Source organism: Bradyrhizobium sp. B039, assembly GCF_038965675.1.
Lineage (GTDB): Bacteria > Pseudomonadota > Alphaproteobacteria > Rhizobiales > Xanthobacteraceae > Bradyrhizobium > Bradyrhizobium diazoefficiens.
Genome location: NZ_CP152416.1, coordinates 6,822,183 through 6,878,776, shown reverse-complemented (window position 1 = coordinate 6,878,776; position 56,594 = coordinate 6,822,183). Strand labels below are relative to the sequence as shown.

At 65.8% G+C, this 56,594-nt stretch carries 49 protein-coding genes (2 of these 49 cut by a window edge); 26 read left to right on the top strand and 23 right to left on the bottom strand.

What is annotated here, in order from left to right; all coding sequences use genetic code 11:
• From mraY to ligA, 14 genes are all read left to right on the top strand, one after another.
• A protein-coding gene (gene mraY, locus AAFG50_RS32650) for a phospho-N-acetylmuramoyl-pentapeptide-transferase (RefSeq protein ID WP_011089345.1) crosses the window boundary here: on the top strand, nt 1–507 show its 3' portion. It extends 597 nt beyond the left edge of the window; the window shows 507 of its 1,104 coding nt (coding positions 598–1,104); its start codon lies beyond the left edge, outside the window; its stop codon occupies nt 505–507.
• A gap of 112 nt (nt 508–619) precedes the next feature.
• Nucleotides 620–2,020 (top strand): UDP-N-acetylmuramoyl-L-alanine--D-glutamate ligase, encoded by a 1,401-nt coding sequence (gene murD, locus AAFG50_RS32645; protein WP_028176247.1) that lies wholly within the window; start codon nt 620–622, stop codon nt 2,018–2,020.
• A gap of 212 nt (nt 2,021–2,232) precedes the next feature.
• A complete protein-coding gene (ftsW, locus tag AAFG50_RS32640; RefSeq protein ID WP_028176246.1) occupies nt 2,233–3,384 on the top strand; it encodes a putative lipid II flippase FtsW in 1,152 nt (383 codons plus the stop codon).
• A 188-nt stretch (nt 3,385–3,572) separates the two neighbouring features.
• Nucleotides 3,573–4,673 (top strand): undecaprenyldiphospho-muramoylpentapeptide beta-N-acetylglucosaminyltransferase, encoded by a 1,101-nt coding sequence (gene murG, locus AAFG50_RS32635; RefSeq protein WP_028176245.1) that lies wholly within the window; start codon nt 3,573–3,575, stop codon nt 4,671–4,673.
• A gap of 289 nt (nt 4,674–4,962) precedes the next feature.
• Complete coding sequence (gene murC, locus AAFG50_RS32630; RefSeq protein WP_028176244.1) at nt 4,963–6,366, top strand: UDP-N-acetylmuramate--L-alanine ligase; 1,404 nt, start codon at nt 4,963–4,965, stop codon at nt 6,364–6,366.
• Between the two features lie 112 nt (nt 6,367–6,478).
• A complete protein-coding gene (gene murB / locus AAFG50_RS32625) occupies nt 6,479–7,396 on the top strand; it encodes a UDP-N-acetylmuramate dehydrogenase (protein ID WP_028176243.1) in 918 nt (305 codons plus the stop codon).
• A 156-nt stretch (nt 7,397–7,552) separates the two neighbouring features.
• Complete coding sequence (locus tag AAFG50_RS32620) at nt 7,553–8,539, top strand: D-alanine--D-alanine ligase (protein WP_028176242.1); 987 nt, start codon at nt 7,553–7,555, stop codon at nt 8,537–8,539.
• Between the two features lie 339 nt (nt 8,540–8,878).
• A complete protein-coding gene (locus AAFG50_RS32615; RefSeq protein WP_028176241.1) occupies nt 8,879–9,907 on the top strand; it encodes a cell division protein FtsQ/DivIB in 1,029 nt (342 codons plus the stop codon).
• Nucleotides 9,904–11,226 (top strand): cell division protein FtsA, encoded by a 1,323-nt coding sequence (gene ftsA, locus AAFG50_RS32610; protein WP_011089337.1) that lies wholly within the window; start codon nt 9,904–9,906, stop codon nt 11,224–11,226. Before AAFG50_RS32615 ends, ftsA begins: the two co-directional genes overlap by 4 nt.
• 87 nt (nt 11,227–11,313) lie before the next feature.
• A complete protein-coding gene (gene ftsZ, locus AAFG50_RS32605) occupies nt 11,314–13,119 on the top strand; it encodes a cell division protein FtsZ (protein WP_011089336.1) in 1,806 nt (601 codons plus the stop codon).
• 357 nt (nt 13,120–13,476) lie between these two features.
• Complete coding sequence (gene lpxC, locus AAFG50_RS32600; protein WP_011089335.1) at nt 13,477–14,439, top strand: UDP-3-O-acyl-N-acetylglucosamine deacetylase; 963 nt, start codon at nt 13,477–13,479, stop codon at nt 14,437–14,439.
• A gap of 247 nt (nt 14,440–14,686) precedes the next feature.
• Nucleotides 14,687–15,577 (top strand): outer membrane protein assembly factor BamD, encoded by an 891-nt coding sequence (locus tag AAFG50_RS32595; RefSeq protein WP_028176240.1) that lies wholly within the window; start codon nt 14,687–14,689, stop codon nt 15,575–15,577.
• Between the two features lie 13 nt (nt 15,578–15,590).
• The gene (gene recN, locus AAFG50_RS32590) at nt 15,591–17,264 is read left to right on the top strand and encodes a DNA repair protein RecN (RefSeq protein WP_028176239.1); all 1,674 of its coding nucleotides are present in this window, start codon (nt 15,591–15,593) and stop codon (nt 17,262–17,264) included.
• 160 nt (nt 17,265–17,424) lie between these two features.
• Complete coding sequence (gene ligA, locus AAFG50_RS32585) at nt 17,425–19,572, top strand: NAD-dependent DNA ligase LigA (protein ID WP_028176238.1); 2,148 nt, start codon at nt 17,425–17,427, stop codon at nt 19,570–19,572.
• 102 nt (nt 19,573–19,674) lie between these two features.
• Here the strand turns inward: ligA and AAFG50_RS32580 are convergent, their stop codons facing one another.
• Entirely contained in the window at nt 19,675–20,952 is a 1,278-nt protein-coding gene (locus tag AAFG50_RS32580; protein WP_028176237.1) for a multidrug effflux MFS transporter, read from the bottom strand.
• Nucleotides 20,953–21,311: 359 nt separating this feature from the next.
• A complete protein-coding gene (locus AAFG50_RS32575) occupies nt 21,312–23,141 on the bottom strand; it encodes an aminopeptidase P family protein (RefSeq protein ID WP_028176236.1) in 1,830 nt (609 codons plus the stop codon).
• Nucleotides 23,142–23,329: 188 nt separating this feature from the next.
• On the opposite strand from AAFG50_RS32575, the gene AAFG50_RS32570 reads away from it, so the two are divergent.
• Nucleotides 23,330–23,509 (top strand): hypothetical protein, encoded by a 180-nt coding sequence (locus AAFG50_RS32570; RefSeq protein ID WP_028176235.1) that lies wholly within the window; start codon nt 23,330–23,332, stop codon nt 23,507–23,509.
• 239 nt (nt 23,510–23,748) lie between these two features.
• On the opposite strand, the gene AAFG50_RS32565 is transcribed toward AAFG50_RS32570, so the two are convergent.
• Together AAFG50_RS32565 and AAFG50_RS32560 are read right to left on the bottom strand one after the other, a co-directional pair.
• A complete protein-coding gene (locus AAFG50_RS32565; RefSeq protein WP_011084757.1) occupies nt 23,749–25,095 on the bottom strand; it encodes an IS5-like element ISBj5_B family transposase in 1,347 nt (448 codons plus the stop codon).
• A 177-nt stretch (nt 25,096–25,272) separates the two neighbouring features.
• Nucleotides 25,273–26,160 (bottom strand): 50S ribosomal protein L11 methyltransferase, encoded by an 888-nt coding sequence (locus tag AAFG50_RS32560; protein WP_011089328.1) that lies wholly within the window; start codon nt 26,158–26,160, stop codon nt 25,273–25,275.
• Between the two features lie 155 nt (nt 26,161–26,315).
• Here AAFG50_RS32560 and AAFG50_RS32555 point away from each other — a divergent pair, with 155 nt between their 5' ends.
• Nucleotides 26,316–26,480 carry a Flp family type IVb pilin gene (locus tag AAFG50_RS32555; RefSeq protein ID WP_028176234.1) on the top strand — a complete coding sequence of 55 codons (165 nt, stop codon included), beginning with the start codon at nt 26,316–26,318 and terminating at the stop codon, nt 26,478–26,480.
• Nucleotides 26,481–26,767: 287 nt separating this feature from the next.
• On the opposite strand, the gene AAFG50_RS32550 is transcribed toward AAFG50_RS32555, so the two are convergent.
• Nucleotides 26,768–28,378: an NAD(P)/FAD-dependent oxidoreductase gene (locus AAFG50_RS32550; RefSeq protein ID WP_028176233.1), complete on the bottom strand. Its 1,611-nt coding sequence runs from the start codon at nt 28,376–28,378 to the stop codon at nt 26,768–26,770.
• A 318-nt stretch (nt 28,379–28,696) separates the two neighbouring features.
• On the opposite strand from AAFG50_RS32550, the gene AAFG50_RS32545 reads away from it, so the two are divergent.
• Nucleotides 28,697–30,976: a fused MFS/spermidine synthase gene (locus AAFG50_RS32545; protein WP_028176232.1), complete on the top strand. Its 2,280-nt coding sequence runs from the start codon at nt 28,697–28,699 to the stop codon at nt 30,974–30,976.
• Nucleotides 30,977–31,049: 73 nt separating this feature from the next.
• Here AAFG50_RS32545 and AAFG50_RS32540 read toward each other — a convergent pair whose 3' ends face one another.
• Nucleotides 31,050–32,033 carry a glycerophosphodiester phosphodiesterase gene (locus AAFG50_RS32540; protein ID WP_028176231.1) on the bottom strand — a complete coding sequence of 328 codons (984 nt, stop codon included), beginning with the start codon at nt 32,031–32,033 and terminating at the stop codon, nt 31,050–31,052.
• A gap of 156 nt (nt 32,034–32,189) precedes the next feature.
• On the opposite strand from AAFG50_RS32540, the gene AAFG50_RS32535 reads away from it, so the two are divergent.
• A complete protein-coding gene (locus tag AAFG50_RS32535) occupies nt 32,190–33,452 on the top strand; it encodes a hypothetical protein (RefSeq protein ID WP_028176230.1) in 1,263 nt (420 codons plus the stop codon).
• Nucleotides 33,453–33,469: 17 nt separating this feature from the next.
• On the opposite strand, the gene AAFG50_RS32530 is transcribed toward AAFG50_RS32535, so the two are convergent.
• A complete protein-coding gene (locus tag AAFG50_RS32530) occupies nt 33,470–34,249 on the bottom strand; it encodes a L,D-transpeptidase (protein ID WP_039185797.1) in 780 nt (259 codons plus the stop codon).
• A gap of 326 nt (nt 34,250–34,575) precedes the next feature.
• Here AAFG50_RS32530 and AAFG50_RS32525 point away from each other — a divergent pair, with 326 nt between their 5' ends.
• Nucleotides 34,576–34,905 (top strand): hypothetical protein, encoded by a 330-nt coding sequence (locus AAFG50_RS32525; RefSeq protein WP_028176228.1) that lies wholly within the window; start codon nt 34,576–34,578, stop codon nt 34,903–34,905.
• Nucleotides 34,906–35,018: 113 nt separating this feature from the next.
• Here AAFG50_RS32525 and AAFG50_RS32520 read toward each other — a convergent pair whose 3' ends face one another.
• Both AAFG50_RS32520 and AAFG50_RS32515 read right to left on the bottom strand, forming a co-directional pair.
• Nucleotides 35,019–35,780 (bottom strand): ABC transporter permease, encoded by a 762-nt coding sequence (locus tag AAFG50_RS32520; protein ID WP_011089319.1) that lies wholly within the window; start codon nt 35,778–35,780, stop codon nt 35,019–35,021.
• The gene (locus tag AAFG50_RS32515) at nt 35,777–36,700 is read right to left on the bottom strand and encodes an ABC transporter ATP-binding protein (protein WP_028176227.1); all 924 of its coding nucleotides are present in this window, start codon (nt 36,698–36,700) and stop codon (nt 35,777–35,779) included. Before AAFG50_RS32515 ends, AAFG50_RS32520 begins: the two co-directional genes overlap by 4 nt.
• A 287-nt stretch (nt 36,701–36,987) precedes the next feature.
• Between AAFG50_RS32515 and AAFG50_RS32510 the strand changes: the two genes are divergently transcribed.
• Nucleotides 36,988–37,701: a hypothetical protein gene (locus AAFG50_RS32510; protein ID WP_028176226.1), complete on the top strand. Its 714-nt coding sequence runs from the start codon at nt 36,988–36,990 to the stop codon at nt 37,699–37,701.
• A gap of 121 nt (nt 37,702–37,822) precedes the next feature.
• Here AAFG50_RS32510 and AAFG50_RS32505 read toward each other — a convergent pair whose 3' ends face one another.
• Complete coding sequence (locus AAFG50_RS32505) at nt 37,823–38,674, bottom strand: alpha/beta hydrolase (RefSeq protein ID WP_028176225.1); 852 nt, start codon at nt 38,672–38,674, stop codon at nt 37,823–37,825.
• Nucleotides 38,675–38,804: 130 nt separating this feature from the next.
• Here AAFG50_RS32505 and AAFG50_RS32500 point away from each other — a divergent pair, with 130 nt between their 5' ends.
• Both AAFG50_RS32500 and AAFG50_RS32495 read left to right on the top strand, forming a co-directional pair.
• A complete protein-coding gene (locus AAFG50_RS32500) occupies nt 38,805–39,425 on the top strand; it encodes an ABATE domain-containing protein (protein WP_028176224.1) in 621 nt (206 codons plus the stop codon).
• Between the two features lie 183 nt (nt 39,426–39,608).
• The gene (locus AAFG50_RS32495; protein ID WP_028176223.1) at nt 39,609–40,544 is read left to right on the top strand and encodes a LysM peptidoglycan-binding domain-containing protein; all 936 of its coding nucleotides are present in this window, start codon (nt 39,609–39,611) and stop codon (nt 40,542–40,544) included.
• A gap of 340 nt (nt 40,545–40,884) precedes the next feature.
• On the opposite strand, the gene AAFG50_RS32490 is transcribed toward AAFG50_RS32495, so the two are convergent.
• The 5 genes from AAFG50_RS32490 to AAFG50_RS32470 all read right to left on the bottom strand — a co-directional run bounded on the left by AAFG50_RS32490 (nt 40,885) and on the right by AAFG50_RS32470 (nt 44,729).
• Nucleotides 40,885–41,124 carry a hypothetical protein gene (locus tag AAFG50_RS32490; protein WP_039186088.1) on the bottom strand — a complete coding sequence of 80 codons (240 nt, stop codon included), beginning with the start codon at nt 41,122–41,124 and terminating at the stop codon, nt 40,885–40,887.
• A 33-nt stretch (nt 41,125–41,157) separates the two neighbouring features.
• Nucleotides 41,158–41,475: a hypothetical protein gene (locus AAFG50_RS32485; RefSeq protein WP_028176221.1), complete on the bottom strand. Its 318-nt coding sequence runs from the start codon at nt 41,473–41,475 to the stop codon at nt 41,158–41,160.
• A 120-nt stretch (nt 41,476–41,595) separates the two neighbouring features.
• Nucleotides 41,596–42,051: an Hsp20 family protein gene (locus AAFG50_RS32480; protein ID WP_011089311.1), complete on the bottom strand. Its 456-nt coding sequence runs from the start codon at nt 42,049–42,051 to the stop codon at nt 41,596–41,598.
• A gap of 284 nt (nt 42,052–42,335) precedes the next feature.
• Entirely contained in the window at nt 42,336–43,409 is a 1,074-nt protein-coding gene (locus tag AAFG50_RS32475; protein ID WP_028176220.1) for a tartrate dehydrogenase, read from the bottom strand.
• 21 nt (nt 43,410–43,430) lie between these two features.
• Entirely contained in the window at nt 43,431–44,729 is a 1,299-nt protein-coding gene (locus AAFG50_RS32470) for an MFS transporter (protein WP_028176219.1), read from the bottom strand.
• A 153-nt stretch (nt 44,730–44,882) separates the two neighbouring features.
• Between AAFG50_RS32470 and AAFG50_RS32465 the strand changes: the two genes are divergently transcribed.
• Entirely contained in the window at nt 44,883–45,800 is a 918-nt protein-coding gene (locus AAFG50_RS32465; protein ID WP_028176218.1) for a LysR family transcriptional regulator, read from the top strand.
• Nucleotides 45,801–45,838: 38 nt separating this feature from the next.
• Nucleotides 45,839–46,663, top strand: coding sequence for an aspartate dehydrogenase (locus AAFG50_RS32460; RefSeq protein ID WP_028176217.1), 825 nt, complete (start codon nt 45,839–45,841; stop codon nt 46,661–46,663).
• Between the two features lie 4 nt (nt 46,664–46,667).
• Here the strand turns inward: AAFG50_RS32460 and AAFG50_RS32455 are convergent, their stop codons facing one another.
• From AAFG50_RS32455 to AAFG50_RS32425, 7 genes are all read right to left on the bottom strand, one after another.
• Nucleotides 46,668–47,972, bottom strand: coding sequence for a sorbosone dehydrogenase family protein (locus tag AAFG50_RS32455; protein ID WP_028176216.1), 1,305 nt, complete (start codon nt 47,970–47,972; stop codon nt 46,668–46,670).
• A 314-nt stretch (nt 47,973–48,286) separates the two neighbouring features.
• A complete protein-coding gene (locus AAFG50_RS32450; RefSeq protein ID WP_011089305.1) occupies nt 48,287–48,913 on the bottom strand; it encodes an isoprenylcysteine carboxylmethyltransferase family protein in 627 nt (208 codons plus the stop codon).
• A gap of 27 nt (nt 48,914–48,940) precedes the next feature.
• Nucleotides 48,941–49,972, bottom strand: a complete 1,032-nt coding sequence (locus AAFG50_RS32445; protein WP_011089304.1) for an NAD-dependent epimerase/dehydratase family protein — start codon at nt 49,970–49,972, stop codon at nt 48,941–48,943.
• A 29-nt stretch (nt 49,973–50,001) separates the two neighbouring features.
• Nucleotides 50,002–50,520, bottom strand: coding sequence for an Mpo1-like protein (locus tag AAFG50_RS32440; protein WP_028176215.1), 519 nt, complete (start codon nt 50,518–50,520; stop codon nt 50,002–50,004).
• Between the two features lie 174 nt (nt 50,521–50,694).
• Nucleotides 50,695–51,366, bottom strand: coding sequence for an OmpA family protein (locus tag AAFG50_RS32435; RefSeq protein WP_028176214.1), 672 nt, complete (start codon nt 51,364–51,366; stop codon nt 50,695–50,697).
• On the bottom strand, nt 51,366–51,782 hold the full coding sequence (locus tag AAFG50_RS32430) for a hypothetical protein (protein WP_028176213.1): 417 nt from the start codon (nt 51,780–51,782) through the stop codon (nt 51,366–51,368). Before AAFG50_RS32430 ends, AAFG50_RS32435 begins: the two co-directional genes overlap by 1 nt.
• 94 nt (nt 51,783–51,876) lie before the next feature.
• Nucleotides 51,877–54,453 (bottom strand): UvrD-helicase domain-containing protein, encoded by a 2,577-nt coding sequence (locus tag AAFG50_RS32425; RefSeq protein ID WP_028176212.1) that lies wholly within the window; start codon nt 54,451–54,453, stop codon nt 51,877–51,879.
• Nucleotides 54,454–54,690: 237 nt separating this feature from the next.
• On the opposite strand from AAFG50_RS32425, the gene AAFG50_RS32420 reads away from it, so the two are divergent.
• Nucleotides 54,691–54,864: a DUF1328 domain-containing protein gene (locus AAFG50_RS32420; RefSeq protein WP_011089300.1), complete on the top strand. Its 174-nt coding sequence runs from the start codon at nt 54,691–54,693 to the stop codon at nt 54,862–54,864.
• A 4-nt stretch (nt 54,865–54,868) separates the two neighbouring features.
• Here AAFG50_RS32420 and AAFG50_RS32415 read toward each other — a convergent pair whose 3' ends face one another.
• Nucleotides 54,869–55,375 (bottom strand): thioesterase family protein, encoded by a 507-nt coding sequence (locus AAFG50_RS32415; protein WP_028176211.1) that lies wholly within the window; start codon nt 55,373–55,375, stop codon nt 54,869–54,871.
• Nucleotides 55,376–55,460: 85 nt separating this feature from the next.
• On the opposite strand from AAFG50_RS32415, the gene AAFG50_RS32410 reads away from it, so the two are divergent.
• Nucleotides 55,461–56,594: the 5' portion of an FAD-linked oxidase C-terminal domain-containing protein gene (locus AAFG50_RS32410; protein WP_028176210.1), read on the top strand. 291 nt of this gene lie beyond the right edge of the window; 1,134 of the gene's 1,425 nt are visible here — the first part of the coding sequence; it begins with the start codon at nt 55,461–55,463; its stop codon lies off the right edge, out of view.

The following is a 56,594-nucleotide window of genomic DNA, read 5'->3' as shown; positions in this document are numbered from 1 at the left end:
CTCACCGACGGTCTCGACGGCCTCGCCATCGTGCCCGTGATGATCGCGACCGCGAGCTTTGCGATGATCGCCTATCTCGCCGGCAACGCGGTGTTCGCCGACTACCTCCAGATCAAATACGTCGCCGGCACCGGCGAGCTCGCGGTGCTCTGCGGCGCGCTGCTGGGCGCCGGCCTCGGCTTCCTCTGGTTCAACGCGCCGCCGGCTTCGATCTTCATGGGCGACACCGGCTCGCTGGCGCTCGGCGGCATGCTGGGCGCGATCGCGGTCGCGGTGAAGCACGAGATCGTGCTCGCGGTGATCGGCGGCCTGTTCGTGCTGGAGGCGGTCTCCGTCATCGTGCAGGTGGTGTCGTTCAAGCTCACCGGAAAACGCATCTTCCGCATGGCGCCGATCCACCACCATTTCGAGCAGCTCGGCTGGACCGAGCCGCAGATCGTGATCCGCTTCTGGATCATCTCGGTGATGCTGGCGCTGGCCGGCCTGTCGACGCTGAAGCTGCGGTGACTTCTATGGTGGTTGATTTTCGCTGTCATTTCGGACGACGCGAAGCGGCGATCCGGAATCTCGAGATTCCGGGTTCTCGCTTCGCGAGCCCCGGAATGACAGGAACCCAATCATGATCCCGGTCACATCCTTCGCCGGCAAGACAGTCGCGGTATTCGGCCTCGGCGGCTCGGGGCTCGCCTCCTGTCACGCGTTGAAAGCGGGCGGCGCCGAGGTGATCGCCGCCGACGACAATGCCGAGAACGTCGCCAAGGCCGCGCAGGCCGGCTTCATCACCGCGGACTTGCGCAACGTCTCCTGGACGAATTTCGCAGCGCTGGTGCTCGCGCCCGGCGTGCCGCTGACCCATCCCGTGCCGCACTGGAGCGTGCTGAAGGCACGCGAGGCCGGTATCGAAGTCATCGGCGACATCGAGCTGTTCTGCCGCGAGCGGCGGCGGCACGCGCCGGATGCACCGTTCGTCGCCATCACCGGCACCAACGGCAAGTCGACCACGACGGCGCTGATCGCGCACCTGACCAAGGTCGCCGGCTACGATACCCAGATGGGCGGCAATATCGGCACCGCGATCCTGTCGCTGGAGCCGCCGCGCACGGGCCGCGTCCACGTCATCGAGATGTCGTCCTACCAGATCGACCTCACGCCCTCGCTCGATCCCTCCGTCGGCATCCTGCTCAATGTCAGCGAAGACCACATCGACCGCCACGGCACCATCGCGCACTACGCCGCTGTGAAGGAGCGCCTTGTTGCGGGCGTGCAGGCAGGCGGCACCTCGATCGTCGGCGTCGACGACGGTTATTGCCGCGACATCGCCGACCGGCTCGACCGCGCCGGCAAGAACGTGGTGCGCATTTCCGTCAAGAACCCGCTGGCGAGCGGAATCCATGTCGAGCACGGTACCATCGTGCGCACCGCGGGCGGCGCCCGCAGCGAAGTCGCCAAGCTCGGCGGCATCGGTTCGCTGCGCGGCCTGCACAACGCGCAGAACGCGGCCTGCGCCGCCGCCGCGGCGCTCGCGATGGGCATCAGCTTTGAGGTGCTCCAGGACGGCCTGCGCAGCTTTCCGGGCCTCGCGCATCGCATGGAGCAGGTCGGCCGCCGCGGCAACGTGCTGTTCGTCAACGACTCCAAGGGCACCAATGCGGATGCCACCGCGCATGCGCTGTCGTCCTTTTCGGAAATCTTCTGGATCGCCGGCGGCAAGCCGAAGGCGGGCGGTATCACCAGCCTGACCGGCTACTTCCCGCGCATCCGCAAGGCCTATCTGATCGGCGAAGCCGCGCAGGAGTTTTCCGGCACGCTGGGGACACAGGTCGCGCACGAGATCAGCCAGACGCTTGACGTCGCCGTCGAACACGCCGCGCGCGATGCGGAAGCCTCGGGTCTCACCGACGCGGTCGTGCTGCTGTCGCCGGCCTGCGCGTCCTTCGACCAGTACCGCAACTTCGAGATCCGCGGCACCAAGTTCCGCGAACTGGTGCAGGCGCTGCCGGGTGTGAAGCCGGTGGTGTGAGGGCTCTCGTGTCCGGACGCGCGTAGCGCGAGCCGGGACCCAGAATGCCGCAACCATGGGCCCCGGCTCTGCAGCGCACCACGCCGCGCAGAGGCGGCGCGCTGCGCTGCGTCCGGGGCACGAGACTCTCCACAACTTGATCGCTCCCCTTAACCCCCCGGTAACCAACCTCGGCGACCAATGGACCGACCTCTGTCCGAAAGCGGCCGCCCATGCTCTCCCGTGAAGAACGCACCCCCTTTTCCGAGTGGTGGTGGACCGTCGACAAGCCGCTGATGGGCGCCATCCTGGCGCTGATGCTGACCGGCGTGATCCTGTCGCTGGCGGCGAGCCCGCCGGTTGCGACCCGCATCGGGCTCGACCCGTTCCACTTCTTCAGCCGGCACGTGATGTTCCTGGCGCCGTCCTGCCTGGTGCTGCTCGGCGTCTCCTTCCTGTCGCCGCGCGCGATCCGGCGAAGCGCGCTGCTCATCTTCGCGGTCAGCATCATCCTGATCGCGGTGACGCTCGCGATCGGCCCCGAAGTGAAGGGCTCGCGGCGCTGGATCACGCTGCTCGGCGTCAACATCCAGGCCTCCGAAATCGCAAAGCCATCGTTCGTCGTCATTGCTGCCTGGCTGTTCGCGGAATCGACCAGGCGGCCTGAGATGCCGGCGACCTCGATGGCGCTGGTGCTGCTCCTGATGCTGGTCTCGCTGCTGGTGATGGAGCCCGACTTCGGCCAGACCATGCTGATCCTGATGGTGTGGGGTTCGCTGTTCTTCATCGCGGGCATGCGCATGATCTGGGTGTTCGGGCTCGCCGGCCTCGGCGCCGCCGGGCTGTTCAGCGCCTATTTGTTCGTCCCGCACGTCGCCGGCCGCATCAAGCGCTTCATGAATCCGGCCTCGGGCGATACCTTCCAGGTCGATACCGCCATGGAGGCCTTCTACAACGGCGGCTGGTTCGGGCTCGGACCGGGCGAGGGCATCGCCAAGCGCAGCCTGCCGGACAGTCATACCGACTTCGTGTTCGCGGTTGCCGCCGAAGAGTTCGGCATCATCCTGTGCCTTGCCATGCTGGCGCTGTTCGCCTTCGTCGTCATCCGCACGCTGTCGCGGGCCTACGCCAATGAGGACATGTTCTCGCGCTTTGCGGCCTCCGGCCTTGCGATCCTGTTCGGCGTTCAGGCGGCGATCAACATGTCGGTCAACCTCCAGCTCATCCCGGCGAAGGGCATGACGCTGCCCTTCATCTCCTATGGTGGCTCCTCGATCGTGTCGCTCGCCTATGGCGTCGGCATGATGCTGGCGCTGACGCGGCTGCGCCCGCGCACCGAGGTCGAGGCAAGCGGCCACGCCGAGGCGATGCGCAGCTACGCGTGACCGCTCTCGTGTCCCGGACCAGCGTAGCGAAGCGGAGCGCAGAGCCGGGACCCAGAATACCGCGAGCGTAGGCCCCGGTTCAGCAGCGCACCACGCCGCGAAAAGCGGCGCGCTGCGCTGCGCCCGGGGCACGAACACCTTCGTTGCCCGGCTCGCAATGACGGCGGAGGCCCTGTAAAAGGGCGTTTATGGACACCTCTCCCTTGATTCTTCTCGCCGCGGGCGGCACCGGCGGCCATCTGTTTCCGGCCGAGGCGCTCGGCGTAGAGCTGATCCGGCGCGGCTTTCGCGTCCGCCTCGTCACGGATGAGCGGGCGCTGCGCTATAGCGGGCTGTTCAGCAAGGATATGATCGACGTCGTCTCGAGCGAGACCGCGCGCGGCCGCAATCCGTTCCAAGTCGCCTATGCCGGCCTCACGCTCGCCGCCGGCACGCTATCGGCCTACAGCCTGATCAAGCGATTGAAGCCCGTCGCCGTCGTCGGCTTCGGTGGCTATCCGACGCTGCCGCCGCTGGTCGCGGCAAAGTTCGCCGGCGTGCCCGGCATCATCCATGACGCCAATGCGGTGCTCGGCCGCGCCAACCGGTTTCTGTCGAGCCGCGTCCGCGCCATCGCGACGTCCTTGCCGGGCGTGCTCGACCGCGACCCCGCGCTATCGGGCAAGACCACGACCGTCGGCACGCCGATGCGGCCGGCGGTCCTTGCCGCTGCCGCCGTGCCCTATGCCGCGCCCGAGGCGAACGGTCCGCTGCGCCTGCTCGTCGTCGGTGGCAGCCAGGGCGCGCGCATCATGGCCGACATCGTGCCGGGCGCGATCGAGCGGCTCGAGCCAGCGCTGTGGGGCCGGCTCATCCTCACCCAGCAGGTGCGCGACGAGGACATGAATCGGGTGCGCGCCGTCTACGACAAGCTCAAGATCAACGCCGAGCTCGCGCCGTTCTTCACCGATCTGCCGGCGCGGCTCGCTTCCAACCATCTGGTGGTGTCGCGCTCCGGCGCCGGCACGGTCGCCGAGCTCGCCGCCATCGGCCGGCCCTCGATCCTGGTGCCGCTGCCGGGCTCGATCGACCAGGACCAGTTCGCCAATGCCGGCGTGCTGGCCAAGGTCGATGGCGCGATCCGCATCCCGCAGACCGAGTTCACCTCGGATCGGTTGGCTTCCGAAATCTCCGCCCTGGCCGCCGAGCCGGCGCGCCTTACCGCCATGGCCGCGGCCGCGAAGGGGGCGGGGCGGCTCGATGCCGCCGAGCGGCTGGCCGATCTGGTGGTCAAGGTCGCGGGCCTTTAGCACTCGTCATTCCGGACGGGCCGTAAAGCGGACCGATCCGGAATCTCGAGATTCCAGGTTCGCGCGCGTTGCGAGCGCCCCGGAATGACGAAAAAGGGCCGACTTTTGAATGTTACTCGTCATGGCCGGGCTTGTCCGACCAAGTCGGATTTATCCGACTTGGTTCTTTTAAAAATGACGGCACTCGGTATACCGAGTGCCTATGCATCCACGTCTTGCAAGAAAGACGCTGGGATTCGTGGATGCCCGGGACAAGCCCGGGCATGACGACCGAACGACGGGATAGAGCATGAGACTGCCGCGCGAGATCGGACCCATCCACTTCGTCGGGATCGGCGGGATCGGCATGAGCGGGATCGCCGAGGTGCTGGTCAATCTCGGCTATGCCGTGCAGGGCTCGGACGCCTCCGACAACTACAATCTCGATCGTCTGCGCAAGAAGGGCGCCAAGGTTTCGGTCGGCCACAAGGCCGAGAATGTCGACGGCGCCGAGGTCGTCGTGGTGTCCACCGCGATCAAGCGCGACAATCCGGAATTGATGGCGGCGCGCGAACGGCGCATTCCCGTGGTGCGCCGCGCCGAGATGCTGGCCGAGCTGATGCGGCTGAAGAGCTGTGTCGCGATCGCCGGAACGCACGGCAAGACCACGACGACCACGATGGTCGCGACGCTGCTCGATTCCGGCGGCCTCGATCCCACCGTCATCAACGGCGGCATCATCAACGCCTACGGCTCCAACGCGCGCCTCGGCGCCGGCGACTGGATGGTGGTGGAAGCGGACGAGAGTGACGGCACGTTCCTGAAGCTGCCGACCGATGTCGCGATCGTCACCAATGTCGACCCCGAGCATCTCGATCACTTCAAGACCTTCGAGGCGGTGCAGGACGCCTTTCGTCATTTCGTCGAGAACCTGCCGTTCTACGGCTTTGCGGTGATGTGCATCGACCATCCCGTGGTGCAGAGTCTCGTCGGCAAGATCGAGGATCGCCGCATCATCACCTATGGCGAGAATCCGCAGGCCGATGTGCGGCTGGTCGATCTCACCCCGATGGGCGGCGGATCGAAGTTCAAGGTCGCGTTCCGCGATCGCAAGACCGGCGCCGTGCACGAAATTCCCGATCTGATGCTGCCGATGCCGGGTCGGCACAACGCCTCCAACGCCACGGCCGCGATCGCGGTCGCGCGCGAGCTCGGCGTGTCGGACGAAGCGATCCGCAGCGCGATCGCCGGCTTCGGCGGCGTCAAGCGGCGCTTCACCAAGACCGGCGAATGGAACGGCGTCATCGTGATCGACGATTACGGCCACCACCCCGTCGAGATCGCGGCGGTGCTGAAGGCGGCGCGGGAATCCACCAACGGCAAGATCGTCGTCGTGGTGCAGCCGCATCGCTACACGCGCCTGCAATCGCTGTTCGAGGAATTCTGCACCTGCTTCAACGATGCGGACGCGGTCATCGTCGCCGACGTCTATGCCGCGGGCGAGGCGCCGATCGACGGCATCGACCGCGATCATTTCGTCGCGGGCCTGCGCGCCCACGGGCATCGCGAGGTGGTCCCGCTGCCGGCGGCGCCGGAGCTCGCGGGCATCGTCAAGGGGCTCGCGAAGTCGGGCGATCTCGTCGTGTGCCTTGGCGCCGGCAACATCACGCAATGGGCGTATGCACTGCCCGGCGAATTGAAGGCGCTGGGGTAGGGCGGCGATGCTGCACTCGTTGCTTGCCACACGGAATGGTGCGCTCCCTCCCCCACAAGGGAGGAGGGAACGGAAGCAGTCTGCGTCGCTCACTTTTGGGGAGCGTTCGCGCATGAGCTTCCCCGACATCACACCCTCACTCAACGCGACGATGCCTGATCTGCGCGGCCGGCTGCTGGCCAACCAGTCGCTCGCCGAGCTGACCTGGTTTCGCGTCGGCGGTCCCGCGCAGGTGCTGTTCACGCCGGCGGACGAGGACGATCTCGCTTATTTCCTCGCGCATCTCGCGTCCGACATTCCGGTCTACGTCGTCGGCGTCGGCTCCAACCTGATCGTGCGCGACGGCGGCATCGCGGGCGTGGTGATACGCCTCGCGCCGCGCGCCTTTGGCGAAGCGAGCGCGAGCGGTGACATCGTCACCGCAGGCGCTGCCGCGCTCGACAAGCGCGTGGCGGAGGTGGCGGCATCCGCCAACATCGGCGGCCTCGAATTCTATTTCGGCATTCCCGGCACGATCGGCGGCGCGCTGCGCATGAACGCGGGCGCCAATGGCGGCGAGACCAAGGACGTGCTGATCGAGGCGCGCGGCGTCGGGCGCGACGGCACGAAGCACGTCTTCTCCAATGCCGACATGAAGTTCGTCTATCGCAACAGCGGCGTCGATCCCTCCATCATCTTCACGTCTGCGCGCTTTCGCGGAGAGGTCAAGGATGCGGATGCGATCCGCGCGCGCATGGCGGAGGTGCAGAGCCATCGCGAGACCGCGCAGCCGATCCGCGAAAAGACCGGCGGCTCGACCTTCAAGAATCCGCCCGGCCATTCCGCCTGGAAGCTGGTCGACGCCGCCGGCTGCCGGGGCTTGCGCGTCGGCGGCGCGCAGGTCTCCGAGATGCACTGCAATTTCTTGATCAACACGGGCGATGCCACCGCGCACGACATCGAGACGCTGGGCGAGACCGTGCGCGCGCGCGTGAAGGCGAATTCCGGAATTGAGCTACATTGGGAAATCAAGCGGATCGGGGTTTCATGATCACCGTCATTCCGTGGCTCGCGAAGCGAGAGCCCGGAATCCATCGGGCGGCAGAGACGGTGGAGAGATGGATTCTCAGATGCGCAATTGCGCATCGTAGTTCGCGACTTCGTCGCGCCCCGGAATGACGAACAAGAGAGATTGCGGACTATGAACATGCGCATCACCATCCTCTTCGGCGGCTCCAACCGGGAGCGTCTGGTTTCGGTTGCCTCGGCCCAGGCGCTGCATCAGGCGCTGCCCGAGGCCGATCTGTGGTGGTGGGACGTCGAGGACAGGGTGCATGTCGTCCAGTCGAAGCAGTTGCTCGAACATGCCCGTCCGTTCGAGGACGAGTTCAAGCCCGGCACATCAGGCATTCCGCTGGTGCAGGCGCTCGACCAGGCCAAGGCGGAAGATCGCGTGCTGGTGCTCGGCCTGCATGGCGGATGTGCCGAGAACGGCGAATTGCAGGTGATGTGCGAGGCGCGCGGCGTGCCGTTCACCGGTTCGGGCTCGGCCTCCTCGCATCTCGCCTTCGACAAGATCGCGGCCAAGCATTTCGCCGCGCTCGGCGGCGTGACGCCGCCCGCAAACATCGCGCTGGACGATATCGACGAGGCCTTCGCCGAATACGGCCGGCTGATCGCAAAGCCGGCGCGGGACGGGTCGAGCTACGGCCTGATCTTCGTCAACGCCAGGCAGGACCTCGTCGCCGTCCGCAATGCCGCGAAGCACGAGGAGTATGTGATCGAGCCCTATATCGCCGGCGTCGAGGCGACCTGCGGCGTGCTGGAGCGCACCGACGGCTCGATCGTCTCGCTGCCGCCGATCGAGATCATTCCGGGCGAGGGCAGTTTCGACTACGCCGCAAAATATCTTCTGTCGACGACCCAGGAGATCTGCCCCGGCCGTTTCACGCCCGAGATCACCGCCGCGCTGAAGCAGCAGGCGATGCTGGCGCACCGGGCGATGTCCTGCACCGGCTATTCCCGCTCGGACTTCATCGTCTCGGACAGGGGCCTCGTCTACCTCGAAACCAACACGCTCCCCGGGCTGACCAAGTCCTCGCTCTACCCCAAGGCGCTGAAGGCCGAGGGCATCGCGTTCGTCGACTTCCTGCGCGGCCTGGTCGAGCTCGCCGGGCGGGGCGCGCGGAAATAATTAGGACTGGTTAACGGCCAAACGGGCGAAACGGCCCGGTTTGGGCCCCAAATCCGGTAAAATGCCGGACATCGCGGCATAAATGCCTCACAGGGCTGGGCAAAAAGCGTCCCGCGTTAACGAACTTTACCTTTTGTTTACCAGGACATCCGAAGGTTAACGCTGGCGGCGCACATGGCGCTTTGGCTGCCGGCGCGTGAGCTGTTGCGGGTGATGTCACCTCCAGCGAACGCTTTGATGGGAGAGGCTTCGTCTGCTGATCCGACCCGGCAAGTCCGAGACGTCATGTTCGCCAGGACCCGCGCGATGTCGCGGGCAAACTGTTGACGAGCTCGTGCAATGGATGGTGCAGGAAGCCTCACCCGGTCGTTTTTCAGATCGCTGAGGCCCCAAGCTGATCTGAAGGCGGCCGCTATCGGAGCGGTCGTGCTTCTGCGCGAGTGGGTGCAGGACAAGCGCCAGGAAAGACTTCACGCCGCACGCGCTGCCGCCAAGGACAAGATCAAAGCGAAGGCCGTGGTCGAGCGCGAGCCGCCGCCGCGCGTGGTCGCGCTGGTCGAGCGCTATCTGCCGCGCCGGGTCGGGATCAGCATGACCGTGCTGCTGCTGATCGGCAGCTGCGGCTTCGGCATCGTCAAGGGAGGCCATCTCCAGGACTTCGTCACGGCGGTCAGCGACGCCCGCAACGCGATGGCCAATTCCGCCGGCTTCCGCATCACCTCCGTCGTGATCAACGGCCGCAAGCAGCTCACCCAGGACGAGATCCTCGCGATCGGCGGCGTCAGCGGCCGTTCCTCGCTGCTGTTCCTCGACGCCGACGCCGTGCGCGACAAGCTCAAGGCCAATCCCTGGATCGCGGATGCGACCGTGCTCAAGCTCTATCCGGGCCAGCTCATGATCGAGCTGACCGAGCGCAAGGCGTTCGCGCTGTGGCAGGAGGCCGGCCGCCTCTCCGTCATCGCCGATGACGGCGCCGTGCTCGAGCCCTATGTCTCGCGCCGGTTCCTGTCGCTGCCGCTCGTGGTCGGCAAGGGCGCCGACACGCAGGCCCGCGATTTTCTCGCGCTGCTGGCGCGCTATCCGCAGGTCAACTCGATCACCAAGGCCGCGATCTTCGTCGGCGAGCGGCGCTGGAACCTGAGGCTCAAGGACGGCCTCGACATCCGCCTGCCCGAGCAGGACGTCGGCAACGCGCTTGCGATGCTGTCCAGGCTCGACAAGGAAGACAAGCTGTTCTCCCGCGACATCGTCGCCGTCGACATGCGCCTGCCCGATCGCCTGGTGGTGCAGCTGTCCGAGGACGCCGCCAAGGCGCGCGAAGAGCAGTTCAAGGACAAGAAGAAAAAGAAGGCCGGGGACGCTGCATGACCGGTCTCGATCGCACCCAGACGCCGAAGACGCGCCAGATGCCGCACAAGCGCGGCGGGCTCGTCGCCTGTCTCGACATCGGCACCAGCAAGATCGCCTGCATGATCGCGCGGCTGAAGCCGTCGGCGCCGAGCGAGGCGTTGCGCGGCCGCACCCACGCGGTGGAGCTGATCGGTTACAGCCAGATCCAGTCGCGCGGCATGAAGGCCGGCGCGGTGGTCGATCTCGGCGAATGCGAGCAGGCGGTGCGCCAGGCCGTCGGGCTTGCGGAGAAGATGGCCAAGGTGCGGGTCGAGTCCGTGCTGCTCTCGGTCTCCGGCGGCCGGCTCTCCGGCCAGCTGGTCGAAGCCGCCGCCGACATCCGCGGCGGCGCCGTGACGCCGGCCGACGTCAGCCGCGTCACTTCCACCGGCATGCGCCACGCCACCGGCGAGGGCCGCACCGTGCTGCACGCGCTGCCGGTCGGCTACACGCTCGACGGCGTCAAGGGCATCCGCGATCCCCGCGGCATGGTCGCGCATCAGTTCGGTGTCGACATGAACGTCGTCACCTGTGACGCCACCGTGGCGCGGAACCTGATGCTCGCGGTGGAGCGCTGCCACATCAATGTCGAAGCCATGGCGGCGAGCCCCTATGTCGCCGGCCTGTCGGTGCTGACCGACGACGAGGCCGATCTCGGCGCGGCCGTCGTCGAGATGGGCGCGGGCACCACCACGATGGCGGTCTATGCCGGCGGCCGCTTCGTGCACGCGGCCGGTTTTGCGGTCGGCGGGCAACACATCACGATGGATCTCGCGCGCGGACTGTCCGCGACCATTGCCGATGCCGAGCGAATCAAGACGTTATACGGGACCGTCATCACCGGCGGATCGGACTCGCGTGAGCTGATGTCTGTGCCGACAGCCGGTGACGAGCAGGATCTGCCACAGATCGTCTCCCGCGCTACCATCGCCAACATCGTCAAGCACCGTGCCGAGGAAATCTTCGAAATGGTCCGGGACCGGTTGAAGGATTCGCCCTTCGCATCAGAGCCCAACGGCCGCGTCGTGCTCTCGGGCGGCGCCTCGCAACTGACCGGTCTCGTCGAACTCGGAACACAGATTCTCGGCCGGCCCGTGCGGGTCGGACGTCCGCTCGGCTTCGGCCGGCTGCCCAACGAGGCGAAGAACGCCGCGTTCGCGGTGCCCGCCGGACTCCTCGTCTACCCGCAATATGTTCACCAGGAGCATGTCGAACCGCGGCATACGCGGCAGCAGGTCAGGACAGGGACCGGCGGTTATTTCGGAAAGGTTGGACGATGGCTACGCGAGGGCTTCTGATGACTCCTTTCCGCAATTTCTCATTTTCACCAACTCCCGCGGCCGCCGGCCGGGGCGAACCCACGCGCGCGTGATCGAGAGGCAAACATGACCATCAGCATCAATGTTCCTGACATTCACGAACTGAAGCCCCGGATCACCGTGTTCGGCGTCGGCGGCGCCGGCGGCAACGCCGTCAACAACATGATCACGGCGGGCCTGCAGGGCGTCGACTTCGTCGTCGCCAACACCGACGCGCAGGCGCTGACGATGTCGAAGGCGCAGCGCATCGTGCAGATGGGCACGGCGGTCACGCAAGGTCTCGGCGCCGGCTCGCAGCCGAACGTCGGCGCCGCGGCGGCGGAAGAGGTGATCGACGAGCTGCGCGACCATCTCTCGGGCGCCAACATGGTGTTCGTCACGGCCGGCATGGGCGGCGGCACCGGCACCGGCGCTGCTCCCGTCATCGCCAAGACTGCGCGCGACATGGGCATCCTCACCGTCGGCGTCGTCACCAAGCCGTTCCACTTCGAAGGCGGCCGCCGCATGCGCACCGCCGAAGCCGGCATCAACGAGCTGCACAAGGTTGTCGACACGCTCCTGATCATCCCGAACCAGAACCTGTTCCGGGTTGCCAACGAGAAGACCACCTTCGCCGACGCCTTCGCGATGGCCGACCAGGTGCTCTATTCGGGCGTCGCCTGCATCACCGACCTGATGGTCAAGGAAGGCCTGATCAACCTCGACTTCGCCGACGTGAGAGCGGTGATGAGGGAGATGGGCAAGGCGATGATGGGCACCGGCGAGGCCTCCGGCGACAAGCGCGCGCTGACCGCCGCGGAAGCCGCGATCGCCAACCCGCTGATCGACGATAGCTCGATGAAGGGCGCCAAGGGCCTCCTCATCTCCATCACCGGCGGCAAGGACCTCACGCTGTTCGAGGTCGACGAGGCCGCAACCCGCATTCGCGAGGAAGTCGACCAGGACGCCAACATCATCGTCGGCGCCACCTTCGACGAAGCGCTCGATGGCCTGATCCGCGTCTCGGTCGTCGCCACCGGCATCGAGCAGGCCGCGATCGCCCGCAACAGCCAGGCTACCTCCGCTCCGGTCGCGAACGCAGCGCCGCAGGTGCAGCAGGCTCCCGCAGCTCCGGCCGCCGCCGCCGAGAGCCGTCTCGCCGACCTGACCGCGCGTCTGCGTGCGGACAACCAGCGCCTGGCCGAACGTGCCCAGAAGCTGGATGCGCAGGCCCCGGTGTCTGGATTCGCGCCGGCCGCTGCCGCGCCGGTGGCGCCGCGTCCGAACGTCGAGCGTGCTGCGCTCGCCGCCATCGCGGCTGCCGTTGCCGACGTTCCGCAGGCGCCCGCGCCGATGCAGACCTATGGCGACGTCACCGTGCGCCCGATCGCGCAGAAGCCGACCTTGTTCCCGGAGCCTGAGCAGGCCCCGGTCGCGATGCAGGAGCCGATGACGCCGGAAACCTTCATCCCGCCGCAGGCCGAGCGTGCGCCGATGCGTGCGCCGCGGATGCCGCGCCTCGAGGAGCTGCCGATGCCGGCCCAGGCCGAGATTCGTCAGGCCCGCGGCGAAGTCGAAGAAGAGACCCCGCAGAAGACCCGCCTGTCGCTGCTCCAGCGCCTCGCCAATGTCGGCCTTGGCCGCCGCGACGAGGAGAGTGAGCCGCCGGTCGCCGCCCGCACCGCTGGTCCGGCGATACCGCCGCTGCCGGAGCGTCGTCCGCAGAAGAGCGTGGCACAGCAGATCGCGGCCACCGAACCGGTATCGGAGTATGCGCGGCGTCCCGCGCCGCAGGGCCTCGACGTGCATGGCCGTTCCGCGCCTGTTGCGCCGGCGCCACAGGGTGACGACCATCTTGATATCCCGGCCTTCCTGCGGCGTCAGGCGACCTGAGGATTGTTACAATAAGGCAGACGCAAAGAGGCCCCGGCAGCAAGCTTGCCGGGGCCTTTCCATTTTCACCGGGCATGCCCGGATTGCATGGCCAAGCAACTGATTTTAAATCATTAATTATGCATTGGGTGGTTCAGTAAAACCGCCGGCAGCAGCCCAAAACCTCGGTGCAATTTGGTTAAGCCTTGGCGCGAATACGGCAGGTTTGGGGTAACAATCGGTAAAAAAGCGTGAGTTGGCGCTGTTTGAGGCAGTGACTATGGTTTGCCGTGACTTGGGGATACGGATTCGGACGGCGGCCTTGGCCAGTCTGTCAGGTTTGTATAAGTCGCAGTGGTCGTAGTGGGGCGGTTCCTGATGAAATTTAGCCGGCAAACAACGCTTCGTGCGCAAGCCACCGTGGTTGGCGTCGGCGTTCATTCCGGTCTTCCCGTCACCCTCACGCTTGGACCTGCGCCTGTCGACGCAGGTTTTGTTTTTGTCCGTACCGGCCTTGAGGGGAGTGACCGCGAAGTTCAGGCGACCGCCGAGCAGGTGATCGCGACCGATCTCGCCACCGTCCTCGGCGACCGCGACGGTCCGCTGGTCTCGACCGCCGAGCACGTGCTTGCTGCGCTGCGGGGTATGGGCGTTGACAACGCAGCTATCGAGATCGACGGGCCGGAAGTGCCGATCATGGACGGCAGCGCCGCGGCCTTCATTGCGGCGATCGAGCAGGCCGGCATCGTCACCCAGCCGGCGCAGCGCCGCTTCATTCAGGTTTTGAAGCCGATCTCGGTCAAGATCGGCGACTCCTTCGGCGAGATCCGGCCCCACGCCAACGGGTTCCGCGCCGAGGTCGAGATCGATTTCGCCAACCCCGTCATCGGTCGGCAGAGCTACGCCTTCGACCTCAACCCGGAACGTTTCCGCCGCGAAGTCGGCCGCGCCCGGACGTTCGGCCTGATGTGCGACGTCGCCCGGCTCTGGAGCGCGGGCTACGCGCTCGGCGCCTCCTTCGACAACACCGTCGTGTTCGACGATGAGCGGCTGCTCAACACCGAGGGCCTGCGCTACGCCGACGAATGCGTCCGCCACAAGGTGCTGGACGTGATCGGCGACCTCGCGCTGGCCGGCCTGCCGCTGCTTGGCGCCTACCGCTCGGTGCGCGGCGGCCACAAGCTCAACCACGCCGTTCTGACCGCGCTGCTTGCCGATCGTACCGCCTGGCGGGTGGTCGAGGGCGAGGCGGTCCGCCGCACCACGCGTCCCGTGGCCGAAACCGGTCGCGGTATCGTCGGCGGCCGGATTGCCGCGGCCTACGGGCCGGACGTGTCCTGAAGACACCTGTGGCCGCGGGCGTCTGGCGGCGGCTGTCCCCGGGAAACTCCTGGTAACCATGATCGACTAGCATTGCGGCACGTTCGCCTTAATCCGGGCGAAATGCCTGCCCATACGGTTGGTTAACGATCGTTTTTCGGATACATCGGCGTGGTCGCATGGCAGGCACCACGGCAACATTTCGCGCCCATGACGGGGTTCGTGGGCTGGCAGGCACCGCATCACAGGGCGTCAGGGCTTAAAACTCATGTCGGCACAGCGTATGACGCGCGGATATCTCTCGATCTCGCCTCGCGCGCGCGGGGGGCTTCAGGCCGTCACCTTCATCATGCTCGCGCTGCCGCTGGCCGGCTGCGGCACCGGCGCGCTCTGGGACAAGTTCACCGCCAAGGACGACACCTTCGTCGAGGAGCCCGCCGACAAGATCTACAATGAGGGCCTGTACCTCATGAACGAAAAGAAGGACATGAAGGCGGCGAACAAGAAGTTCGAAGAGGTCGACCGCCAGCATCCTTATTCCGACTGGGCCCGCAAATCGTTGCTGATGTCCGCCTATGCGTCCTATCAGGGCGGCGACTATGACGGCTGCATCGGCGCTGCCACTCGCTATGTCACGCTGCATCCCGGCAGCCCGGACGCGGCCTATGCGCAATACCTGATCGCCGCCTCGCATTACGACCAGATCCCGGACATCAGCCGCGACCAGAGCCGCACCGAGAAGGCGATCGCCTCGCTGGAAGAGGTGATCCGCAAATATCCGACGTCCGAATACGCGACCTCGGCCAAGGCCAAGATCGAGGGCGCGCGCGACCAGCTCGCCGGCAAGGAAATGAACGTCGGCCGCTATTACATGCAGAAGCGCGACTACACGGCGGCTATCAACCGCTACAAGGCCGTGGTCACGCAGTACCAGACCACGCGCCATGTCGAGGAGGCGCTCTACCGGCTGACCGAAGCCTATATGGCGATCGGCATCGTCGGCGAGGCGCAGACCGCGGCCGCTGTGCTTGGCCACAATTTTCCTGACAGCCGTTGGTACAAGGACGCCTATAATCTTGTAAAATCGGGTGGTCTCGAGCCGAGCGAGAATCAGGGGTCCTGGATCAGCAAGACCTTCAAGAAAATGGGCCTCGGCTAGGAAATTTGGTTCCATGCTAGCGCGTCTGTCGATCCGTGACATCGTCCTGATCGAACGGCTCGATATCGAATTCGCGACGGGCCTCGCGGTTTTGACCGGCGAGACCGGTGCGGGCAAATCCATCCTCCTCGATGCCTTTGCGCTGGCGCTCGGCGGCCGCGGCGACGCCGGCCTCGTGCGCCACGGCGCGGAGCAGGGGCAGGTCACGGCCGTCTTCGATATCCCCAAAAATCACCCCGCGGCGGCAATCCTCGCCGAGAACGGTCTCGACGACACCGGCGAGATGATTCTCCGCCGCGTCCAGCTCGCCGACGGCCGCACCCGCGCCTTCATCAACGACCAGTCGATCAGTGTGCAGACGCTGAAAGCGGTCGGCGCCGCTCTGGTCGAGATTCACGGCCAGCATGACGAGCGCGCGCTGGTCGATGCCGCCACGCACCGCCGCCTGCTCGATGCCTTTTCCGGCCTCGAGAAGGACGTTGCAGTCGTTGAGTCGCTTTGGGATGCGCGCCGCACCGCCAACACCGAGTTGGAGGAGCATCGCGCCGGCATGGAGCGGGCCGCGCGCGAGGCCGACTACCTGCGCCACGCCTCCGACGAGCTGAAGCAGCTCGCCCCCAAGGACGGCGAGGAGACCTCGCTGGCGTCCCGCCGGACCACGATGATGCAGGGCGAGAAGATCGCCTCCGACCTGCGCGAGGCGCAGGAGGCGGTGGGCGGCAACCACTCTCCGGTCGCGGCGCTGTCGGCCGCGGTGCGCCGGCTGGAGCGCCGCGGCGTCAATTCGCCGGCGCTGGTCGAGCCCGCGGTCAAGGCGATCGACGCCGCGATCAACGCGCTGGAGGAAGCCGACCAGCATCTTCAGGCCGCGCTCGCCGCAACCGATTTCGATCCGGCCGAGCTCGAACGCATCGAGGAACGCCTGTTCGCCCTGCGCGCCGCCTCGCGCAAATATTCCACGCCGGTCGACGGGCTCGCCGCGCTCGCCGCCAAATACGCCGCCGACGTCGTGCTGATCGATGCCGGTGCCTCGCGCCTGAAGAAGCTGGAGCAGGCTGCGATCGAGGCAGATAGCCGCTATGCCGCGGCCGCCAAGAAACTGTCGATGGCGCGGCAGAAATCGGCCGAGAAGCTCAACAAGGCCGTCAATGCCGAGCTCGCCCCGCTCAAGCTCGAGCGCGCGAAATTCATGACCCAGGTCGAGACCGACGAGGCCGCGCCGGGGCCGCAAGGTTTTGATCGCGTCGAGTTCTGGGTGCAGACCAATCCGGGCACCAAGCCGGGCCCGCTGATGAAGGTCGCCTCCGGCGGCGAGCTGTCGCGCTTTCTCCTGGCGCTCAAGGTCGTGCTGTCCGACCGCGGCTCGGCGCCGACGCTCGTGTTCGACGAAATCGACACCGGCGTCGGCGGCGCGGTGGCCGACGCCATCGGCGGGCGCCTGGCGCGGCTTGCCGGCAAGGTCCAGGTGATGGCCGTGACCCACGCCCCGCAGGTCGCCGCGCGGGCCGACCAGCATCTGCTCATCTCCAAGGACGCCCTCGACAAGGGCAAGCGCGTCGCCACCCGCGTCAACGCGCTGGCCGCCGACCACCGCCGCGAGGAGATCGCCCGCATGCTCGCCGGCGCCGAGATCACCGCCGAGGCACGGGCGGCCGCGGACCGGCTGCTCAAGGCGGCGACGGCCTGATTCACTTGTCCCGGACGCGCGCAGCGCGAGCCGGGACCCAGAATGCCGCCACATGGGCCCCGGCTCTGCGGCGCACCGCTGAAGAAGCGCTGCGCCGCGTCCGGGGCACGAGACTTTTCCCGCCTTTACCCTCCCGCCCGCTCCGTCGTATCCAAGCACCATGGCAAGAGCAGCAAAATCCAAACCGCTCCGTGACGTCGCCGAGCTCACCAAGGCGCAGGCCAAGGTCGAGCTCATGCGGCTCGCGCTGGAGCTCGAAGGGCATGACAAGCGCTACTATCAGGATGACGCGCCCACCGTCACCGACGCCGAATACGACGCGCTGCGCCAGCGCTTCAATGCGATCGAAAAACGCTTTCCGGAATTCGTCAGCGCGGAATCGCCCTCGCAGAAGGTCGGCGCGGCGCCGTCAGGCCGCTTCAGGAAGGTCCGGCATGCCGTCCCCATGCTGTCGCTCGACAACGCCTTTGCCGAAGAGGACGTGCGCGACTTCGTCGGCCGCATCGTGCGCTTCCTGAAGCTCGACGACGACAAGATCGACTTCTCCGCCGAGCCGAAGATCGACGGTCTCTCGATGTCGCTGCGCTATGAGGGCGGCGAGCTCGTCACCGCCGCGACGCGCGGTGACGGTGCGGAGGGCGAGGATGTCACCGCCAATATCCGCACCCTCGAAGACGTGCCGCAGAAGCTGAGGGGCCGCAATGTCCCCGACATCTGCGAGGTGCGCGGCGAGGTCTACATGACCAAGAAGGCGTTCCTCGCGCTCAACGAGCGGCAGAAGGCCGCCGGCGATACGATCTTCGCCAATCCGCGCAACTCGGCTGCGGGATCGCTCCGCCAGAAGGATCCGACCATCACCGCCTCACGCCCCCTCGGCTTCTTCGCCTATGCCTGGGGCGAGATGAGCGCGATGCCGGAGGAGACGCAGACCAGCATGATCCACTGGTTCGAGCGCTGCGGCTTCAAGACCAATCCGCTGACTAGGCTGTGCCACTCGGTCGAGGAGCTGATCGCGTTCCATCAGAGGATCGAGGAAGAGCGCGCCGAGCTCGACTACGACATCGACGGCGTCGTCTACAAGGTCGACCGCATCGACTGGCAGGAACGGCTCGGCTTCGTCTCGCGCACGCCGCGCTGGGGCATCGCGCACAAATTCCCCGCCGAGCAGGCCATGACGGTCCTGCGCGACATCGAGATACAGGTCGGCCGTACCGGCTCGTTCACGCCGGTCGGCAAGCTCGAACCGGTCGGCGTCGGCGGCGTGATCGTGCAGAACGTCACGTTGCACAATGAGGACTACATCAAGGGCATCGGCAACAAGGGCGAGGTGCTGCGCGAGGGGCGCGACATCAGGATCGGCGACACCGTCGTGATCCAGCGCGCCGGCGACGTCATCCCGCAGGTGGTCGACGTCGTCCTCGACAAGCGGCCGAAGACTGCCAGGGAATTCCACTTCCCCAAGACGTGCCCGTGCCCGCTGCACACCGACGTCACGCGCGAGGAGACGGCCGCGGGCGAAGAGGGCTCGCGCGCCCGCTGCACCGGCGAGTTCGCCTGCCCCTATCAGAAGATCGAGCACCTCAAGCTGTTCGTGTCGCGGCGCGCCTTCGACATCGACGGCCTCGGCGAGAAGCAGCTCCAGTATTTCTTCGACGAAGGTTTTGTGAAAGAGCCCGCCGACATCTTCACGCTGGAGAAGCGCAACGCGAAACTCAAGCTCGAGGAGATCGAGGGTTACGGCGCCACCTCCGTGCGCAACCTCTTCGCCGCCATCGAGAGCCGGCGCAGAATCGCGCTCGAGCGCTTCGTCTATGCGCTCGGCATGCGCCATGTCGGCGAGACCACCGCGCTGGCGCTGGCGCGCGGCTACGGCTCCTGGGAGGCGTTCCACGACGCCTGCCTCAAGGTCGCCAAGGGCGACGAGGAGGCGATGGCGGACATGGATGCGCTCGACCAGATCGGCGACACCGTGATCAAGAGCATCGCCGATTATTTCGGCGAGAGCCACAACCGCGGCATCGTCGAGCGCCTGACCAAGGAGGTCGAGATCGTCGACGCCGAGAAGCCGAAGAGCAACTCGGCCGTCGCCGGCAAGACCGTGGTGTTCACGGGCTCGCTGGAGAAGATGACGCGGGATGAAGCCAAGGCCACCGCTGAGCGGCTCGGCGCCAAGGTGTCGGGCTCGGTGTCGAAGAAGACCGATCTCGTCGTCGCCGGCCCGGGCGCCGGCTCGAAGCTCGCCGAGGCCAACAAGCACGGCGTCAAGGTGCTGACCGAAGACGAGTGGCTGAAGCTGATCGGGGAGTGATCTTGATTCCGTCATTCCGGGGCGATGCGAAGCATCGAACCCGGAATCTCGAGATTCCGGGTTCGCCTCTTTGAGGCGCCCCGGAATGACGGAGAAAACCCCTCACATCATCCCGCTCTCTTCCTCTTCCGCCTGTTCGATCAATTCCTCGCTCACCACGACCTCGCGGCGGGGGACGACGAAGATCATCATGCAGGCGCAGAGCAGCGAGATCGCGAGCACGGCGGAGGTCAGCGGCAGTGTCGTTGAGGAGTGGCCGCCGAGATAGGCGCCGAATTGCGACATCAGCGCGCCGATGCCCTGCTGGAGGAAGCCCATCGCGCCCGACGCGGTGCCGGCCGCTTCGGGGCGGATGCTGATCGCGCCGGCGGCGGAATTCGCCATCACGAAGGCATTGCCGGCCATCACGATCATCTGCGTGCCGAACAGCCAGGCGGGCGCTTCATTCCAGCCGGCGAAACTCCAGAACAGGTTCAAAAGGCTGCCGCCGAGCTGAAGACCGAGCCCGAACCAGATCAGCTTTTCCAGCGAATGGCGCGGCGCAAAGCGCACGCAGAGCAGATTGCCGACGAGATACGCAAAGCCTGACGTAGCAAACCACGCGCCGTATTCGGCGCTGCTGCGGCCCATCTGCGTCACCACGATGTAGGGGCCGCCGCCGGCGAAGGTGAAGATGATCTGCGAGGCCAGCACCTGGCACATCACGTAGCCGACGAAGGCGCGGTTCCTGATCAGGGTGCCGATGTCGGCGCGAAAGCCGCTGCCGGCGGCGCGGCCGCGACGCGTTTCCGGCAGCGCCACGGCGATGCCGACGGCGACCGCAACTGCGCCGATGGTGATGGCGTAGAAGATCGCGCGCCAGCCGAACGCGGTCTCGATCAGGCCGCCGGTGAGCGGCGAGAGCATCTGTCCGATCATCAGGGCCGCGACGACGAGGCTGATCATGGAGGCGACGCGCTGGCGCTCGTAGATGTCGCGGATGATGGCGCGGCTCACCACCATGCCGGTGGCGCCGCCCAGCGCCTGGAAGAAGCGTGCGGCGATCAGTTGCGGCAGGTTCTGCGCGAAGATGCAGGCAACGCTCGCCGCCACCATCAGCGCGAGCCCCGCGAGCAGCACCGGGCGCCGCCCGAACTTGTCCGACAGCGGCCCCATGATCAGCTGCGAGCAGGCGATGCCGACCATGAAGAGCGACACCGTCATCTGCGCGACCGAGATGTCGCTGCCGAAGTTCGTCGCCAGCACCGGCAGCGCCGGAACCAGCATGTAGAGCGAGATCGGCGCAATGCCGGTCATGACGACGAGCAGCAGCAACACCACGCGCGAGGTCGCGATGCTCTTCATTGCCGCTTCCGGCGGCCTGCTGATCATGCCGTGCATGCGTGTCCGTCTCTGACAGTTCGAATCGGACTGTAGCGTGCTCGCGCAAGACGGATATCGGCGTTTCGGAATGCGGCTATTCGGATTTTGGGACGGTTATAATAACAGCGCGATGGAGACCGACTGGGTCGCACGTCTCGTTCCACCAATGCGGTGTCACTCCCCGCGAAGGCGGGGAATCCAGTATTCCAGGGACGGAAGTGGGATACGGAGACGCTGCGGCGTACTGGATGCCCCGCCGGAGCCTGTCATCGGGCTCGCCGAAGGCGAGACCCGGTGGCGGGGCATGACGGCTGTGGGTGAGGGAATAGCCTTGCACAAATCGCGTAGTGCTATGCGCTGCACTCTGAATGACGACCTTACGCCTTCAGCTCCGCCGTCGCCTGATCGAGCCACGCCTTCGTTGCCTCGTCCAGCGCCGGCCCTACCTCGGCCCGCACACGCGCGTGGTAGGCATTGAGCCAGTCGAGCTCGTCTTTGGTCAGCATGGCGACATCGATCAGCCGGCGGTCGATCGGTGCCAGGGTCAGCGTCTCGAACGCGTTCATCGGCTTCTCGGCGCCCTTGATGTCGGCGGCGACGACCAGCTCGAGGTTCTCGATGCGGATGCCGAAACCGTCGGTCTTATAGTAGCCGGGCTCGTTGGAGAGGATCATGCCGCGCTTCAGCGGCGTGGTGCCGAGCTTCGAGATCCGCGCCGGTCCTTCGTGAACACTGAGATAGCTGCCGACGCCATGGCCGGTGCCGTGCTCGAAATCGACGCCGGCGGCCCAGAGATATTGCCGCGCCAGCGTGTCGAGCTGCGCGCCATTGGTGCCGTCGGGGAAGATCGCGCGCGCGATCGCGATGTGGCCGCGCAGCACGCGGGTGAAGCGGTCGCGCATCTCGCCCGTGGGCTCGCCGATCGCCATGGTGCGCGTCACGTCGGTGGTGCCGTCTTCATATTGCGCGCCGGAATCGATCAGCAGCAGGTCGCCGGGCGCGATGCGCCGGTTGCTCTTGCGGGTGACGCGGTAGTGCACGATGGCGCCGTTCGGGCCGGTGCCCGATATTGTCGGGAACGACACGTCCTTCAGCGCGCCGGTGTCGCGGCGGAGTGTCTCCAGCGCCTCCACCGCGTCGATCTCGGTGAGCTTGCCGCTGGGCGCCTCGCGATCGATGAAGGCGAGGAAACGCGCCAGCGCCACGGCATCGCGGCGATGCGCCGTCTGCGTGCCCTTGATCTCGGTCGCGTTCTTGACCGCCTTGAGCAGCGCAATCGGATCGCTGCCGCGCACCGGCTTGCCGCCGGCGCCGGCGATCAGCCGGCTCAGCGCGTCGGCCGCGGTGGCATTGTCGAGCGCGATCGCGGCGCCGCTCTTGGCCAGCGCCATCAGCGTCGGCGCCATCGCATCGGGCTCGCGCACGTCGGCCGATTGCTCGAGATGGTCGCGCGTCAGGTTGGAGAGCTTGCGGTGGTCGATGAAGATGGTCGGCCGGCCGTCCTTCGGCACCAGCGCGTAGGACAGCGGCAGCGGGGTATGCGCGACGTCGGCGCCGCGGATGTTGAAAGTCCAGGCCACCGCATGACTGTCCGACAGCACCAGCGCATCGGCGCCGAGCTTGGTGATCTCGCTTTTGATCTGCGCCAGCTTCTCGGCCTCGCCGATGCCGGCATGTTGCACTCCGTGCACGGCGACGGGAGCAAGCGGCGGCTGCGGCCGGTCGTGCCAGACCGCGTCCACCGGGTTGCTGTCGACCGCCACCAGCTCGGCGCCGGCCTTGGTGCAGGCGGCGGCGAGGCGCTCGGCTGCCGCAAAAGTGTGCAACCATGGGTCAAATCCGAGGCGGTCGCCGGCTTTCAGATGCGCCGACACCCAGCTCTCCGGCGGCGGGTCGATCAGCGATTCCACCGCCCAGGCCTTTGCGTCGACCTGCTTGGCCGCCTGGATCGTGTAGCGGCCGTCCACGAACAATGCGGCTTCGCGGGTCAGCACCACCGCCAGTCCCGCCGATCCGGTGAAGCCGGTCAGCCAGGCGAGCCGCTCTTCCGAGGGCGCCACATATTCATTCTGCTGCTGGTCGGCGCGCGGAATGACGAAGCCGGTCAGCTTGCGGCGGGCGAGTTCTTCGCGGAGCGCCGCAAGGCGCGCCGTCAATGCGACGCCGGCCTCGGGCTCTTCGAATGTCTGGAAGTGTGCTTCGAACATGGTGGACCACTTTAGGATTATGGGGATCGCTCCGCAATGTGGACGCATTCGCGGCGCATCTGGCATGGACTGTGCTTGAAAAAGTTCCGCTTGAGTCGAGTGGAGTAAAGGGATGCGGCCTTTGAGCTCCGTCCGGATAACAGGGAAATTCGAGCAAGTGTTTCTACTCAACGGCGAGGGGACACACGATGCCAGCGTTCACGTTTGAGAAGATTTCGCCGCCGGCCCGCCGGGCCCCGGCCGCAACCACACCGAAGAAGCCGCGCGGTCTCATCAGCCAGATGATCGACCGTTTCGCCGAGCGCCGCGCCCGGCGCACGCTGCAGGGCGAGCGCGCGATGCGCCGGGACGAGAAGCCGGCGGAGTAGGCGGTGTTTGTTCACCTCGCCCCGCTTGCGGGGAGAGGTCGGATTGCGAAGCAATCCGGGTGAGGGGGACTCTCCGCGAGTCCAGTTCTCACCGCCCCCGTGGAGACTCCCCCTCACCCCAACCCTCTCAGCGCGAGCGAAGCTCGTCGCGGCCCCGCATCCGCCTTCGCCACAGCTTCGGCGGACAAGGGCGGGGCGAGGGAGCACACCGCCGTCGCGGATGCTTGATCAGTCGTCCGTTAAGAAGCCGGATTGATCGAGGCTGGCCGGGCGAGCGTGCGCCATAGCTGGGCCAGGAACAGGCACAAGAGATATCTCAGCCAGGCGAGGATGCGGCGGAAGTTGTGTCCGACGGCTGAGAGGACGACGTTGGCGGCATCGCCGGCGCGGCCTTTGAGGTAGCAGCGCCCGAGGTGGCCTTCCGCCTTCAGGTGTCCGATGATGGGCTCGATGGCGGAGCGGCGGCGCAGCTCGCGCTTGATGACACCGAAAACGCCGCGCTTCTGGCCGGAGATGAAGACGCGACGGGGATTTTGTGCGTCGTGGCCGCGGTATCCCTTGTCGACATAGGCCCGCTCGATCGGACAGCCGGTGAGTGTCTCGGTGCGGTCAATGACGTCCCGCAAGGTGTGACCGTCGTAGGGGTTGTCGGGCAGTGCGCTGGCGTGCAGCACGAACAGGCCACCGGGAGCCCGGCGGTTGTTGGTGACGATGGAGGCCTTCACGCCGAACTCGTAAGGCGCGCTGGCCTTGCCCTTGCCGATGCACTCCACTTCCGGGGCATGGAAGGAATAGAGCTTCCAGCCGCGCTGGCGCTGCTGCTGCGAGCGGATCTGCGTGGCCCGGCCGAGCGGGAGGGCGAACGCCTGCTCCAGTGCTGGCTGGCCTTCGATCTTGCGGCGGATGTCGCGGATGATCCGGCCCAGCCGGCTACGCAGGATACGCAACTGCCGCTGATGCCGCCTGAACTGTTTGGCATGGGCGTAGCGGCCGGCCATCATCGCGGCGGCCTTGGCGATGCGAGCATAGGATTGCCGCAGCCTGACGCCGTGCCTGATCGCCAGGCGGTTGAGCCCCTTGATGGCCGCATGCAGCAGCTTGGCATCGGTCGGAAAGGTGATGGCCTTCGGCTGCACCGTGGTGTCGACCGTAACCCGCTTGAGGTCCTGGCTGCGTAATGCACCGGCCTCGTGCGCTACCCGCAAGCTCTCGGCCAGCAGCAACTCCAGCTTGTCGCCAAGCCGCTTGCGCCAATGGCTCAGGTCCGAGCGCTCGTGCGGGAACGTGTGCTGAAAGAACTCTTCCCCGGTGAAGAACTGGAAGTATGGGTCATGGACCCAGCGCTCGCACACCTCCTCATCGGACAGCCCGTAAATGTGCTTGAGCAACAGCAGACCGATCATGAAGCGCGTCTCGATCCCGGGCCTGCCGTTCTCGCTGTAGAGCGGCGCGATCTCGCCGTCGATCCAGTCCCAATCGACCTTGCCGGCGAGCAGAACCAGCTCGTGCTTCATATTGATGATCTGGTCGAGCCGAGCCCGGAACAGATCGTTCGATCCCGTCGTCTTGTGCTTCTTCGGCCGCATCGTTCCCTCCGATGCAGACAAGGAATCATGCTTCCCGCTTCGAGGGAATCCACGAAAACCAAATCGCAAGGTTCTGACGCCCAAAGCATCAAAACCTTGCAATCTGGAAATGCCCCTTAGCCCAAATCGAGATTCCCGATCAGTGGCTTAGTCCTTCTTCACGGACGACTGATCAGCTTACCCTACCTTCCGCAGCAGCAGGCTGCTCCACCCCTCGATCCGCAAATGCCGCAGCGGCACGAGGCCGCGTGCGCGATAGGCGGCGATCACGGCGGGGGCCTGGTGCGTCAGCAGGCCGGAGAGGATGACGCGCGCGCCGGGCGCCAGGTGCCGCGCCATCGGACTCGCCAAGTGCCGCAGCGGATTGGCAAGGATGTTGGCCAGCACCAGGTCGAACGGGCCCGCCCGGGCAAAATCCGGCGCGGCGAAGCCGGTGGCGCGGATCACCCGCACATGGTGACCGACTTCGTTCAGCCGGCCGTTCTCGGCCGCCACCCGCACGGAGGGCGGGTCGATGTCGGAGGCAAGCACGGCGCGATGCAGTGCCTTCGCCGCCGCGATGGCCAGCACGCCGGTTCCGGTGCCGAGGTCGAGCACGTTGCTCGGGCGGGAACTCTTCAGGACATGGTCAAGCAGGAGTAAACAGCCGCGCGTGGTGCCGTGATGGCCGGTGCCGAAGGCGAGCGCCGCCTCGATCTCGATCTTGAGCTTGTTCGGCGCGACGCGGTCGCGGTCATGGCTGCCGTGCACGACGAAGCGTCCGGCCGGCACCGGGACGAGGTCTTCCAGGCTGGCCTTGACCCAGTCCTTGGCTTCGACTGTGTCGAAGGCAAGCGTGTCGGCGATCTCATTTCCTGCTGAATTTACAACGAGTTCGCGCAGCCAAGCCTGGTCCGGCGCATCCGCAAAATGCAGCGTGACGTCCCATTGTCCGTCCGGCCGTTCGAAGGCGGCGACCGCGGCATCGCCTTCGAAAAACACCTCGGTGAGCACGTCGACGACGCGCCGGGCGGCGGCCTCGCTGCCGATCGAAAAGCTGGCGCGATGGGTGGGGGAAGGCTGCATGCTAGGGTTCCGTCAGGTTCAATTTTTGGAACTTTTGTTCCCAATTTTCCGCATAACTTGCGGTTCCGGGATTAACCCGTCCGAAGGTTGCGCTCCGTAGATTTTCGGATGTTGGGGCGAACCAACGCAGCTTGAAATAGAAATGGAGGCGAGTCTTGACGCGCATGATTTTGAAGTTCTGGTCCAATGAATCTGGTGCGACCGCAATCGAGTACGGCCTTATCGCGGCCGGTATCGCGCTGGCGATCATCACCGTGGTGAACGGCCTGGGCACCACGATGAACGAAAAGTTCACTTCGATTAGCACCTCCTTGAAGTAATTTCCGCCTCCCATTTCCCAGCGGGGGCACCTTTCTTCGTAGGCAATGTCTGACTAGCGCCCGCTCGGGAATTGCTCCTGGCGGGCGAAGTCATTTTCCCGCGTGCGATTCCCGGCCGGTATCCACGGGTTGTCCGCCATTTGCCAGAGCGTTATCCACCGGCTCGTCCCGTCGTTGGCCAGCGGTTTTCCACCGCCTTTCCCCAGACTTGTCCCGATGGTCCGGTGCCGCCATCCCTCTACTGGGCACACACCTCTCGACAGCCTGTCCACAGCCCATCCACAGACCTATCCACGGCTTCCGAACAGCGACCGGTGATCCCGCAGGATCGCTTGTGCTGCGTTGTGGCCGGGGGCGCCGGTGACGCCGCCGCCGGGATGGGCGCCGGAGCCGCAGTGATAGAGGCCTTTCAGGGGGCCGCGATAATCGGCATGGCCCAGCATCGGCCGTGCCGAGAACAGCTGGTTCAGCGTCAGTGCGCCGTGGAAGATGTCGCCGCCGAGGAGGCCGAACTGCCGTTCGAGATCCAGCGGCGAGAGAATCTGGCGGCCGAGCACGCTTGACGCAAAACCCGGCGCGTAGCTGTCCACCGTCGCGATCATGAGATCGGCGACCTCGTCGCGATGGTCGTCCCAGGATCTGCCGTCGGGAAGCTCCGGCGCGACGTGCTGGCAGAACAGGCTCGCGACATGCTTGCCTTCGGGCGCAAGCGTGTCGTCGAGCGTGGAGGGGATCAGCATCTCGACCACGGGTTCGCGGCTCCAGCCGTGCGCGCGCGCATCGAGAAAGGCCCGGTCCATGTAGCCGAGGCTCGGCGCCAGGATGATGCCCGAGGTGAGGTGATCGCCGTCATCCGGCAGCGCCGTGAAGGAGGGCAGGCGGTCCAGCGCCACGTTCATGCGGAAGGTGCCGGAGCCGTTCTTCCAGTGCCGGATGCGGGCGAGGAAGTCCTTCGGCAGGGCGTCGGCCGCGATCAGCCGCGTATAGAGCAGCTTTGGATTGACGTTGGCCGCGACGTATCTCGCCCGGATCGTCGCGCCGTTGTCCAGCACGACGCCGACGGCGCGGTCGCGTTCGACGATCACCTCGCGCACGCCGGCGTCCGTGTCGATCGCGACGCCCCGGCCCTGCGCGGCGCGCGCCATCGCCTGGGTGATCGCGCCCATACCGCCGATGGCGTGGCCCCAGACGCCCTTCTTGCCGTTCACCTCGCCGAAGGCGTGATGCAGCATCACATAGGCCGAGCCGGCGGCGTAGGGGCTCGCATAATTGCCGACGATGGCATCGAAGCCGAACAGCGCCTTGACCAGATCGTGCTCGAAGCGCTCGTCTAGCATCTCGCCGGCCGAGCGGGTGAAGAGATCGAGCAGGCTGCGGCTTCTCTCCAGCGTGAGGCCGCGCAGGATGTTGGCGCTCTGTAAGGCGTTCACGGCCTCGCGGATCGCGTTCGTGCCAAAACCGTCGAGCAGGTTCGGCGGCGCGCGCAGCACGAACTGCCGCAGCACGTCGGCGATATCTTCCAGCTCGCGCGAGAAGCCGTCGAGTGCGTCCGCATCATGCGCGCTCAGCTGCGCGACTGACGCTTTCGTCCGTCCCTCGCCGGTGAGCAGATAGCTGCCGTCCGGCGCTGGCAGAAAATTCTGCGCCCGCCGTTCGACGATACGCAGGCCCTGCTCGGCAAGCCCGAGGTCGCGGATCACCTGCGGATTGAGCAGGCTTACGGTGTAGGCTGCGACAGAATTGCGGAAACCCGGATGAAACTCCTCCGTGACCGCCGCTCCGCCGACCACCTTGCGACGCTCGACCACGCGCACGCGCAGCCCCGCCATCGCGAGATAGGCCGCGCAGGTGAGGCCGTTATGGCCAGCGCCGATGATGACGACGTCGGTTTCGGTCATGGGAGCTTCTGAATGTTCCACAGTCATTCCGGGGCGATGCGACGGGACCGCGTAGCGCGGCCCGGAGCATCGAACCCGGAATCTCGAGATTCCCCGGTGCGCAACTGCGCACCTGTGGTCTGGTCCTTCGGACCATCCCGGAATGACATCTCTATATCAAGCATTCCTCGCTGCAACATCACGAGCCCCTTTATTGCCCGTTCAGGCGCCTTGTGCTCCATTGCGCCCCGTCCGGCGCCCGCCGGAGGAACTGTCCGACGCGTCTTCTCGCGCGAACCGGTGCCCACTTCGCCGGAAAACGCTTTTGCCGGAGCTTTCATGGATTCGATCGTGCAACCCGCCGCCACGGAGCAGCCGTCGTCGTCGCGCAACCGGCTGCTGCTGGCGGTCTACACCGCTGCGATCTTCGTCAGCGCGCTGCTGCTGTTCTCGGTGCAGCCGCTGTTCACGAAGATGGTGCTGCCGCGTCTGGGCGGCTCGCCGGCGGTGTGGTCGGTCGCCATGGTGTTCTTCCAGTCGCTGCTGCTGGCGGGCTACGCCTATGCGCATCTGTTGATGCAGGTCCGGAACCGGATCGTTCCGGTGGTGGTGCATCTGGTGTTGCTGGCCCTGGCCTTCGCCACGCTGCCGCTCGGCATCGCCACCGCCTATGGCGAGCCGCCCGCGTCGGGCTATGCGGTCTGGCTGCTCGGCCTGTTCGTGGTCTCGATCGGGCTGCCGTTCTTCGCGCTCGCCGCCAACAATCCGCTGCTGCAAGCCTGGTTCGTCCGCACCGGCCATCCCGCCGGACACGATCCCTATTTCCTCTATGCGTCCTCCAACATCGGCAGCTTCCTGGCGCTGTTGTCCTATCCGTTCCTGCTGGAGCCGATGTTCACGCTGCACACGCAGAACCGGTTCTGGACCGGCGGCTATGGCCTCCTGATTCTCCTGATCGCCGCCTGCGGCGTGCTGCTGCTGCGCTCGCCAAAACTGGCGGTGGTCGATGCGCGGACCGAGGAGATCAATGCGCCGGCCCCCGGCCTCGTGACGCGGCTGCGCTGGATCTTCCTCGCCGCGGTGCCGTCGGGACTGCTCATCGCCGTCACCGCGCACATCTCCACCGACGTCGCGGCAGCGCCGCTTCTGTGGGTGCTGCCGCTGTCGCTGTACTTGCTCACCTGGGTGGTGGTGTTCCAGTCGCGGCCGCTGCTGCCGCACAAATGGATGCTGATGCTCCAGCCGGTGGCGATCGCGGGCGTGGTCTTCCTGCTGGCCTTCGGGGGCGAACAGAATCTGCTGCTGACGCTCGGCGGTCATCAATTGTGCTTCTTCGTCATCGCCATGGCCTGTCACGGCGAATTGGCGCGGACCCGGCCGGCCGCCAAATATCTCACCGGCTTCTATGTCGCGCTGTCGTTCGGCGGCATGGTCGGCGGCCTCTTTGCAGGCCTCGTTGCTCCATTCACCTTCTCATGGATCGCCGAATATCCGATCCTGATCGCGCTCGCGGCGCTGTGCCGCCCGTCCGCCAACGAGCGTCTTGCCGGCATCGTCAAATGGTACTGGCTGGCGCTCGCCGCGCTCGCGGTGGCGCTCGTTGCGCCGTCCTACACCGCAGGCAGCCTTTCGACCTGGTTCGAGGATCACCGCGTCTGGGTCGCCGGCTCCGTCGGCGTGCTCGCCGCGCTGCTGGCATTGGCGCTCAATGCCGGCCGCTGGAAGATCTTTGCCACGGTTGCGCTCGCGCTGGCGTTGATCCGTGTCTATCCGGCGGATGAGGGCCGCGTCACCACCGTGCGCAGCTTCTTCGGCGTCCACAAGATCGTGGAGACGCCCGGCGGCTATTTCCACGTGCTGATGCACGGCACCACGATCCACGGCGCCGAGCGCTTCCGCAACAATGACGGCACGCCGGTCACCGGGCGGCCCGAGGCGATCACCTATTATCACAAGGACGGCGGCATCGGTCAGGCCATCACCGCGCTCCGCGAGCGCAAGGGCGCGCCGCTGAAGGTCGCCGCGATCGGCGTCGGATCGGGCACGCTCGCCTGCGCCGCCGAGCCAGGGGAGAGCTGGAAATTCTTCGAGATCGACCAGTCGATGGTCGATGCGGCGCGCGACCCGAAGAATTTCCGCTACATCTCGAGCTGCCTGCCGGACCTGAAGCCGGTGATCGGGGACGCACGCCTGACCTTCGCGAAGGAGCCGGACGGCGCCTATGACTTGATCATCGTCGATGCCTATTCCTCGGATGCGATCCCGATCCATCTCGCCACCGAGGAGGCGATGAAGATCTACAAGGACAAGCTCGCTCCCCACGGCGCCGTGGTGATGCACGTCTCCAACCGGCATCTCGATCTCGAAACCGTCGTGGTCGGCATCGCCGATGCCAACGATCTCAAGAGCTGGGTCTTCAACGAGGATTCCGGGCGGGATGCCGACTACATCTTCTCGACCGACGTCGTCATCTCCGCGCGCGAGGAGGCCGACGTCGGCAAGATCGCCTCGTCCAAGGTCTGGGAGCAGACCGAAGCCGACGACAGGGTGCGGGTCTGGACCGACGATTATTCCAACATTTTGGGCGCGCTGTATCGGCGCTTGAGGGATGGGGAGTAGGTTTTCGCGATGTCTCGTGCCCCGGACGCAGAGCAGCGTTGCACGCTGCGCTGCGTCCGGGACACGAGACCGCTCAAGGCGCCACCGGCGTCCCCGCCGGCAGCGCAAGCCCCTTCTCGCCCGCCGCCTGCCGCAACAGGTCGGGCCTATCCGAGATGATTCCGTCGACGCCGATCTCGATCATGCGCGTCATGTCCTCGGGCTTGTTGACCGTCCAGACCACGACGCGCAGCCCGAGCCCGTGAGCCTCCGAGACGAGGGCCGCAGTCACATCGTCGAAATAGGGCGACCAGATCGCGCCGCCCGCAGCCTTGATGGTTCGCGGCAGCGAGCCGCCGTGATCGGCGGGGCTGAAACCCGCGGTCCAGTTGGTGGCCTTGTCCAGCACCACGGTCTGTCCTGAACCGCGCTGGAGCGTCAGGTACACGGTCGGAATGGTCGGTGCCTGCTGCTGGACGAGCTGCAGGGTCCTCCAGTCGAACGACTGGATCATGACGCGCTCGGAAAACTTCTCGGCCTCGATCAGCCCGAGCAGTTTGGTGACAAAACCTTGCGGGTCGAGGGATTCGTCCGGATGGTTCGGATCGATCTTGGTCTCGATGTTGAAGCGCACGCGATCGTTGCCGGATTTGCGCACCAGCGCGAACAGCTGCCTCAAGGTGGGAATGCGTGTCCCCGGGACGGCGCGCTGCTCGGGGAATTGCTTGGCGTAGGCACTGTCCGGACGGAGCTGGCCGACGTCATAGGTCCCGACCTCTTCGAGCCGCAGTCGTACGAAGGGCGTGCCGGGCGGAGCGACATAGGCGCCGTTCGCATCCCGTGCCAGATCGGGATTGAGCCCGCGTTCATGCGAGATGATGACCGCGCCATCGGCGGTGACGCCGACGTCGAGCTCCAGCGTATCCACGCCCATCGACAGCGCGTTGGCGAAAGCCGGCAGGGTGTTTTCCGGCAGCAGCGCCCGCCCGCCGCGATGCGCCTCGAGATCGAAGGCCATGGCTTCTCCTGCCGTGAGAACCGAGAGTACGGTCAGGATCGTCGCGGCACGTGACGGCATCACAGTTCGCAGCCCAAGTGAAAGGACCAAGGGAAAGGAAAGCATATGAAATCTTCGCTTGTTTCGTCCAGTCCCGTGGTCGACAGGCGGTTGACGGAGGCCGTGGAAGGCCGAAACTGGCCCTCCAAAAAAAGGATCGGTCCGGGGACGATTCATATGCGGCTTATCTTCATCGCAACGATGGCGGTTCTCATGGTCGGGCAGGCGGCAGCCAAGGATGTGCTTTCGGGCGCGAGCCTCTATGCGGACGTCGCGCGCTACGAATCCTTCGGCCTGCACCGCTTCGGCTCGCCCGGCGACCGCGCGACGGCGGACTGGATTGCCGGCGAGATGAAGCAGGCCGGGTTCGAGGTCAGCTTCCAGCCCGTCGTGCTCGGCCGGCAATATGTCGTCGAGCAGGCCAGCGCCGAGGCGAGCGGCACGAGCATCGAGGCGACGCCATTCTGGTGGCCGCCGGAAGACAAGGCCAGCTTCCATCTGTCCGCGCTGCTTGCGCGCGACGGTGACGTTGCCGGCAAGATCCTCTGGCTGGAGCTGCCATTCGATCGCGGCGCCTATCTCGGCCCCGCCCATCGCGACGCGATCGCGGAAGCGGCGGCGAGGAAGCCGGCGGCCATCCTGCTGACGATCGGCAATCCTGCGGACGATCGTTTCGCCTACAACGTCACGCAGGAGGATGCGCCCTGGCCGGTGCCGGTGATGGTGGTCGGCGCGAAGTCGCGCGCGGCATTCGAGCGCGCAATCGCCTCGGGCGAACCTGTTACCTTCGACGTCAAGGGCCATTATGAGCGCGATGTCGCCGGCCGCAACGTGATCGCCGAGACCGGCGCCGGCCGCGGGCCGACCATCGTCGTCTCGACGCCGATGACCGGCTGGTACTCTTGCGTCTGCGAGCGTGGCCCCGGCATCGCCAACTTCCTCGCGCTGGCGCGCACCGTCGCTGCCGAAAAATGGCCGGCGCATCTCGTCTTCATCGCCACCGCAGGCCATGAAATCGGTCACGGCGGCATGGAGCTGTTCCTGAAGCACGGCGCGCCGGCGCCGAAGGACACGCTGGCGTGGATCCATTTCGGTTCGTCGAACGCGTGCTATGGCTTTGCGGAAGGCGCCGGCACCGAGCGGCCCGAGCAAGAGCGCTATCTCGTGCTGAGCAAATCCGCCGTTGCGCTGACGGACGAGGCCTTCGCCGGGGTCGCGGCAAAACGTCTGGTGACGGAGAAGCAGGCGGTCGGCGAGCTGCGCGACGTGCACGCGGCGGGCTATCCCAATTTCCTCGGCATGGCCGGCCGCCATCGTACGTTCCACACGCCGTCAGACGATCTCGGCGCGACCGGCCCCGAAATCCTCGAGCCGGTCGCCCGCGCTTTCGTCGGTGCTGCACGAAAGATCGTCGAACGCGGCGACGCCGCGTTCAGATAGCGTCAGTTCAGGTAGCGTCAGTTCTGATAGTAGTAGCCGCGCGGCTGGTAGTACTGGCGGGGCTGTGGCTGATAGTAGCCCTGCTGGCCGTAGCCCTGATTGTAATATTGCTGCGGCTGCTGCTGATAGACCTGCGCGTCATAGAGCGGGCGGCTGGCCGGACGCGGCGCCGGATAGCGCGCACCGGTGTCGCTGCCGTCGGCAGGGTAGATGTAATTGTCGTCCTGCGGCATGTAGCGGCGGGCGGGCTGCGCCGGCGGCGTCAGATTCACGGGATCGCCTGATGTGGCGTACTGCTCTTCCGCAGGCTGCGGTGCGCGCGCCACCGCATTGTTGGTGCGACCGCGGGGATTGCGCGCCAGCGCCACCTGCGCCGAGCCGGTCAGCGTCACCGTGGTGTTGAGCACGCCCTGCTGCTGCACCAGCGCATAGAGCGTCGATGCGTTCTGGCGCGACAGCCGCACGCAGCCATGGGATGCCGGCGTGCCGAGACGGCCGACCGAGTCGGTGCCGTGGATGGCGTGCCCGACCTTGGTGAAGAAGATCGCGTGCGGCATCGGCGCGTCGTCGAATTCCTTGGAGTAGTGGTCCTCTTCCATGCGGAAGGTGCGGAACGCTCCGCTCGGCGTCTCGCGCGAGGGAATGCCCGTCGACACCGGCCAGTGATAGCGCGCGACGCCGTCGACGGCGACGGTCATCTGCTGATTGTCCTTGTCGATGGTGATTTCGACCTTGGCCTGCGCGGTGCCCGCGCTCAAAAGCAGCAGGGAGGTGAAAGTAATGAAAAACGAACGCATCTGAAAACGCATTTGAGTTCTGGCCTCCGGCCTGTTCACGCAAGCGCCGCGGCTCTCCGTCCCCCGGCGTGCACTATGCCTGCAATCCGGCTTTCGTTCCAGCAGCCGGCCCGGCCATCGTTAACGTGATGCCTGATGTAAGCAAGGCCGCTTTGTGCCGCGCCGCCCGCGGCGATGCTGACATTTTCGCGAGCGGAGATGCGTTCACGACGTCGACAATTCGTCACAAAGGCGCAACCATTTGGCCGCTCCGGGCGTTGAACATGGCCTACCTGACAGGCGGTTTTCGCCGCCGTTGACCTCTTGTATTTCCCTTGGGATCGAAGATGAACAAAGCCCGTATCGCCGCTGCGCAATTGCCGGCCGGTTTACGTTTACCTGTCCACCTGCTTTTCGCAGCCGCCGCCATCCTGCTCGCGCTGTTATCGCTGCCGCAAGCCGGCCATGCCCAGGGCATCGTGCGCGGTGCCCAGGAAGGCGCCCATGAAGGCAACCGCATTGCCGGCCCGGTGGGCGGTGTGGTCGGAGGCGCGGTCGGTGCCGGTGTCGGCGGCGCCGTGGGCGCGGTCGAGGGCGTGCTGGGCATTCCCCACCGTCACTACCGTCACTGCCGCGGGTATTATGACGGCTATCACCGCTTCCATTGCTATCGGTGATTGTCATTCCGGGGCGCGACGAAGTCGCGAGCCCGGAATCCATTCATCCACCAACTCTGTCGCACGATGGATTCCGGGCTCGTGCTTCGCACGCCCCGGAATGACGACAGGGGTCAATTCTTCAGCCGGTACCCGGTGCGGAAAATCCACCAGATCGCGACCAGGCAGATCACCAGGAACGCCGTCGTCATGCAGATGCTGACGGCCACACTCACATCGGCGATCTCGTAGAAGCTCCAGCGGAAGCCGGAGATCAGATAGACGACCGGGTTGAGCAGCGCCACCGTGCGCCAGGTGGGTGGCAGCATGTCGATGGAATAGAAGCTGCCGCCGAGGAAGGTCAGCGGCGTCACCACCAGCATCGGGATCATCTGCAGCTTCTCGAACCCGTCGGCCCAGATGCCGATGATGAAGCCGAACAGGCTGAACGTCACCGCCGTCAGCACCAGGAAGGCCAGCATCCAGACCGGATGGTGGATATGCAATGGAACGAAGAGCCCGGCGGTGGCCAGGATGATCAGGCCGAGGATGATCGACTTGGTCGCGGCGGCGCCGACATAGCCGAGCACGATCTCGAAATAGGAGATCGGCGCCGACAGGATCTCGTAGATCGTGCCGGTGAATTTCGGGAAGTAGATGCCGAACGAGGCGTTGGCGATGCTCTGCGTCAGCACCGAGAGCATGATCAGGCCCGGCACGATGAAGGTGCCGTAGCTGACGCCCTCGACCTGGCTGATGCGCGAGCCGATCGCGGCGCCGAACACCACGAAATAGAGCGAGGTGGAGACCACCGGCGAGACGATGCTTTGCAGCAGCGTGCGCCAGGTGCGCGCCATTTCGAACAGATAGATGGCGCGGATGGCGCGGTGATTCATGACGTCCTCACGAGGTCGACGAAGATGTCCTCGAGCGACGATTGCGTCGTGTCGAGATCGTTGAAGCGGATGCCGGCGGTGCGGAGGTCGCTCAGCAGGCTGGTGATGCCGGTGCGCTCGCCCTTGGTGTCGTAGTCGTAGACCAGCGTCGCGCCGGAATCGCAGAGGTCGAGCTCGTAATGGCCAAGGCTCTCCGGCAGCGAGGAGATCTTGTTCTGCAAGTGCAGCGTCAGCCGCTTCTTGCCGAGCTTCTGCATCAAGGTCGCCTTGTCCTCGACCAGCACGATCTCGCCCTTGTTGATGACGCCGATGCGATCGGCCATCTCCTCGGCTTCCTCGATGTAGTGCGTGGTGAGGATGATGGTGACGCCGGACTGCTGGAGCGTGCGCACCACCTCCCACATGCCCTTGCGCAGCTCGACGTCGACGCCGGCGGTGGGCTCGTCCAGGAACAGGATCTGCGGCTCGTGCGACAGTGCCTTGGCGATCATCACGCGGCGCTTCATGCCGCCGGAGAGCGTGATGATCTTGCTGTCCTTCTTGTCCCACAGCGAGAGGTCCTTGAGCACCTTCTCGATATGGGCTGGGTTCTTCGGCTTGCCGAACAGGCCGCGGGAGAAGCTCACGGTCGCCCAGACGCTCTCGAAGGCGTCGGTGTGGAGTTCCTGCGGCACCAGGCCGATCAGCGAGCGCGCCTTGCGGTAGGAGGTCTGGATGTCCTCGCCGCCGACGAGAACGCGGCCCTCGCTCGGATTGGCGATGCCGCAGATGATCGAGATCAGCGTGGTCTTGCCGGCGCCGTTCGGCCCGAGCAGGGCGAAGATCTCGCCGCGCTTGATATCCAGATTGACGTTCTTGAGCGCCTTGAAGCCGGACCCATAGGTCTTCGACAAATTGGCGACGGAAATGATGGAAGACATGATGGCCGCAAGTCTGAGGGGAAAGGCTGGGGAATGGAGCTGGAACCCGCCCAGGCGGGCCGGTCAGCGGTGCCCTGAGATAGGAATGCCATTGCCCGGTCGCAATTGGCCGGAGAAAAATGGTCTCAAAACAGGCCCTTCGGTGGCAGGTTTCGGGCAAGTGTTGCGCGATGGTCACGGCTTGCTGCTAAGATTGTCGCTCACGCGGCTCTTTGTTGCGTCTGCAAGCAGGCCGTGGCTACGATTCCGGCCAATCGCAAAGCGTATTGTCCCCAGGGAAACCATCGATGAGACCGAACGGCCGTCACACCGCCGGCGCCAGCCAATTGCCCGCCATCCGTGTGTGGGCGATGTGCCTGCTCCTGCTGTCAGCTGTCGCCATGAGCCCGACCACCGCAAGGGCGGCGCCGAGCCAGGCCGCGGCCGCGACCACGCATGTCTACCTGCTCCGTGGCGTGCTCAACATCTTCTCGCTCGGGCTCGACACCATCGGCGCCCGGCTCGAGGCGCAGGGCATCCCGGTGACGGTCGCGAACTTCGTCTCCTGGTCCTCACTCGCCAATGAAGCTGCGACCGCCTACAGGGCCGGCCGCATCAAGACAATCATCCTGGTCGGCCATTCCTCGGGCGCGACCGCGCTGCCGGACATGATCGCCAAGCTCAACCAGCTCGGCGTGCCCGTGAAGCTCGCGATCGGCCTCGATTCCGTGTTCAAGACCAGGCTCTCGACCGGCGCCGAACGCTACATCAACATCTATATCGGCGATGGTCCCGGCGAGCCGGTGCGGCCGGCGGCCGGCCTGCGCGGCAAGCTCGACAATGTCGACGTGCGCGGCACCGGCGTCGGCCACATCTCGATCGACAAGAACGAGGCGATCCAGCGCCGCGTGATCGCCGAGATCGACGCCGCGATCATGCGCTCGCGCGCGCCGGCTCCGGTCGCCGAGCCCGGCGCACCCCGGCAGGCGCGCTCGGCGGCGGCGACGGCGCCGCGGAACTGAGGAGCTTTGCGCGGCGAGCCGTGTTGTTCGACCGCGCAGCTGTCTCTCTGCATTGACCGGCAAGCTCAGAGATCGCGAAGAGCGGAAGTGAGCGGACGCGCGTCATTGCGCGCTCACATCGTCACACCAAGAACGCGCGAATGCTCTCCGCGATTTCCCTCGCGTGCGTTTCCAGTGCGAAATGTCCGGTGTCGAAGAACTGAACCACTGCGTTGGGATTGTCGCGCTTGAACGCCTCGGCGCCGGGCGGGATGAAGAACGGATCGTTCTTGCCCCAGACGGCCAGGAACGGTGGTTTGTAGGTGCGGAAATAGTCCTGGAATGACGGATAGAGCGCGACGTTGCTCCTGTAGTCGCCGAACAGGTCGAGTTGCACGTCGTCCGAGCCGGGGCGAGCCAGGTAGAAATTGTCGAGGTTCTGCCCGTCCGGCGACACCAGGGACGGATCGGGGACACCGTGCGTGTACTGCCAACGCGTCGCGTCCGGCGTGAGCAAGCCGCGCAGCGCCTCACGGTTGGCGGGCGAAGGATCTTGCCAGTAGGCTTTTATCGGAGCCCAGCCGTCGCTGAGACCGTCCTCATAGGCATTGCCGTTCTGCGAGATGATCGCCGTGATCCGTTCGGGGTGATTCAGCGCGAGCCGGAAGCCGGTCGGCGCGCCATAGTCGAAGACGTAGACCGCGAAACGATCGAAGCCGATCACCTCGGTGAAGCGTTCGATCACCTTAGCGATGTTGTCGAACGTGTAGCGGAAGGTTTCGCGCGAGGGCATGTCGGATTGGCCGAAGCCGGGCAGGTCAGGTGCCACGATGTGGAACCTGTCCGCGAGCAGCGGGATTAGATCGCGGAACATGTGGCCGGCGCTCGGGAAGCCGTGCAGCAGCAGGAGCTTTGGCGCGCCAGCAGTGCCGGCCTCCCGATAGAACACCTTGAAGCCATCAACGTCTGCGGTGCGATAGGTGGTCGGGGCCATGCCAGTCTCCGTCCGTCCAAGTAACCTGTTTAATGTCTTTAATAAGGTTACTTCGTTGGCGAGTAACTTGTCAATTGGTATTTATCAGGTTACTTCTGCCCTGCCTCTTCAGACCGGCCAAGGACCGCTCATGGACCGCCCACCCGCCATGTTCATCGCCGACTCGCTTGGCCTTGATTTCCTGAATTCGGTGGCGACGCCGGTCGATACGCCCGTCGATTGGATCGACGATGGCGATGGCCTGATCGACTGGCTGGAGCAGGCGAAGCTGGTGCCGGCGGATGAACTGCACGCACTGAAGGCGCGCGCGGCGCCGGGTGAACTGGATGAGGTCGCGGATCAGGCGCGTGCCCTGCGCGAATGGTTTCGTGGTTTCGTTCTGGAGCATGCCGGCCGGCCGCTCACGGCGGATGCATTGCGCGAACTCGGTCCGTTGAACGGCCTGCTGGAGCGCGAGGAGTCATTCCGCCAGATCGAGCCGGGACACGGTGATGTCGGCGGCGTTCTGAAGCTGCAAACGAAGCGGCGCTGGCGCTCGGCCGAATCCCTGCTGCTGCCGGTCGGCGAGACCTTGGCCACGTTCGTCTGCGACGAGGACTTTTCCGACGTGAAGGCGTGCGAGGGCCACAACTGCACGATGCTGTTCGCCGACCACACCCGCAGGCGCGCGCGGCGATGGTGCATCATGGCGGTCTGCGGCAACCGCGCCAAGCAGGCCGCACACCGCAATCGGCTCAAGAGCAGGCAGTGACGAGGGCAGGCAGGTGGTGGCTTCGTGCTGCCTTGTTGGGGCGCGCGTCCCCAGCTTATCACGGGCTCCTGATGGGGGGACCGCGTGTCGCGACCGCGTTCGGTGCCCCAAATTCCACCCAATCGGTGGTCACTAAGCAACCGGGGGACGGCGTTTGCCTTCCGTGGTGGGACTGCTGGACTGATGCTTGATCCAAGGCGAATCCTCGTGCTGGCAGCGGTTGCGCTGCTCGCCTTGAGCACCGGTGCGGCCGTTGCCTCACCCGCCAAGTCAAAGCCTGCCGCGGCCGCGCCCGTTGCGCCGCCGCCTCCGCCGGCCGAGCCGCTGCCGCCGCCGAAGATCTACCTGTTCCGTGGCGCCATGGGGCCGATCTTCTCGACCGGCATGGACCGGCTCGGCGAGAAGCTGACGAAGGCCGGCTTTTCCGCCGATGTCTACGAATTCACCATCTGCCGATGGATCGGCGATCGTGCCATCTCCAGCTACAAGGAAACGCCGGCGCCGATCGTGCTGATCGGTCACTCCATGGGCGGGCTGTGCTCGGTCGTCATCTCCGAGATGGCGGCCAAGGAGAACATCCCGATCAGCCTCGTCATCGCTATCGATCCCGCGCATGCGACCGGCGACGTGCCGCTCAATGTCGAGCGCTTCATCAACATCTTCCTGTCCGACAGCGTGCTCGGCGGCGGCGATGTCGTGGCCGTGCCCGGCTATCGCGGCCATTACGCGAGCTACGATCTCAAGGAGAACAGCCGCGTCTCGCACATCAACATCGAGAAGTCCGACGACATCCATCGCCAGATCGTCGAGATGGTGACGCAGTTGCCGCGCATTCCCGCGCAGGCCCAGGGCGATGCCGTGCCGCTGCGCTATCTCGTGCCGGCGAATACGCTGGTGGAATTGTGGGACTCCGGCGTGCGGGTACCGGTACGCCGCGGCGACACCATGGAGAGCATCGCCGCAGCCAATCGCGTGCCGCTGTGGTCGATCGCGCAGAGCAACTCGCTTGCAGAGAACGCGACCCTCACGCCCGGCCAGTCCATCGTCGTCCCGCGCCATCTGACGCCGCCCGAGCCGACGGCAGCGCTGACGACGCCGCCGCCTCCGGCGCGGCGGTAAGCGGTTAGCAGCGGAGATCGCCGGGACGGACGTGGCCTGACGCCGAGCGCCATTCCGTGTGTTGCCTTGTCATTCACGCAACCGCTGCCGCGGCAGCCGTCTTGGTGCTGGTGTCGCCAAGGACGAGCGAGCCATGGCGGAAGCTTGGCTCGCCGGTCGATAGGGCGCGGCGAGAAGCATCAGGAACAATGCCCTTTCCGCCGCATATTTCGCCGCAGGCCGGCCATTTTCGGACCCGTGCATGACGAGGTGACCTTCGGTCGTGCAGACACGCCAGCGCCATGTCCTTCGGCCATATCTTCTCAAGAACATTTCGAAGGTGGGGAGGTTATCGGGCATTTCAATTCGCCGTGTCAGCTTGTGTCATGAGCAGGGTTGCCTTCCCGATCGTCCTCTTTGGAGCTCGAAGCGTGAGAGGAAACGCAGAGGCTGCAAGCTTTTCGATCGCGGAACGCTCCTCGGACAGGCGCCTTTCAATGAACCGCCGCTCGACCTCCGTCAGTTCGGTCTTGAGCAATCGTTGGTAACGGCCGATGTTGTTGCGGTGTGCGCGCAACAAGGCCAGCTCTTCATCAATCATCATCATCGCAATCCCCCGTTGAGCGGCCGTTGCCTAGGCTGCGAGACCTGTTCGCAAGATGGACCGCGTGCGGACCGGCTTGCCGCCCGGAGGACCCTTTGGATGGTGGTCCAGCATCGCGAGCGCTTCCAGAATCTCGTCGATGGTGACGGGCTTGTCCGAGCCCGGCAGTTCTCTCAGCGCCGGGTTTGAGGCAACGCTGGCGGCGTCTGAAGCCCAGGACGCGAGGATCGCTCGCTTCTCGCCGATCGACAGAGCCGGATCCTCGACGACGTCGCGGGGATGAGCATAGACAGAGCCGGGGTGCAGTATTGCGTTCAGGTCGATGATGTTGTCAGCATGATCGATCATGAGAGGTCCTCCTTCTCCTTTCGCTAAAACCTCTGTTTGCATTGGGGTACGCGGCTGAAGGCCGCGGTCGATCCCGCCCGACGATCAGGCGGGATCACCAGGTCTCCGACAAAACGAAAATCAGGCGGCTCTGCCTTCGAGCTGATGCACGGTGCCGGACGGCGCGGCATTGATGGCAATTCGCCGCGGCTTCATCGCTTCAGGAATCTCCCGGATCAGTTCGATCTTGAGCAGACCGTTCTCGAACGCGGCGCTCTGCACCTGAACATAGTCGGCCAGGTTGAACTGCCGCTTGAAGGGCCGCGCGGAAATGCCCCGGTAGAGATACTCGCGTTCGGCCTTGTCCGCCTTGTTTCCCTCGACGATCACCGCATTCTGCTCGGCAGTCACGGAGACCTCGTCGGGCGAAAAGCCCGCGATCGCGAGCGAAATCTGGTAGCGATCCTCGCTGACGCGTTCGATGTTGTAGGGGGGATAATTATCCTCGCCGGCACGCTGTGCCGTTTCAACGAGGTCGAAAAGGCGGTCGAAGCCAATGGTCGAACGCCACAGGGGAGAGAAGTCGTAAGTGCGCATAGCCAAATCCTCCAAGGAGCAAAATGGATACGAGCGGCACCGGACACGACCGGTGCCCGTCTCAGTCGTTCCCGACCCATGAGGCGTCGGGGACGCCACCTCTCGGCGGCAACGGAAAAATAAAAAGACGCAGTTTCGGTTTCAAGAGGGGGGCTAAAATTTTTGGACCCTCCCGCGCCTCGCGGAGGGAGGTGGTCGTGCCTGCGACCAAGGTCAGGCGCCGGGCGCCGCCGGCAACGCCGTCGGAGCCCACCATGGTCGCCGCGCCGGCGTTGCTGAACCCACTACACGTTCGAACCGTGGATCGCGTCGATGACGGCGTCGGTCACCTCCTTCGTCGTCGCCTTGCCGCCGACGTCGGGCGTCAGCACGCCGGCCGCGCAGACGCGCTCGACCGCCGTCATCAGCCGTGACGCGGCGTCCTTCTCGCCGAGATGTTCGAGCATCTGCGCGCCGGTCCAGAAGGTCGCGACGGGGTTGGCGATGCCCTTGCCGGTGATGTCGAAGGCCGAGCCGTGGATCGGCTCGAACATCGAGGGGAAGCGGCGCTGCGGATCGATGTTGCCGGTCGGCGCTACACCGAGGCTTCCCGCCAGCGCGCCGGCAAGGTCGGAGAGGATGTCGGCGTGCAGGTTGGTCGCCACGATGGTGTCGAGGCTCTTCGGATGCAGCGTCATGCGCACCGTCATGGCGTCGACCAGCATCTTGTCCCAGGTCACATCGGGGAATTCGCCGGCGACCTCGGCCGCGATCTCGTCCCACATCACCATGCCATGGCGCTGCGCGTTCGACTTGGTCACGACGGTCAGGAACTTGCGCGGACGCGACTGCGCGAGCTGGAATGCGTAGCGCATGATCCGCGTCACGCCGACGCGGGTGAAGACGGCGACTTCGGTGCCGACCTCTTCCGGCAAACCTCTGTGCGCGCGGCCGCCCATGCCGGCATATTCGCCTTCGGAGTTCTCGCGCACGATCACCCAGTCGAGATCGCCGACGCCGACATTGCGCAGCGGCGAGGCGACGCCCGGCAGGATCTTGGTCGGCCGCACATTGGCGTATTGGTCAAAGCCCTGGCAGATCGGCAGGCGCAGGCCCCACAGCGTGATGTGATCGGGCACGTCGGGGGCGCCGACCGCGCCGAAATAGATCGCGTCGAACTTCTTCAGCTCCGCGAGGCCGTCGGCCGGCATCATCACGCCGTGCTTCTTGTAGTAGTCCGAGCCCCAGTCGAAGGTCTTGACGTTGAAGGCGAGGTCGCCGCTGCGCCTGGCCAGCGCCTCCAGCACGCGGACACCGGCCGAGATGACCTCGGGGCCGATGCCGTCGGCGGGAATCGCTGCGATCGAATGGGTGCGCATGGAAATGCTCCGTTTGAGAGATCAGTGGGATTGCGGGACGGGTTCGACGGGCGCGGTCTGCGCGCGCGACAATAGCAGGGTGAGGACCGCGGAGAGAACGAGCAGGCCGGCGACGAAATAGAGCCCGCCGACGAAGCTGCCCGTCTGGTCCTTGATCCAGCCGATCATGGCGGGCCCGACGAAGCCGCCGAGATTGCCGATCGAATTGATGGTGGCGATGCCGGCTGCGGCCGCGGGACCGGACAGGAACAGCGTCGGCATGCTCCACAGCGGCGGCTTTGCCGAGGAGATGCCGATGTTGACGAACGCGAGCGCAACCAAAACGGCGACGACGCCGGCCGCAAGCCCGGCATAGGCGAGCCCGGCTGCGGCGAGCAGGCAGGCCCACACCACATGCCAGGTCCGCTCGCCGGTGCGGTCCGAATGCCGCGCCCACAGGATCATGGCGACGACCGCGGCGGTTGCCGGCAGCGCGTTGAGGAAGCCGACCTGGAGCGAGGACAGGCCGAACTGCTTGATGATCTGCGGCGCCCAGACGCCGAGCGTGTAGAGGCCGGCCGAGGTGCCGAAATAGATCAGCGCCAGCGCCAGCACGCGCGGATCGGCAAGCCCGCGCCAGATGCTGTGGCTCGCGGTCGCGGCCTTGCTGGTGGTCTCCGCGTTCATGGTCTCGACCAGCCAGCGGCGCTCGTCATCAGTGAGCCATTTCGCCTTCTCGGGGCGGTCGGTCAGGAAGCCGAGCACGACGAAGCCGAGCAGCACGGCCGGCAGCGCCTCCAGCACGAACAGCCATTGCCAGCCCTTGAAGCCGAGCAGGCCGTCCATCTCCAGCAGCGCACCTGATATCGGCGAGCCCAGCACGGTGGAGAGCGGCGCTGCCGCCATGAACAGCGCGGTCACCGCGGCGCGCTGGCGCGCCGGGAACCAGTAGGAGAGGTAGAGGATGATGCCGGGAAAGAAGCCGGCTTCGGCGACGCCGAGCAGGAAGCGCAGGATGTAGAAGCCGGTCGGCCCCTGCACGAACGCCATCGCCGCCGACACGATGCCCCAGGTGATCATCACCCGCGCGATCCAGATCCGCGCACCGATCTTGTGCAGGATGATGTTGGAGGGCACCTCGAACAGGAAATAACCCCAGAAGAAGATGCCGGCGCCGAAGCCGTAGACCGCGGGCGACAGGCCGATGTCCTTGTTCATCGTCAGCGAGGCGAAGCCGATATTGACGCGGTCGATGAAGGCCACGAAGTAGAGCAGCATGATGAAGGGAACGATGCGCCAGGTGATCTTGCGCAGCACGCGCGTCTGAATCTCGCTCGCCACCCTGGCCTCCTCAAGTTCCGGCTTGTTGTGTCGGCGGACCCGGAGGTCCATGCCGGCAACGAGCGTAGTCGGGAGGAAAGGGGGGACTCAATTGGCGCTGGTTTATACAAAAAAATGATATAATCCTCGCGAGGAGAGGCGAGAGGACCCTGGATGGAATTGCATCAGCTTCGATGCTTCGTGGCGGCGGCCGAGCAGTTGCATTTCGGCCATGCGGCGCAGCAGCTCCAGATGCTGCCGTCTGCGCTCGGGCGCCAGATCAGGCTGCTGGAAGAGGACCTGGGCACGCGGCTGTTCGCGCGGACCACGCGCGCGGTGTCGCTCACCGAGGACGGTGCGACGCTTTTGCGCGATGCCCGCGCCATCCTCGCCAAGGTCGAGGCGGTCGAGAATAATCTGCGCAACCGTTCGCGTGCCGGGGCCGCCCGGCGGCTGCGGGTCGGCGCCATCGACAGCGCGGCGGCGGGATTGCTGCCGCCGCTGCTGCGCGATTTTCGCGACAAGCATCCCGACATCGCGGTGCAGCTTCTGGAGGACAAGACGGTCCGGCTGCTGCCGAAGATTTTGACCGGCGCGCTCGATCTCGCTTTCGTCCGCCCGCCCGACAGCGCGGACAAGCGGCTCGAATTCCGCGATCTGCTCCAGGAGACCGCCATCGTGGCGTTCCCGCAGCGCCACGCGCTCGCGGAGCGCAAGTCGATCACGCTGGCGCAGATCGCCGACGAGGCCATGCTGGTGCCGGACCGCCGCTCGCGGCCGCACAGCCACGATCTCACGATCAAGCTGTTCGAGCAGGCCGGCCTCACGCCGCGCATCGTGCAGGTCGCCGACGAGAAGCAGACCATCATCCATCTGGTGGCAACGAAGCTTGGGGTGGCGATCGTGCCGCGCTGGACCACGCGCATGGCGGTATCAGGCGTGCGCTTCGTGCCGCTCCGGCCGAAGCAGAGCGGCCCGGTCGGCCGGCTGCCGCTCGCCGCCGCCTGGCTGCGCGGCTCGCGCGATCCGGCCCGCGATGCGATGCTGGCGGTGCTCGAGGCCCGCCTGCGCAGCTATGCGCGCGAGGCCTGAGGGGCTATGACATTGGCGTGGATAGAAGGTGGAAGGTGATGACGGATCGGAAAGCTTCGAGCGAATTGCGGGTGGCCATCGCGGGCCTGGGCTCGATCGGCACCAAGATCGCCGCCGCGCTCGATCAGGGCATCGAGGGGCTGACACTGTCCGCCGTCGCCGTGCGCGATCCCGCCAAGCATCAGGCATTCCTCAACGGCCTGCGTCGCCCGCCGCAGGTTCTGCCGATCGACCAGCTCGGCGAGGCCGCCGACATCGTGGTCGAGTGCGCACCGAGCAGCCAGCTGCGCGCGATCGTCGAGCCGGCAGTGAAGCGCGGCAAGGCCGCGGTCGTCGTCAGCGTCGGCGGGCTGCTCGACAATTTCGATCTCGTCGATCTCGCCCGGGCCAATGGCGGCCGCATCATCGTGCCGACCGGCGCGCTGATCGGGCTCGATGCCGTCAACGCCGCTGCCATCGGCACCATACATTCGGTGAAGATGGTGACGCGCAAGCCGATCGACGGGCTGAAGGGCGCGCCCTTCATCCTCCAGAACAACATCGACATCGACAAGCTGCGGGAGCCGCTCAAGCTGTTCGAGGGCACGGCGCGCGAGGCCGCAAAAGGCTTCCCGGCCAATCTCAACGTCGCGGTCGCGCTGTCGCTCGCGGGTGTCGGGCCTGATCGCACCTCCGTGCAGATCTGGGCCGATCCGACCGTCACGCGCAACGTTCACCGCATCGAGGTCGAGGCGGATTCGGCGCGCTTCTCGATGTCGATCGAGAACATCCCGTCCGAAAATCCCAAGACCGGGATCATCACCGCGCTGTCGGTAATCGCGCTGCTGCGCAAGCAGCGCGCCACACTGTGCGTCGGGACGTAAACCTTTACGCGCCGGTGACGCGCCAGATCACGTTGCCGACGTCGTCGGCCATCAGCAGCGATTTCTTGTCGGGGCCGATCACGACGCCAACCGGGCGGCCGTAGGATTCCTTCTCGTCCGGGGACAGGAAGCCCGACAGGATGTCGCGACCGGGGCCGGACGGGCGGCCGTTCTCGAACGGGATGAACACCAGCTTGTAGCCGGAGAGCTTGCTGCGATTCCACGAGCCGTGCTGGCCGATCACCATGCCGTCGGGGAAACCCGGCAGCGTGCCTGCGGGCATCCAGCACAGGCCGAGCGAAGCGGTGTGGCCGCCGAGCGCATAGTCCGGCGTGAGCGCCTTGGCGACCATTGCCGGATCCTGCGGCACGCGGTCGTCCACCGTCTTGCCCCAGTAGCAATAGGGCCAGCCATAGAAGCCGCCATCGCGCACCGAGGTCAGATAGTCCGGCGGCGTCTCGTCGCCGAGCCCGTCGCGCTCGTTGACGACGGTCCAGAGCACGCCGGTCGTCGGCTCCCAGGCAAGGCCCACCGGGTTGCGCAGGCCGGCACCAAAAATGCGATGCGTGCCGGCGGCGAGGTCGAGCTCATAGACCGCGGCGCGGCCTTCCTCGACCTCCATGCCCATCTCGGCGATGTTGCTGAGCGAGCCGACGCCGGCATAGAGCTTCCTGCCGTCGGGACTGGCGAGCAGGCTGCGCGTCCAGTGGCCGCTCGGCTTGAACGTGGTGAGCCGCTTGCCAAGCGCAGTGATGCGGTCGGCATTGGCGACATAGGGGAAGGCCATCACGCCGTCGGTGTTGCCGACATAGAAGGTGTCGCCGACCAGCGCCATGCCGAACGGCTGGCTGAGGTTCTCCATGAAGGCGCCGCGAACTTCGGCGACGCCGTCGCCGTCCTTGTCGCGCAGCAGCGTGATGCGGTTGGCGGAAACGCCGAGCGCGGCGGCGCGCCGCATCGTCGCCTGCATCGCGTAGTGAAACACGGATCGCGGCGGCCCCGCGATCTGGGTCGCTTCCGCGATCAGCACGTCGCCATTGGGCAGCACCTCGATCCAGCGCGGATGGTCGAGGCCGGTTGCGAACGCATTGACCTTGAGCCCGGGCGCGACGGTCGGCTTCTGGCCCTCGCTCCAGCCGCGGGCGGTCGGCATCTTCAGCGTCGGGATCGCGCCTTGCGGCTTTGCCTCGGGAATGGCGGGCGTCTGGCCCCATGCGGGCGCGGGCTCTGTGCCGGACAGCTTCCGCCATTGCAGAGCGATGCCGCCGAGAAGCGCAACGAACTGCGCAAAAATGCTGGAAAAGGTCATGAGAAGCCCCTGTCGAACCTGCGGCACAGTCCAACGCCGGATTGCTCCAGGCCCCGCGCGGGCCCAGGCCTGATCGTCGACCTCTCCAGGTCAACCATGGATGTCGTCGTGCCTCATTGCGCGCGCATCCAACTGGGTGGCGGTAAAAAGGTCAACCTGTGCGGGCTCGGATCGGGACGTTTATGGCGCGGATGGCAGCACGCCGAATTTGCATGGCAAGGATGCAGGCGCCGATGCAGTGGCGCACGCTGCCTCCTCAACGTCGTCCTGGCTTTCGCCAAGACGACATCGGAGGATATGGCGGGCTTGTTACATCACCGCGGCGACAGGAACGGGATGATCATCGGCACGCGGCGGCAATAGGCGCCGTAGGCGTCCTCGCCGAGCTCCTTCGACAGGAACACCTCTTCCATCCGCCCCTTCTGCCACATGCCGAGCGAGATCAGGATCGCGCCGAGGATCGCGGTCACCGTCCCGACCGCGATGCCGGTCGCCAGCATGCCGGCGATCAGGCCGGTGTAGATCGGATGACGCACGATGCCGTACGGGCCGGTGTCGATGACGCGGTGGTCTTCCTTGTGGGTGATGGTGTTGGACCAGAATTTTCCGAGATGCAGCCGTCCCCACCAGGTGAAGGAGATGCCGGCGAGCACGATCAGCGCGACGATGTAGACGCCGGTGTTGCTGAACACCCAGAGCGGCTTCTCACCGAGCACTTCGGCGGTCCACGGCGTGAACAGGATGCCGCCGACCAGGATCGGGATGCGATAGCGGCCGGACTCCAGGGTCATCACCTGCTTTTGCGTGCGGCCCTGCCAGAACGAGGCGCCGACCCAGCTGGCGAGCCAGGCGAGCCAGATCAGGGCGAGCAGTTGCGTCGGCCAGGTCGTGGTCCAGCCACCCCAGGCGACAGAGAGAAGCTTGCTGAAATCGAAGGACATGAAGGTTCTTTGCGTTAGGCGGCGGCTTTAGCCAGCGCGCGAGGAGAGCGCGTGTTGCTTGATGGCGCCGGAGGGCTGCACGCCGCCGCGGGCGAGCAGATGGGTGATGGTTTCGCGCAGGACCGGCTCGATCGGGCGCGGCGAGTAGCCGAGCTCGGTTCGCGCCTTGCCGATCGAGAGATCGCTCGCGGCGAGCGCAATGCGCACGCCCTCGGCGGTGCCGTTGGGCGGCCGGCGCGTGAAGTTGTCGGATAGATATTCGAGCATGATGCCGGAGAGCTCAGCGATCTTGCCAGGCACGACGATCGGGAACTGGCGGCGGCCGCTCATCGCCGACATCATCCGCAGGATGCGGCCGAGCGGGACGCAGTCGCCGCCGAGGATGTAGCGCTGGCCGATGCGGCCGCGCTCCATGGTCAGCACGAGGCCCATGGCGACGTCGCGGACATCGACGAGATTGACCAGGAAGTTGAGGTGCGGCTGCACTTTCTTCTGGAGGAAGTACCAGAGCATCGCCGTCGGCGGCGTCAGGTTGTGGTCGGCAACTCCGATCGGCATGGTCGGCGTGCCGATCACGAGCGGAAAGCCACTGGCCGCGGCCTTCGCGGCGTGATGCTCGGCGAGCGACTTCGACCGCGTATAGGCGCCGGGCATCGCGTCGGCCGGCTGGAGCGCCTCTTCGGCTGGAGCGCCGTCGAGGTCGGTATAGGGGAACAGGATCGATTCCGTCGAGCAGTGCAGGAAGCGCGACACGCCGCGCTTCATCGCAGCCGCCAGCACGACCTCGGTGCCGCGGAAATTGACGTCGTGAAAGTCCTGCTTGTTGGCAACCCACATGCCGGGCAGGCCGGCGAGGTGATAGACCTGATCGACGCCGGCCAGCGCGGCATCGACCGCGGCGCCGTCCAGCACCGAGCCGTGAACATAGTCGACGTCGGTATTGGCGGCGGCCGGCGGCCGGACATCGAGAACACGCACCCGCTGCCCACGGGCGCGGAGCGATTCTACGAGATGATGTCCGATGAAGCCGCTGCCACCGGTAACCAGTACGAGAGCCATGAAGAAGGTTTGCTGTTTCGCTTCTAGAGCTATCGGGTTGAAAGGGAATTGGTCGGAAGAGGCGCCAGAATCGCGGCAAGGTCGCGACGGAAGCCCAGTGCAATGAATAATTTTGCCATGACAAACATCGGTCCCAGCAAAAGATGCGACGGAAACGTGAATAACGAGGCTTCGCGCCCCTCAAAAACCTTGTGGCCGATGGTCTGCGCGGCGAGGCCGAGCACGACCAGCGTGGCGAAAATCGCCCACATCGTCATGGTGCTGACTTGCGTCGAAATGGTCGTCGCGATCGAAAACAGCACGACGGAGACGGCCAGAATGCCGACCCCGAGCGCCATGTCGAGCATCAGCCAATAGATCAGAACCGGCAATGCCAGGATGACCGCCAGGCTGAGTTCCGTTCCGAACAGCGGCACCTTCACCAACGTCAGCGGCAGCACGGCGCCCGTGAACAGCAAGAGGATGCCGACCACATGCATCGCCGTATTCCGGGGATCGCGATGGTACTCGACGTAAACGGCAAGTTGGCGTTGGAACAAGCCACCCATCTTGGTCTCATGCAGCACAGGGTTGGGGAAGGACGAACCAGAGCCTATAGCACCTGATAGGGCAGTGCACAAACCGGCACTATTGTCGCGCAAAACCGTGCTGTCGCACTGTGAAACAGGTCACAAAACGGTCAGGACTTCAATGGGTTCCGTCAGGCGCCGAGGCGCGCCTCGTCAGCGCTTCTTGGCGGGCTTTTTCGCCGCAGGCGCAGGTGCCGCAGCCGGATGCGCGGGTGCCTCCTCCGGTACCTTGGCAAAGGTCAGGATTTGCAGCTGGCCGTTGGCGGCCGAGGTCGGCTTGGCGCGGTCGAGAAACTGCTCCTCGCCGAGGCCGATCGGGTGCAGCCGCTTGGTCGAGATCTTGAACGTGTTCACCAGCACGTCGCGGATCGCGTCCGCCCGGCGCTGGCTCAGGATCGCGTTGGCCTCGCGCGTCTTCGCGTTGGATTCGACATGGCCGACGATCAGGAAGGTGTAGGGCAGCAGCGAGGCATGAACCAGCGCATCCGCGATGCGGCCGACGGTCTGGTAGGACGCCGGCTGGATGATCGGCGTGTCGGCGTCGAACTGGATCTGCGCGTTGAAGGCGGGCAGCTTGGCGAGATCCGGCGCGATCGGCGGCCGGTTCACCGGACCCGGATCGTTCTTGATCCTCGCCTTGGCGCGCTCCATCACCTGCTGCTTCAGCGCGGGAAGGTCGATTTCGGCGGCCTCTTCGAAATGGTTCAGCTTGCCGACGATGTCGTCACGGGTCGGCGGCGTCGTCTGCGCGCTGGCTGCGCCCGCGAGCAAAGCCATGCCGAGCGCGATGCCGATTCCCGCGGTGGAAAGCCCCTTCGCGCGCATCATCGATACCCCGCGTCGTCCACGGCCTTCAGGCAGTTGTTGCCGATGCCCTTGGGCGTCGAGACTAGGCAGGGGATCGACTTGCTGGTCTCCTTGGTCGAGCCGCCGCAGACCTTGACGATCTCGCGCTGGCAGGCGTTCGCCACCGTGACGCGTGCGGCGACGCGCTTCTGGATGGCGTCGAAGGCGCCGAGATAGTCGCTCTGGCATTGCTGGGAGAGCACGTCGCGGTTGCGGGACAGGCACTCCTTCAGGCGGGTCGAGTCCGGATTGACGCCGCGGCAATTGGCGACGATTTCCGCGCCGCAGCTCTTGGCCAGCAGCCCGATCGAATCGCCAAAGCTCATGGTCTCCGCCGCCGCGAGCGACGGCATACCCAATGCCAGCAAGATCAGTGTGATGGAGCCCCGGACCATGGGCGCATCTGATACGGGGAAGTTCGCGGTGGTCAAGGGGCGTGGTGGGAAGAAACACGGCGGCGTAACGCCGCCGCAACACGGCAAGGCCTGCTCACGCCCGCTGCACGAAGCTGTCCACGACCTTCTTCTCGCCGGCCTTGTCGAAGGCGATGGTGAGCTTGTTGCCGTCGATCTTGGTGACGCGGCCGTAGCCGAATTTCTGGTGGAAGACGCGGTCGGAGAGCGAGAATTCCGAGGTCGTGCCGGTGGATTTGGCGACCAGCTCGCCCTCGATCGTCATCGGCCCGCGCCGGCGCGAGGAGAAGCTGCCGAAATCCGGTCCGGAAGACGAGGAGGACGAGAACGTCGCGGCCTCTTCCTCGAAGCTGCCGTGGCCGCCGGCGCCGGTGCGGCCGCCGCCCCGGTTGCGGTTGGCCTGCGCCCGCTGCCAGCCCGGCGTCGTATAGCTGGAGCCGAACGCCTCCATGTCGTCGAAGCGGGAGGCGCCGTAGCCGCCGGTTCCGCCCCAGGCCGAGCCACCCTTGGATTCCGTGATCTCGACATTGGCCGCCGGCAATTCGTCGAGGAAGCGCGACGGGATCGTGGTCGTCCAGGTGCCGTGGATCCGGCGGTTGGTCGCGAAATAGATCATGGCGCGGCGCCGCGCCCGGGTCAGGCCGACATGGCCGAGCCGGCGCTCTTCCTCGAGGCCGGCGCGGCCCTGTTCGTCCAGCGTACGCTGGCTCGGGAACAGGCCTTCCTCCCAGCCCGGCAGGAACACGTTGTCGAATTCGAGCCCCTTGGCCGAATGCAGCGTCATCAGCGACACCGCGTCCTCCTCGGCGCCGCCGTCGCGGTCCATCACCAGCGAGATGTGCTCGAGGAACCCTTGCAGGTTCTCGAACTCCTCCATGGAGCGCACCAGCTCCTTGAGGTTTTCGAGCCGGCCCGCGGCGTCCGCCGAACGGTCCTTCTGCCACATCTCGGTGTAGCCGCTCTCGTCGAGCACGATCTGGGCGAGGTCGGTATGCGCGGTGACTTCGCGCTGGGCGCGCCAGCGGTCGAACTGGGCGACGAGGTCGCGCAAGGAGCCGCGCGCCTTCGGCTTCAGCTCGTCGGTCTCGACCACCGCACGCGCCGCCTCGAACAGCGGAATGCGGCGCTTGCGGGCGTGGTCGTGTAGCATCTGCACGGTGGCATCGCCAAGGCCGCGCTTGGGCGTGTTGACGATGCGCTCGAAGGCGAGATCGTCGGCCGGCGAGTTGATGACGCGAAGATAGGCCAGCGCGTCGCGGATTTCGGCGCGCTCGTAGAAGCGCGGGCCGCCGATCACGCGATAGGGCAGGCCGAGCGTGACGAAACGGTCTTCGAACTCGCGCATCTGATAGGACGCGCGCACCAGGATCGCGATCTCGTTCAGCTTCTCGCCCTGGCGCTGGATCTGCTCGATCTCCTCGCCGATGCCGCGCGCTTCCTCCTCCGAATCCCAGGAGCCCGTGACCGTGACCTTCTCGCCGTCCTGATCCTCGGTGCGCAGCGTCTTGCCGAGCCGACCTTCATTGCGCGCGATCAGGTGCGAGGCGGCGGCGAGGATGTGGCCGGTGGAGCGGTAGTTGCGCTCGAGGCGGATCACCTTGGCGCCGGGGAAGTCGTGCTCGAAGCGCAGGATGTTGTCGACCTCGGCGCCGCGCCAGCCATAGATCGACTGGTCGTCGTCGCCGACGCAGCAGATGTTTTTGACATGGGGCGCGGCCAAAGGCGCGCCGACCGCTTGCTCCGTCATTCCGGGGCGATGCGCAGCATCGAACCCGGAATCTCGAGATTCCGGGTTCGCGTCTTCGACGCGCCCCGGAATGACGGCCTTGGTCGACGCCGGCGCCTGCGACAGCAGCCGCAGCCACAGATATTGCGCGACGTTGGTGTCCTGATATTCGTCGACCAGGATGAACTTGAAGCGCTGCTGGTACTGCCTGAGGATATCCGGGTGCTCGCGGAAGATGCGGATGTTCTCCAGCAGCAGGTCGCCGAAATCGGCCGCGTTGAGGATCTTCAGCCGCTCCTGATAGCTCGTATAGAGCTTGCCGCCCTTGCCGTTGGCGAACATCGCGGCCTCGCCCGAGGGCACCTGCGACGGCATCAGGCCGCGGTTCTTCCAGCCGTCGATCAGGCCGGCCAGCATGCGCGCGGGCCAGCGCTTGTCGTCGATGTTCTCGGCCTGCAGAAGCTGCTTCAAGAGCCGCACCTGGTCGTCGACGTCGAGCACGGTGAAGTTAGACTTGAGCTGCGCCAGCTCGGCATGGAAACGCAGGATGCGTCCGCCGATGGAGTGGAAGGTGCCGAGCCACGGCATGCCTTCGACGGCGTGGCCGAGCATCTGGCCGAGCCGGTGCTTCATCTCGCGCGCGGCCTTGTTGGTGAAGGTCACCGACAGGATCTCGGCGGGGCGGGCGCGGCCCTGGCTCAGGATATGGGCGATGCGCGTGGTCAGCACGCGCGTCTTGCCGGTGCCGGCGCCGGCCAGCACCAGGACCGGGCCGTCCAGCGTCTCCACTGCATCGCGCTGCTCCGGATTGAGCCCGGACAAATATTTCGGGCCCACAGAGGCGCGCGCACGCGCGGCGATGCCGCCGGCTGCGGGCTGGTGGTCGGGTACGCTGGTGATCTTGCTCGGCTCGGTCATGCGAATCATTTGGCCCCACGATGGCACCGCGGGGTGACGGGAGGGAGCCTTCTTAACAGGGATTGGTGCCTATATGGGGCGGCGATGCAGGGTTTTCCACGTACGCGGCGGGCCGATTTGTTCCTCCGACCCTGCGAATTTCCGCCTAGCGTGGGCAGGAACCATCGTTCCCGCGTCGAGATTGTCTGGACAGGTGGCGCGGCCAGCCGCGCCGACGCAGACAAACATCAAGACGAGGATTTGACCATGCTTGGCTGGGTTGTGACGTTTCTGGTTATCGCACTGATCGCCGGTATCCTGGGCTTTGGCGGCATCGCCGGCGCTTCGATCGAAATCGCCAAGATCATCTTCTTCATCGCGGTCGTGCTGTTCCTGGTTTCGGCCGTGGTCGGCCTCGCCCGCGGCCGCACCAGGATATAGGCGCCTAACGCTTCGAGGGCATCGCCACGCTCCGGCCGATGCCCTCGGGCCGGGCCAAGGTGCTGTGGGCCCTGGCGATGCCCGCGATGCGCTGCTGGATATCGGGCGGAAACGCCGCAACGCGCCGCGCATTCATGTCCATGTGCAGCGACATGTTCTCCGAGGTGGCCGATAGCCAGCCTTCGGTGGCGTGCCTCATCTCTTCGAACGTATGCAGCCGCTTGTCGTCGGCCTCCAGCAGCCACACCAGGATCCGCACGGGATCGCCGAGATGGATCTCGCGCAGGTAGCGCACATGGCATTCGGCGGTGAAGGTCGAGCCGTGACGTTCTTTCTTGTAAGTAGGACCGATGCCGAGCTCGAGCCAGAACTCGTCGATCGCCCGGTCGAACATCACGTTGTAATAGGCCATGTTGAGATGGCCGTTATAGTCGATCCATTGCGGCTCGATCTGCATGATCGAGGCGCTGAACGGCTCGGCCTTGGGCGCAGCAGTGGCACTCTCCGGCATGTGTCCTTCCCCAGCTATGCGTCCGGTCGCTTGACTTGACCGGTTAGATGTCCTTTGCCACGGTTCTTCTGTCGGAGGAATTTCCGTGGGTACGACCATCACCAATAATCCGCCGCGGCCGGAGCCGAAAGCCCTCGCGAGCGCACTGGAGCAGCTTGCCGCACGCTTCGGCAACCGCCTCATCACCTCGCAGGCCGTCCGCGAGCAGCACGGCCATACCACCACATGGATTCCCAACCAGCCGCCCGACGGCGTGGTGATGGCGCAGGAGACCGCCGACATCCAGGACGTGGTGCGCATCTGCGCCAGGAACCGCGTGCCAGTGATCGCCTTCGGCACCGGCACCTCGCTGGAGGGCCAGGTCAATGCGCCCGCTGGCGGCATCTCGATCGACCTGCGCGACATGAACAAGGTGCTCGCGGTGCACGCCGAGGATCTCGACTGTGTGATCCAGCCCGGCGTCACCCGCAAGGCGCTCAACGAGCATCTGCGAGACCAGGGCCTGTTCTTCCCGATCGATCCCGGCGCGGACGCTTCGCTCGGCGGCATGGCCTCGACGCGCGCCTCCGGCACCAATGCGGTGCGCTACGGCACCATGCGCGACAGCGTGCTGGCGCTGAAGGTGGTGCGCGGCGACGGCGAGATCATCACGACAGGCACGCGCGCCAAGAAATCATCCGCCGGCTACGACCTGACGCATCTGTTCGTCGGCGCCGAGGGTACGCTCGGCATCATCTCGGAACTGACCATCCGCTTGCGGGGCATCCCCGAGACCATCGCGGCCGGCGCGGTGTCGTTCGAGACGGTGCATGGGGCGTGTCAGGCCGTGATCCTGGCGATCCAGACCGGCATTCCCGTGGCGCGCATCGAACTGCTCAACGCCGCGCAGGTGAAGGCCTGCAACGCCTATTCCAAGCTGACGCTGCCGGAGACGCCGCTGCTGCTGATGGAATTCCACGGCAGCGAGATCGAGGTCGCCGAGCAGTCCAAGGCCTTCGGCGAGATCGCAAAGGAATGCGGCGGCGGCGACTTCTCCTGGACCACCAAGCCGGAGGATCGCACCAAACTGTGGCAGGCCCGGCACGATGCCTATTGGTCCGTCAAGGCGCTGCGGCCCGGCGACAGCGTCGGCGTGGTCGCAACCGACGTCTGCGTGCCGATCTCGCGGCTGGCCGATTGCGTCAGCGAGACCGAGGAAGATCTCAAGCGCCTCAATCTG

Bases quoted from the DNA above. Each gene is read 5' to 3' on its own strand.
- murD (WP_028176247.1), top strand. From the start codon at position 620: ATGATCCCGGTCACATCCTTCGCCGGCAAGACAGTCGCGGTATTCGGC.
- ftsW (WP_028176246.1), top strand. From the start codon at position 2,233: ATGCTCTCCCGTGAAGAACGCACCCCCTTTTCCGAGTGGTGGTGGACC.
- murG (WP_028176245.1), top strand. From the start codon at position 3,573: ATGGACACCTCTCCCTTGATTCTTCTCGCCGCGGGCGGCACCGGCGGC.
- murC (WP_028176244.1), top strand. From the start codon at position 4,963: ATGAGACTGCCGCGCGAGATCGGACCCATCCACTTCGTCGGGATCGGC.
- murB (WP_028176243.1), top strand. From the start codon at position 6,479: ATGAGCTTCCCCGACATCACACCCTCACTCAACGCGACGATGCCTGAT.
- AAFG50_RS32620 (WP_028176242.1), top strand. From the start codon at position 7,553: ATGCGCATCACCATCCTCTTCGGCGGCTCCAACCGGGAGCGTCTGGTT.
- AAFG50_RS32615 (WP_028176241.1), top strand. From the start codon at position 8,879: ATGGATGGTGCAGGAAGCCTCACCCGGTCGTTTTTCAGATCGCTGAGG.
- ftsA (WP_011089337.1), top strand. From the start codon at position 9,904: ATGACCGGTCTCGATCGCACCCAGACGCCGAAGACGCGCCAGATGCCG.
- ftsZ (WP_011089336.1), top strand. From the start codon at position 11,314: ATGACCATCAGCATCAATGTTCCTGACATTCACGAACTGAAGCCCCGG.
- lpxC (WP_011089335.1), top strand. From the start codon at position 13,477: ATGAAATTTAGCCGGCAAACAACGCTTCGTGCGCAAGCCACCGTGGTT.
- AAFG50_RS32595 (WP_028176240.1), top strand. From the start codon at position 14,687: ATGTCGGCACAGCGTATGACGCGCGGATATCTCTCGATCTCGCCTCGC.
- recN (WP_028176239.1), top strand. From the start codon at position 15,591: ATGCTAGCGCGTCTGTCGATCCGTGACATCGTCCTGATCGAACGGCTC.
- ligA (WP_028176238.1), top strand. From the start codon at position 17,425: ATGGCAAGAGCAGCAAAATCCAAACCGCTCCGTGACGTCGCCGAGCTC.
- AAFG50_RS32580 (WP_028176237.1), bottom strand. From the start codon at position 20,952: ATGCACGGCATGATCAGCAGGCCGCCGGAAGCGGCAATGAAGAGCATC.
- AAFG50_RS32575 (WP_028176236.1), bottom strand. From the start codon at position 23,141: ATGTTCGAAGCACACTTCCAGACATTCGAAGAGCCCGAGGCCGGCGTC.
- AAFG50_RS32570 (WP_028176235.1), top strand. From the start codon at position 23,330: ATGCCAGCGTTCACGTTTGAGAAGATTTCGCCGCCGGCCCGCCGGGCC.
- AAFG50_RS32565 (WP_011084757.1), bottom strand. From the start codon at position 25,095: ATGCGGCCGAAGAAGCACAAGACGACGGGATCGAACGATCTGTTCCGG.
- AAFG50_RS32560 (WP_011089328.1), bottom strand. From the start codon at position 26,160: ATGCAGCCTTCCCCCACCCATCGCGCCAGCTTTTCGATCGGCAGCGAG.
- AAFG50_RS32550 (WP_028176233.1), bottom strand. From the start codon at position 28,378: ATGACCGAAACCGACGTCGTCATCATCGGCGCTGGCCATAACGGCCTC.
- AAFG50_RS32545 (WP_028176232.1), top strand. From the start codon at position 28,697: ATGGATTCGATCGTGCAACCCGCCGCCACGGAGCAGCCGTCGTCGTCG.
- AAFG50_RS32540 (WP_028176231.1), bottom strand. From the start codon at position 32,033: ATGCCGTCACGTGCCGCGACGATCCTGACCGTACTCTCGGTTCTCACG.
- AAFG50_RS32535 (WP_028176230.1), top strand. From the start codon at position 32,190: ATGCGGCTTATCTTCATCGCAACGATGGCGGTTCTCATGGTCGGGCAG.
- AAFG50_RS32530 (WP_039185797.1), bottom strand. From the start codon at position 34,249: ATGCGTTCGTTTTTCATTACTTTCACCTCCCTGCTGCTTTTGAGCGCG.
- AAFG50_RS32525 (WP_028176228.1), top strand. From the start codon at position 34,576: ATGAACAAAGCCCGTATCGCCGCTGCGCAATTGCCGGCCGGTTTACGT.
- AAFG50_RS32520 (WP_011089319.1), bottom strand. From the start codon at position 35,780: ATGAATCACCGCGCCATCCGCGCCATCTATCTGTTCGAAATGGCGCGC.
- AAFG50_RS32515 (WP_028176227.1), bottom strand. From the start codon at position 36,700: ATGTCTTCCATCATTTCCGTCGCCAATTTGTCGAAGACCTATGGGTCC.
- AAFG50_RS32510 (WP_028176226.1), top strand. From the start codon at position 36,988: ATGAGACCGAACGGCCGTCACACCGCCGGCGCCAGCCAATTGCCCGCC.
- AAFG50_RS32505 (WP_028176225.1), bottom strand. From the start codon at position 38,674: ATGGCCCCGACCACCTATCGCACCGCAGACGTTGATGGCTTCAAGGTG.
- AAFG50_RS32500 (WP_028176224.1), top strand. From the start codon at position 38,805: ATGGACCGCCCACCCGCCATGTTCATCGCCGACTCGCTTGGCCTTGAT.
- AAFG50_RS32495 (WP_028176223.1), top strand. From the start codon at position 39,609: ATGCTTGATCCAAGGCGAATCCTCGTGCTGGCAGCGGTTGCGCTGCTC.
- AAFG50_RS32490 (WP_039186088.1), bottom strand. From the start codon at position 41,124: ATGATTGATGAAGAGCTGGCCTTGTTGCGCGCACACCGCAACAACATC.
- AAFG50_RS32485 (WP_028176221.1), bottom strand. From the start codon at position 41,475: ATGATCGATCATGCTGACAACATCATCGACCTGAACGCAATACTGCAC.
- AAFG50_RS32480 (WP_011089311.1), bottom strand. From the start codon at position 42,051: ATGCGCACTTACGACTTCTCTCCCCTGTGGCGTTCGACCATTGGCTTC.
- AAFG50_RS32475 (WP_028176220.1), bottom strand. From the start codon at position 43,409: ATGCGCACCCATTCGATCGCAGCGATTCCCGCCGACGGCATCGGCCCC.
- AAFG50_RS32465 (WP_028176218.1), top strand. From the start codon at position 44,883: ATGGAATTGCATCAGCTTCGATGCTTCGTGGCGGCGGCCGAGCAGTTG.
- AAFG50_RS32460 (WP_028176217.1), top strand. From the start codon at position 45,839: ATGACGGATCGGAAAGCTTCGAGCGAATTGCGGGTGGCCATCGCGGGC.
- AAFG50_RS32455 (WP_028176216.1), bottom strand. From the start codon at position 47,972: ATGACCTTTTCCAGCATTTTTGCGCAGTTCGTTGCGCTTCTCGGCGGC.
- AAFG50_RS32450 (WP_011089305.1), bottom strand. From the start codon at position 48,913: ATGTCCTTCGATTTCAGCAAGCTTCTCTCTGTCGCCTGGGGTGGCTGG.
- AAFG50_RS32445 (WP_011089304.1), bottom strand. From the start codon at position 49,972: ATGGCTCTCGTACTGGTTACCGGTGGCAGCGGCTTCATCGGACATCAT.
- AAFG50_RS32440 (WP_028176215.1), bottom strand. From the start codon at position 50,520: ATGGGTGGCTTGTTCCAACGCCAACTTGCCGTTTACGTCGAGTACCAT.
- AAFG50_RS32435 (WP_028176214.1), bottom strand. From the start codon at position 51,366: ATGCGCGCGAAGGGGCTTTCCACCGCGGGAATCGGCATCGCGCTCGGC.
- AAFG50_RS32430 (WP_028176213.1), bottom strand. From the start codon at position 51,782: ATGGTCCGGGGCTCCATCACACTGATCTTGCTGGCATTGGGTATGCCG.
- AAFG50_RS32425 (WP_028176212.1), bottom strand. From the start codon at position 54,453: ATGATTCGCATGACCGAGCCGAGCAAGATCACCAGCGTACCCGACCAC.
- AAFG50_RS32420 (WP_011089300.1), top strand. From the start codon at position 54,691: ATGCTTGGCTGGGTTGTGACGTTTCTGGTTATCGCACTGATCGCCGGT.
- AAFG50_RS32415 (WP_028176211.1), bottom strand. From the start codon at position 55,375: ATGCCGGAGAGTGCCACTGCTGCGCCCAAGGCCGAGCCGTTCAGCGCC.